Annotated in this window: 39 protein-coding genes; 20 read left to right on the top strand and 19 right to left on the bottom strand. The window is 70.4% G+C overall.

Annotation, left to right across the window (positions count from 1 at the left end; all coding sequences use genetic code 11):
• The 4 genes from P1P75_RS13330 to glgB all read left to right on the top strand — a co-directional run.
• Positions 1 to 419: DUF3459 domain-containing protein (locus P1P75_RS13330; RefSeq protein WP_319254872.1), on the top strand; the 419-nt coding region annotated here is incomplete at its 5' end.
• Positions 416 to 2,116, top strand: coding sequence for a maltose alpha-D-glucosyltransferase (gene treS / locus P1P75_RS13325; RefSeq protein ID WP_319254870.1), 1,701 nt, complete (start codon positions 416 to 418; stop codon positions 2,114 to 2,116). The genes P1P75_RS13330 and treS, both read left to right, overlap by 4 nt.
• A 108-nt stretch (positions 2,117 to 2,224) precedes the next feature.
• Positions 2,225 to 3,604: a maltokinase gene (locus P1P75_RS13320; RefSeq protein ID WP_319254868.1), complete on the top strand. Its 1,380-nt coding sequence runs from the start codon at positions 2,225 to 2,227 to the stop codon at positions 3,602 to 3,604.
• 142 nt (positions 3,605 to 3,746) lie between these two features.
• Complete coding sequence (glgB, locus tag P1P75_RS13315; protein WP_319254880.1) at positions 3,747 to 6,146, top strand: 1,4-alpha-glucan branching enzyme; 2,400 nt, start codon at positions 3,747 to 3,749, stop codon at positions 6,144 to 6,146.
• Between the two features lie 42 nt (positions 6,147 to 6,188).
• On the opposite strand, the gene P1P75_RS13310 is transcribed toward glgB, so the two are convergent.
• The 4 genes from P1P75_RS13310 to P1P75_RS13295 form a co-directional block, all read right to left on the bottom strand.
• Positions 6,189 to 8,411, bottom strand: coding sequence for a UvrD-helicase domain-containing protein (locus P1P75_RS13310; RefSeq protein WP_319254866.1), 2,223 nt, complete (start codon positions 8,409 to 8,411; stop codon positions 6,189 to 6,191).
• A gap of 185 nt (positions 8,412 to 8,596) precedes the next feature.
• Positions 8,597 to 8,911: a thioredoxin domain-containing protein gene (locus tag P1P75_RS13305; protein ID WP_319254878.1), complete on the bottom strand. Its 315-nt coding sequence runs from the start codon at positions 8,909 to 8,911 to the stop codon at positions 8,597 to 8,599.
• Positions 8,912 to 8,925: 14 nt separating this feature from the next.
• Positions 8,926 to 9,354, bottom strand: coding sequence for a MerR family transcriptional regulator (locus tag P1P75_RS13300; protein WP_319254865.1), 429 nt, complete (start codon positions 9,352 to 9,354; stop codon positions 8,926 to 8,928).
• Between the two features lie 58 nt (positions 9,355 to 9,412).
• A complete protein-coding gene (locus P1P75_RS13295) occupies positions 9,413 to 9,928 on the bottom strand; it encodes an Lrp/AsnC family transcriptional regulator (RefSeq protein WP_319254863.1) in 516 nt (171 codons plus the stop codon).
• Between the two features lie 39 nt (positions 9,929 to 9,967).
• On the opposite strand from P1P75_RS13295, the gene P1P75_RS13290 reads away from it, so the two are divergent.
• Entirely contained in the window at positions 9,968 to 10,888 is a 921-nt protein-coding gene (locus tag P1P75_RS13290; protein WP_319254861.1) for an NAD-dependent epimerase/dehydratase family protein, read from the top strand.
• 119 nt (positions 10,889 to 11,007) lie between these two features.
• Here P1P75_RS13290 and P1P75_RS13285 read toward each other — a convergent pair whose 3' ends face one another.
• Positions 11,008 to 12,687 carry an MFS transporter gene (locus P1P75_RS13285; protein ID WP_319254859.1) on the bottom strand — a complete coding sequence of 560 codons (1,680 nt, stop codon included), beginning with the start codon at positions 12,685 to 12,687 and terminating at the stop codon, positions 11,008 to 11,010.
• Between the two features lie 125 nt (positions 12,688 to 12,812).
• On the opposite strand from P1P75_RS13285, the gene P1P75_RS13280 reads away from it, so the two are divergent.
• A complete protein-coding gene (locus P1P75_RS13280; protein ID WP_086770824.1) occupies positions 12,813 to 13,436 on the top strand; it encodes a TetR/AcrR family transcriptional regulator in 624 nt (207 codons plus the stop codon).
• A 325-nt stretch (positions 13,437 to 13,761) separates the two neighbouring features.
• Here the strand turns inward: P1P75_RS13280 and P1P75_RS13275 are convergent, their stop codons facing one another.
• Positions 13,762 to 15,192: a cation:dicarboxylase symporter family transporter gene (locus P1P75_RS13275; RefSeq protein WP_319254876.1), complete on the bottom strand. Its 1,431-nt coding sequence runs from the start codon at positions 15,190 to 15,192 to the stop codon at positions 13,762 to 13,764.
• Positions 15,193 to 15,314: 122 nt separating this feature from the next.
• Here P1P75_RS13275 and P1P75_RS13270 point away from each other — a divergent pair, with 122 nt between their 5' ends.
• Together P1P75_RS13270 and P1P75_RS13265 are read left to right on the top strand one after the other, a co-directional pair.
• On the top strand, positions 15,315 to 16,970 hold the full coding sequence (locus P1P75_RS13270) for a sensor histidine kinase (protein WP_319254856.1): 1,656 nt from the start codon (positions 15,315 to 15,317) through the stop codon (positions 16,968 to 16,970).
• Positions 16,971 to 16,975: 5 nt separating this feature from the next.
• Positions 16,976 to 17,674 carry a response regulator gene (locus P1P75_RS13265; protein WP_319254854.1) on the top strand — a complete coding sequence of 233 codons (699 nt, stop codon included), beginning with the start codon at positions 16,976 to 16,978 and terminating at the stop codon, positions 17,672 to 17,674.
• A 290-nt stretch (positions 17,675 to 17,964) separates the two neighbouring features.
• Here the strand turns inward: P1P75_RS13265 and P1P75_RS13260 are convergent, their stop codons facing one another.
• Positions 17,965 to 18,990, bottom strand: a complete 1,026-nt coding sequence (locus P1P75_RS13260; protein ID WP_086770819.1) for an ATP-dependent 6-phosphofructokinase — start codon at positions 18,988 to 18,990, stop codon at positions 17,965 to 17,967.
• A gap of 197 nt (positions 18,991 to 19,187) precedes the next feature.
• On the opposite strand from P1P75_RS13260, the gene pta reads away from it, so the two are divergent.
• The 3 genes from pta (at position 19,188) to pyk (ending at position 24,078) form a co-directional block, all read left to right on the top strand.
• A complete protein-coding gene (pta, locus tag P1P75_RS13255) occupies positions 19,188 to 21,278 on the top strand; it encodes a phosphate acetyltransferase (RefSeq protein WP_319254852.1) in 2,091 nt (696 codons plus the stop codon).
• Positions 21,275 to 22,558, top strand: coding sequence for an acetate kinase (locus P1P75_RS13250; protein WP_319254850.1), 1,284 nt, complete (start codon positions 21,275 to 21,277; stop codon positions 22,556 to 22,558). The genes pta and P1P75_RS13250 overlap by 4 nt, the downstream gene beginning before the upstream one ends.
• An 89-nt stretch (positions 22,559 to 22,647) precedes the next feature.
• Positions 22,648 to 24,078: a pyruvate kinase gene (gene pyk / locus P1P75_RS13245; RefSeq protein ID WP_266462537.1), complete on the top strand. Its 1,431-nt coding sequence runs from the start codon at positions 22,648 to 22,650 to the stop codon at positions 24,076 to 24,078.
• An 83-nt stretch (positions 24,079 to 24,161) separates the two neighbouring features.
• Here the strand turns inward: pyk and P1P75_RS13240 are convergent, their stop codons facing one another.
• The 5 genes from P1P75_RS13240 to P1P75_RS13220 form a co-directional block, all read right to left on the bottom strand.
• Complete coding sequence (locus tag P1P75_RS13240) at positions 24,162 to 24,644, bottom strand: hypothetical protein (RefSeq protein ID WP_319254848.1); 483 nt, start codon at positions 24,642 to 24,644, stop codon at positions 24,162 to 24,164.
• A 150-nt stretch (positions 24,645 to 24,794) separates the two neighbouring features.
• Complete coding sequence (locus P1P75_RS13235; protein ID WP_319254846.1) at positions 24,795 to 26,180, bottom strand: hypothetical protein; 1,386 nt, start codon at positions 26,178 to 26,180, stop codon at positions 24,795 to 24,797.
• Positions 26,170 to 26,784 carry a DUF6114 domain-containing protein gene (locus P1P75_RS13230; RefSeq protein WP_319254844.1) on the bottom strand — a complete coding sequence of 205 codons (615 nt, stop codon included), beginning with the start codon at positions 26,782 to 26,784 and terminating at the stop codon, positions 26,170 to 26,172. Before P1P75_RS13230 ends, P1P75_RS13235 begins: the two co-directional genes overlap by 11 nt.
• Positions 26,785 to 26,930: 146 nt before the next feature.
• Complete coding sequence (locus P1P75_RS13225; protein ID WP_086770812.1) at positions 26,931 to 27,560, bottom strand: DUF6230 family protein; 630 nt, start codon at positions 27,558 to 27,560, stop codon at positions 26,931 to 26,933.
• Between the two features lie 647 nt (positions 27,561 to 28,207).
• Positions 28,208 to 29,188 carry a tetratricopeptide repeat protein gene (locus tag P1P75_RS13220; protein ID WP_319254842.1) on the bottom strand — a complete coding sequence of 327 codons (981 nt, stop codon included), beginning with the start codon at positions 29,186 to 29,188 and terminating at the stop codon, positions 28,208 to 28,210.
• A gap of 212 nt (positions 29,189 to 29,400) precedes the next feature.
• On the opposite strand from P1P75_RS13220, the gene P1P75_RS13215 reads away from it, so the two are divergent.
• Positions 29,401 to 30,036, top strand: a complete 636-nt coding sequence (locus P1P75_RS13215) for a TetR/AcrR family transcriptional regulator (RefSeq protein WP_319254840.1) — start codon at positions 29,401 to 29,403, stop codon at positions 30,034 to 30,036.
• 330 nt (positions 30,037 to 30,366) lie between these two features.
• Here the strand turns inward: P1P75_RS13215 and P1P75_RS13210 are convergent, their stop codons facing one another.
• Positions 30,367 to 32,067, bottom strand: a complete 1,701-nt coding sequence (locus P1P75_RS13210; protein ID WP_319254838.1) for a methylmalonyl-CoA mutase family protein — start codon at positions 32,065 to 32,067, stop codon at positions 30,367 to 30,369.
• 95 nt (positions 32,068 to 32,162) lie between these two features.
• Between P1P75_RS13210 and P1P75_RS13205 the strand changes: the two genes are divergently transcribed.
• The gene (locus tag P1P75_RS13205) at positions 32,163 to 32,504 is read left to right on the top strand and encodes a DUF3817 domain-containing protein (RefSeq protein WP_319254836.1); all 342 of its coding nucleotides are present in this window, start codon (positions 32,163 to 32,165) and stop codon (positions 32,502 to 32,504) included.
• Positions 32,505 to 32,540: 36 nt separating this feature from the next.
• On the opposite strand, the gene P1P75_RS13200 is transcribed toward P1P75_RS13205, so the two are convergent.
• From P1P75_RS13200 to P1P75_RS13190, 3 genes are all read right to left on the bottom strand, one after another.
• Positions 32,541 to 33,020: a hypothetical protein gene (locus P1P75_RS13200; protein ID WP_319254834.1), complete on the bottom strand. Its 480-nt coding sequence runs from the start codon at positions 33,018 to 33,020 to the stop codon at positions 32,541 to 32,543.
• Positions 33,021 to 33,194: 174 nt separating this feature from the next.
• Positions 33,195 to 33,704 (bottom strand): MarR family transcriptional regulator, encoded by a 510-nt coding sequence (locus P1P75_RS13195; protein ID WP_319254832.1) that lies wholly within the window; start codon positions 33,702 to 33,704, stop codon positions 33,195 to 33,197.
• Between the two features lie 92 nt (positions 33,705 to 33,796).
• The gene (locus P1P75_RS13190) at positions 33,797 to 34,840 is read right to left on the bottom strand and encodes a matrixin family metalloprotease (protein WP_319254830.1); all 1,044 of its coding nucleotides are present in this window, start codon (positions 34,838 to 34,840) and stop codon (positions 33,797 to 33,799) included.
• A 310-nt stretch (positions 34,841 to 35,150) separates the two neighbouring features.
• Here P1P75_RS13190 and P1P75_RS13185 point away from each other — a divergent pair, with 310 nt between their 5' ends.
• From P1P75_RS13185 to P1P75_RS13175, 3 genes are read left to right on the top strand one after another with little or no spacing between them, the layout of a single operon-like run.
• Positions 35,151 to 35,903, top strand: coding sequence for a hypothetical protein (locus P1P75_RS13185; protein WP_319254828.1), 753 nt, complete (start codon positions 35,151 to 35,153; stop codon positions 35,901 to 35,903).
• Positions 35,900 to 36,580, top strand: coding sequence for a DUF4166 domain-containing protein (locus P1P75_RS13180; RefSeq protein WP_319254826.1), 681 nt, complete (start codon positions 35,900 to 35,902; stop codon positions 36,578 to 36,580). Before P1P75_RS13185 ends, P1P75_RS13180 begins: the two co-directional genes overlap by 4 nt.
• Positions 36,577 to 37,302 (top strand): TetR/AcrR family transcriptional regulator, encoded by a 726-nt coding sequence (locus P1P75_RS13175; RefSeq protein ID WP_319254824.1) that lies wholly within the window; start codon positions 36,577 to 36,579, stop codon positions 37,300 to 37,302. Before P1P75_RS13180 ends, P1P75_RS13175 begins: the two co-directional genes overlap by 4 nt.
• A gap of 29 nt (positions 37,303 to 37,331) precedes the next feature.
• Here the strand turns inward: P1P75_RS13175 and P1P75_RS13170 are convergent, their stop codons facing one another.
• Positions 37,332 to 37,640: an MTH1187 family thiamine-binding protein gene (locus P1P75_RS13170; RefSeq protein WP_150472799.1), complete on the bottom strand. Its 309-nt coding sequence runs from the start codon at positions 37,638 to 37,640 to the stop codon at positions 37,332 to 37,334.
• Positions 37,637 to 37,984, bottom strand: a complete 348-nt coding sequence (locus P1P75_RS13165) for a DUF3817 domain-containing protein (RefSeq protein WP_319254821.1) — start codon at positions 37,982 to 37,984, stop codon at positions 37,637 to 37,639. Before P1P75_RS13165 ends, P1P75_RS13170 begins: the two co-directional genes overlap by 4 nt.
• Positions 37,985 to 38,224: 240 nt before the next feature.
• Here P1P75_RS13165 and P1P75_RS13160 point away from each other — a divergent pair, with 240 nt between their 5' ends.
• The 4 genes from P1P75_RS13160 to P1P75_RS13145 all read left to right on the top strand — a co-directional run bounded on the left by P1P75_RS13160 (position 38,225) and on the right by P1P75_RS13145 (position 40,872).
• On the top strand, positions 38,225 to 38,857 hold the full coding sequence (locus tag P1P75_RS13160; RefSeq protein WP_319254874.1) for an AIM24 family protein: 633 nt from the start codon (positions 38,225 to 38,227) through the stop codon (positions 38,855 to 38,857).
• Position 38,858: 1 nt separating this feature from the next.
• Positions 38,859 to 39,509, top strand: coding sequence for an AIM24 family protein (locus P1P75_RS13155; protein ID WP_319254820.1), 651 nt, complete (start codon positions 38,859 to 38,861; stop codon positions 39,507 to 39,509).
• Positions 39,506 to 40,303, top strand: coding sequence for an AIM24 family protein (locus tag P1P75_RS13150; RefSeq protein WP_319254818.1), 798 nt, complete (start codon positions 39,506 to 39,508; stop codon positions 40,301 to 40,303). Before P1P75_RS13155 ends, P1P75_RS13150 begins: the two co-directional genes overlap by 4 nt.
• Positions 40,304 to 40,395: 92 nt before the next feature.
• A complete protein-coding gene (locus P1P75_RS13145; protein WP_319254816.1) occupies positions 40,396 to 40,872 on the top strand; it encodes a MarR family transcriptional regulator in 477 nt (158 codons plus the stop codon).
• Positions 40,873 to 40,943: 71 nt separating this feature from the next.
• Here P1P75_RS13145 and P1P75_RS13140 read toward each other — a convergent pair.
• Positions 40,944 to 41,226, bottom strand: a 283-nt coding sequence (locus tag P1P75_RS13140) for an ATP-binding protein (RefSeq protein ID WP_319254814.1), incomplete at its 5' end; no start/stop codon positions are given.

Genomic DNA, 41,226 nt, shown 5'->3' with positions numbered 1-41,226 from the left:
TCAGGCCGCGGGACTGGGAGGCCGCCACGCGCGAGGGCCGCACCATCGCCCCGCTGATCACCCGGCTCAACGAGATCCGGCGGGCCCATCCCGCGCTGCGGCAACTACGGAATCTGCACTTCCACGACGCCGACCAGGACGCGGTGATCGCCTACTCGAAGCGGAGCGGTTCGAACACGGTTCTGGTGGTCGTCAACCTCGACCCCCACCACACCCAGGAGGCCACGGTCTCGTTGGACATGCCGCAACTCGGCCTGGACTGGCACGAGTCCGTGCCGGTGCGCGACGAGCTCACCGGCGAGACCTACCACTGGGGCAGGGCCAACTACGTGCGCCTCGAACCGGGCACTCGGCCCGCGCACGTCCTGACCGTCCTGCGACCGTCCACCCCGCAGATCGGAGGGTCACCCACACGATGATCGTCAACGAGCCCGTTCAGGACACCTTCGAGGACACCCCCGCCAGGGACCGCGATCCCGACTGGTTCAAACGAGCCGTCTTCTACGAGGTCCTCGTCCGCTCCTTCCAGGACAGCAACGGCGACGGCGTCGGCGACCTCAAGGGCCTCACCGCCAAACTCGACTACCTCCAGTGGCTGGGCGTCGACTGCCTGTGGCTGCCGCCCTTCTTCAAGTCACCGCTGAAGGACGGCGGCTACGACGTCTCCGACTACACCGCCGTGCTGCCCGAGTTCGGTGACCTCGCCGACTTCGTGGAGTTCGTCGACGCCGCCCACCAGCGCGGCATGCGCGTCATCATCGACTTCGTCATGAACCACACCAGCGACCAGCATCCGTGGTTCCAGGAGTCGAGAAAGGATCCCGACGGGCCGTACGGCGACTACTACATGTGGGCCGACGACGACAAGCAGTACGCGGACGCGCGGATCATCTTCGTCGACACCGAGGTCTCCAACTGGACCTTCGACCCGGTACGCAAGCAGTACTTCTTCCACCGCTTCTTCTCCCACCAGCCGGACCTCAATTACGAGAACCCGGCCGTGCAGGAAGAGATGATCTCCGCGCTGAGGTTCTGGCTGGACCTGGGCATCGACGGCTTCCGGCTCGACGCGGTGCCCTACCTGTACGCCGAGGAGGGGACCAACTGCGAGAACCTCCCCGCCTCCCACGCCTTCCTCAAGCGGGTCCGCAAGGAGATCGACGCGCAGTACCCGGACACCGTGATCCTGGCCGAGGCCAACCAGTGGCCCGAGGACGTCGTCGACTACTTCGGCGACTACGCCTCCGGCGGCGACGAGTGCCACATGGCGTTCCACTTCCCCGTCATGCCCCGCATCTTCATGGCGGTGCGCCGCGAGTCCCGCTACCCGGTGTCGGAGATCCTCGCCAAGACGCCGACGATCCCCTCCGGCTGCCAGTGGGGCATCTTCCTGCGCAACCACGACGAGCTGACCCTGGAGATGGTCACCGACGAGGAGCGCGACTACATGTACGCGGAGTACGCCAAGGATCCGCGCATGCGCGCCAACATCGGCATCCGCCGGCGGCTGGCGCCCCTCCTGGACAACGACCGCAACCAGATCGAACTCTTCACCGCGCTGTTGCTGTCGCTGCCCGGTTCGCCGATCCTGTATTACGGCGACGAGATCGGCATGGGCGACAACATCTGGCTCGGCGACCGTGACGCGGTGCGCACTCCCATGCAGTGGACACCGGACCGTAACGCAGGTTTTTCGTCCTGCGACCCCGGCCGGCTCTTTCTGCCGACCATCATGGACCCCGTCCACGGCTACCAGGTCACCAACGTCGAGGCGTCGATGGCGTCGCCCTCCTCGCTGCTGCACTGGACCCGCCGCATGATCGAGATCCGCAAGCAGAACCACGCCTTCGGCCTCGGCTCCTACACCGAACTGCCGTCCTCCAACCCGGCCGTCCTCGCCTTCCTGCGCGAGTACGAGGACGACCTGGTCCTGTGCGTCCACAACTTCTCCCGCTTCGCCCAGCCCACCGAGCTGGACCTGAGCCGGTTCGGCGGCCGCCACCCCGTCGAACTGTTCGGCGGGGTCCGCTTCCCGGCCGTCGGTGACCTGCCGTACCTGCTGACCCTCGGCGGGCACGGCTTCTACTGGTTCCGCTTGCGCAGGGAGACCGTCTAGTGCGAACCGTGCGGACCGTCTAGAACCCCGCGGCGGGGCGGTTTCTCCCGCCCCGCCCGGGGCACGCATCAGTAACACCCCGACCCCCCGGGGAAAGGACGTGACGCCATGGCGGAAACGGTCACACTCTCCGGCACGACCAGCCCCGGCCTCCTCGCGTCACTGGCCCCCCTGCTGCGCGAGTGGCTGCCACGGCAGCGCTGGTTCGCCGGCAAGGGGAGTCCGGTCACGGGATTCTCGCTGGTGGCGGGCACCGAGCTGCTGCCCGCCGCGTCCAGGCTGGGCCTCTACCACCTGCTGGTCCGCGCCCACCAGGGCGCCGTGCCCGGCGACTGCTACCAGCTGCTGATCGGCGTGCGCGAGGCGCTGCCGCCCCGGCTGGCGCCCTCGATGATCGGGCATGTGCCGGACGGACCGCTCGGCGGCCGGACCGTCTACGACGCCCTGTACGACACCCGGCCCGCCGAGGTCCTCCTGGAGGCGCTGCGCACCGAGGCCCGGATCGGCGTCCTGCGCTGCGAACGGGACCCCGGTCAGGAGATACGCGCCGGCCTGGTGCCACGCCGGCTGACCGCCGAGCAGTCCAATTCCTCGGTCGTGTTCGGAGATACGTTCATTCTCAAGCTGTTGCGCCGGGTCGTCCCCGGCGTCAACCCCGACCTGGAACTGCCGCTGGCGCTGGCCCGCGAGGGCTCGCCCCGGGTTCCCGCGCCGACGGCATGGCTGCTCGCGGACCTGGAGGACGGTGCCGGCGAGTCGTACGTCCTCGGTGTGCTCCAGCCGTATGTGAAGGGCGCGACGGACGGCTGGGAGCTGGCGCTGCGGGAACTGGCCAAGGGCCAGGACTTCGGCGCCGAGGCTCGGGCGCTGGGCCGGGCCACGGCCGAGGTGCACACGGCCCTGGCCCGCGCGCTGCCCACCGTGACCCTCGGTCACGCCCAGCTCGGCCCGCTCGTCGACGGCATGACCGAGCGGCTCGACGCGGCCTCCCAGGCCGTGCCCGCGCTGCGCCCGTACGCGCCCGGCCTGCGCACCGCCTTCTCCGCGCTGGCCGGCCTCGCGGCCGAGGGCCGCACCTGGACCGCCCAGCGCGTCCACGGCGACCTGCACCTCGGGCAGTGCCTGCGCGCACCCTTTGGAGAGTGGTCCCTGATCGACTTCGAGGGCGAACCGGCCCGCCCGCTCGCCGAACGCAGGATGCCCCAGCCGGCCGTGCGGGACGTGGCGGGCATGCTGCGCTCCTTCGACTACGCCGCCCTCTCCGCCGACCCGCCGGCGCCCGGCTGGGCCGACGTGTGCCGGGCCGCCTACTGCTCCGGCTACGCCGAGGTGTCCGGCACCGACCCCCGCACCGACCCCGTGCTGCTGCGGGCCTACGAGACGGACAAGGCGGTCTACGAGGTCGTCTACGAGGCACGGCACCGCCCCGACTGGCTCTCCGTCCCGCTGACCGCGATACGTCGGCTCGCCGCATCCGACTCGTTCTGAGGAGGCTCCGCCCGTGACTCCCAGCCCCCCGTCCCCCCACGGTTTCGACCCGAGGGAACCGAAGGCAACGAAGGCCCCGAGGGACCCGAAGAAGGCCCCGGCCGAGCAGGCCGCCGCCAGGAAACCGGTGGCCGACAAGACGGTGGCCGAGACGGTGGCGGGCAAGAAGGCGGCCGGCAGGAAGGCGGCCGAGAAGAAGACCGCGGCTGCCGGGAAGGCCGTCGCCAAGAAGGCCGTCACGGCGAAGACCACGACGAAGAAGGCCGTGGCGAAGAAGGCGGCCTCGAAGAAGGCGGTCGCGGCGAAGAAGGCCGTGGCGCGCGAGGCGCCCCCGGCCGGGCCCCTGGAGGTCGCCCTCTCCCCCGCACTGGACGCCGACGACCGCGAGCGGCTGCTGCACGGCACGCATCACCAGCCGCACGCCGTGCTCGGCGCGCACCCGGCGCCCGGCGGGATCGTCTTCCGCGCCTTCCGCCCCTACGCCCGCTCGGTCGCCGTCGTCGCCGGCGAGCTGCGGGCCGAACTGCACGACGACGGCGACGGCTTCTTCTCCGGCCTGCTCCCCCTGCGGGAGGTCCCGGCCTACCGTCTCGTCGTCGCCTACGAGGACACGGTCCAGGAGACCGAGGACCCGTACCGCTTCCTGCCCACGCTCGGCGACCTGGACCTGCACCTGATCGGCGAGGGACGGCACGAGGAACTGTGGACGGTGCTCGGCGCTCACCCCCTCACCCACCAGGGCGTGGCCGGCACCCGGTTCTGCGTGTGGGCGCCCAACGCGCGCGCGGTACGGCTCGCGGGCGCCTTCAACTTCTGGGACGGCACCGGGTATCCGATGCGGTCGCTGGGCTCCTCCGGAGTGTGGGAACTGTTCGTGCCGGGGATCGGCGAGGGCGAGCTGTACAAGTTCGACATCACCCGGCCCGACGGCTCCCGCACCCAGCGTGCCGACCCGATGGCCCGCCGCACGGAGACCCCGCCGGCCACCTCCTCGGTGGTCGACGCCTCGCACTACGAGTGGGGCGACGAGGAGTGGCTGGCGCGGCGCGGGGAGCGCCCGGCCCACGAGGCACCCCTCTCCGTCTACGAGGTTCATCTCCCGTCCTGGCGACCAGGCCTGACCTACCGCCAACTCGCCGAGCAGCTCCCCGCGTACGTCAGGGAGCTGGGCTTCACGCACGTCGAGCTGATGCCGATCGCCGAGCATCCCTTCGGTGGCTCGTGGGGCTACCAGGTCACCGGCTTCTACGCGCCCACGGCCCGGCTCGGCACGCCCGACGACTTCCGGTTCCTGGTGGACGCGCTGCACCGGGCCGGCATCGGCGTCCTCATGGACTGGGTGCCGGCCCACTTCCCGCGGGACGACTGGGCGCTGGCCGAGTTCGACGGGCGGACCCTGTACGAGCACGAGGACCCGCTGCGGGCCGCGCATCCCGACTGGGGGACGCTGGAGTTCGACTACGGGCGGCGCGAGGTGCGCAACTTCCTCGTCGCCAACGCGGTGTACTGGTGCGAGGAGTTCCACATCGACGGGCTCCGGGTGGACGCCGTCGCCTCCATGCTCTACCTCGACTACTCGCGCGAGCCCGGCCAGTGGACGCCCAACGAGCACGGCGGCCGGGAGAACCTGGACGCGGTGGCCTTCCTCCAGGAGATGAACGCCACGGTGTACCGGCGCGTCCCCGGGGTGGTGACCATCGCGGAGGAGTCCACGGCCTGGGACGGCGTCACCCGCGCCACGCACCACCGGGGGCCGAGCGGCTTCGGCGGGCTCGGCTTCGGGCTGAAGTGGAACATGGGGTGGATGCACGACTCGCTCCAGTACATGAGCCACGAGCCCGTGTACCGCAGGTACCACCACGGTGAGATGACCTTCTCCATGGTGTACGCCTACAGCGAGAACTACGTCCTGCCCATCTCGCACGACGAGGTCGTGCACGGCAAGAAGTCGCTCGTGTCGAAGATGCCCGGCGACTGGTGGCAGCAGCGCGCCAACCTGCGCGCCTACCTGGCGTACATGTGGGCCCATCCCGGCAAGCAACTCCTCTTCATGGGGCAGGAGTTCGCGCAGGGAGCGGAGTGGTCGGAGGAGCACGGGCCCGACTGGTGGCTGCTCGATCCCGCGTACGGGGCACAGGCCGATCACCGGGGCGTGCGGGATCTGGTCGGTGACCTGAACTCCGTCTACCGGTCGACGCCGGCACTGTGGGAGCGGGACACCTCCGCCGACGGCTTCGAGTGGGTGGTGGGCGACGCCGCCGACGACAACGTCCTCGCCTTCCTGCGGCGCGACGCCGACGGCACGCCCCTGTTGTCCGTCTCCCACTTCTCCCCCGTCGTCCGCCACGACTACCGGCTGGGCGTGCCGGACGACATACCCGCCTGGTACGAGGTCCTCAACACGGACGCCGGCCGGTACGGCGGCAGCGACGTCTTCCACCCCGACCCGCTGAAACCGGAACCCCAGCCGTGGCACGGCCACCCGGCGTCGATCCGCCTGACACTGCCCCCACTGTCGACGGTGTGGCTGCGGCCGGCGTAGCCGCTTGTCCGCCGCCGCCCGCCGCCGCCTGCCGGCCTCGGGCTACCCGAGGGTCTCCGCCAACGGCTTCGGCAGGCTGCCCGTGTGGAGGACCCCCAGGCGTTGGGTGGCCCGGGTCAGGGCGACGTACAGGTCGCTGGTGCCGTAGCGGGAGGGTTCCACGACCAGGACCGAGTCGAATTCCAGGCCCTTGGACTGGCGGGGGTCCAGGAGGACGACCTGGTGGGTGAGGTCGGGATCGGTGTCCGCGGTGACTCCGTCGAGGCGGGCCGCGAGGCGCCGGTGCAGGTCGCGGGGGGCGATCACGGCGAGCCTGCCCTCGGCGGGGGTCAGCTCCCTCACCGCCTCGGCGACCGCGCCGGGCAGGTCTTCGACGGCACGTACCCAGGGGCGTACCCCGGTGGACCGTACCGAACTCGGCGGGACGAAGTCGGGCTGCTCGGCGCGGACGACGGCCGCCGCGACGTCCATGATCTCCGCGGGGGTGCGGTAGTTGACGCCCAGCCGGGTGTGCTCCCAGCGGTCGCCGACGTAGGGGTCGAGGATGCCTGACCAGGAGCCGACGCCCGCCGCCTCCGCGGTCTGCGCCGGGTCGCCGACGAGGGTCATGGAACGGGTGGGGCTGCGCCTCATCAGCAGCCGCCACGCCATCGGTGACAGTTCCTGCGCCTCGTCGACGATGATGTGCCCGAACGCCCAGGTCCGGTCGGCCGCCGCGCGCTCGGCGGCGCTGCGGTGGTCGTCCTCCTCGTGGCGTTCGGCGAAGCGTTCGGCGTCGATGATGTCGTGGGCCGACAGGACTTCGGAGGCCTCGTCGTCCTTGTCGTCGAACTCGTACGTCCGGGAGGCGTAGGAGACGTCCAGCACGCCCTGGGCGTAGGCGACCTGCCGTTCCCGTTCGCGTTCGGCGCGCTCCCGTGCCGAGCGGTCGTCCTCACCGAGGAGTTCGGCGGCCTCGTCGAGCAGCGGGACGTCCGCGACGGTCCAGGCGCGGGTGACCGGGCGGCGGATGGCGGCCGCGTCCTCGTCGGGGACGTACCCCTCGGGGTCGGCGAGGAGGTCGGCGACCACCCGCTGCGGGGTGAGCACCGGCCACAACTGGTCGACGGCCGCCCATACCTCGGGGTTCTCGGCCAGCTCGTCGCGGATCTGGGTGACGTCACTGGGGTCGAGGAGGCTGGAGCCGTCGTAGGGGTCGGTGCCGACGCGTTCGGCGTACAGCTCGGTGAGGGTGTTGAGGATGTGGCCCTCGAAGTGCTCACGCGCGGCGTTGTGCGGCAGCTTCGCCGCCCGGGTGCGTTCGCGGGCGACGCCGACCAGGCCCTCGTCGAGCATCAGGACCTCGCGGTCGTGCTCGATGGCGATCACCGGGTCGGGCAGTGCCTGCCGGTCGCGTACGGCGGCGGCGAGGACGTCGGCCATACCGGCGCGGCCCTTCACCGCGGCGGCCTCCGGGGTGTCCGTGGCCGTCGCCTTCACGCCGGGGTACAGCTCGCCGACCGTCGCGAGGAGTACGCCGGTCTCGCCGAGGGAGGGGAGCACCTCGCCGATGTAGCCGAGGAAGGCGGGGTTGGGGCCGACGATGAGGACGGCCCGCTTGGCGAGCAGTTCGCGGTGCTCGTAGAGGAGGTAGGCGGCGCGGTGCAGGGCGACGGCCGTCTTGCCGGTGCCGGGGCCGCCCTCGACGACCAGCACACCGCGGTGGGGTGCGCGGATGATCTCGTCCTGCTCGGCCTGGATGGTCTGCACGATGTCGTGCATGCGGCCGGTGCGCGCGGAGTTGAGCGCGGCGAGGAGGACGGCGTCACCGGTGGGGTCCTCGTGGCCGGTGCGGGTGGCGTCACCGAGGTCGAGGAACTCGTCGTGCAGGGCGGTGACCCGGCGGCCGTCGGTGGAGATGTGCCGGCGGCGGCGCAGGCCCATCGTCGTGTGGCCGGTGGCCAGGTAGAAGGGGCGGGCGATGCCGGCCCGCCAGTCGACGAGGACCGGGGTGCGCTCGGGATCGTCCCGGCGCAGGCCGATGCGGCCGATGTGGTGGCTGGCGCCGGAGGACAGGTCGATCCGGCCGAAGCAGAGCGAGCCGTCCACGGCGTTCAGCGCGGCGAGCAGCCCGGAGCGTTCGGCGACGAGGATGTCCCGTTCCAGACGGGCCTGCATGGGCGTGTTGCCCTGGGCGAGGGCGTCGGTGACGGCGGCCTCGGTGACACCGCGCAGCGCGTCCACGCGCGCGTACAGCCCGTCGATGAATTCCTGTTCACCGCGCATTTCACTGTCGGTGAATTCATTGCTTACTTCAGCGCCTGCGTCGATGTTTGACAATGCCGCTCCCGCCCGGATATACTCTGCTCATTGAACTTGTGCCGCGACTCGATCCCCCGAAGTCGCGAATCATCGAATATACGCCGAGAAAACCCCCGAGCGCAATTGCTCGGGGGTTTTTGTGCTTCCGCTCAGATGACGTCGGACAATTCCTCCAGCAGCCGCCGCTTCGGCCGCGCCCCCACCATCGCCTTCAGCGGCTCACCGCCCCGGAACACCATGAACGTCGGCATCGACAGCACCTTGTAGTGGTTGGTCGTCTCCGGATTCTGGTCCACGTTCAGCTGCACCACCTTCAGCCGCTCGCCCTCCTCCTCGGCGAGCGCCCTGAGCACCGGCGCCATCTGCCGGCACGGCGGGCACCAGTCGGCGGTGAACTCCACCAGCACCGGCAGTTCCGCCGCGAGCACCTCCGCCGCGAAATCCGCGTCCGTCACCTCGTCCACTCCGGCCACCTTGGTCACAGGTCCCGCCCTCCCAGTTCGCACACGGGCTCCGGACCCCCCGGAACCAGCGCCTCGGCGGCCAGCTCGTCACGCGCCCGCTCGGCCCGCGTGAGCTGCCCGGCGACCTTCTCGCGGACCGCCGCCAGCTCCCCGATGAGCGCGTCCAGCTCGTCGAGCTTGCGCCGGTACACCGCGAGCGAGGCCGGGCACGAGTCGCCCTGCGGGTGTCCCGCCCGCAGACACTCCACGAAGGGCCGGGTCTCCTCCAGCTCGAACCCGAAGTCCCGCAGCGTCCTGATCTGCCGCAACGCCCGCAGGTCGCGCTCGTCGTAGGCCCGGTGACCCAGCTCGTCGCGCCGCGCGGGCAGCAGGCCCCGCGACTCGTAGTACCGCAGCGTCCGTGTCGTGGTTTCGGCCCGTGCGGCCAGCTCGCCGATTCGCATGCCTACGAACGTACGGGTTGACGCCGACGTCAAGGCAAGAGGCGACGGCACGACGGCCTCACTGCGGGGGCAGGAGCGGCTTCCCGCGCACCGGGGAGGACAGCACGATCGACGTCGTGGTCCGGCCCAGCGCCGAGGTCTGTTCCAGGACCTCCTCCAGGTGGACCGTGTCCGTGACGGCGACCTTGAGGAGCCAGCAGTCCTCGCCGATCACGTGGTGGACCTCGGTGATCTCGGGGCGGGCCAGGAGTTCCAGGGTGCGGGGGTGCTTGAGGGTGTAGCCGCCGTGCGGATTGACCCGGATGAACGCCTGGATGCCGTAGCCGAGGCGGGCCGGAGCGACCTGCGCGCCGTATCCGGTGATCGCGCCCGCGGCCTCCAGGCGGCGCACCCGCTCGGTCACCGCGGCCGGGCTCAGCCTCACCCGGCGTCCCAGCTCGCTGAGTCTGATCCGGCCGTCCGTCTGGAGCAGGTGGAGGATCTGCCGGTCGAGCGCGTCGAAGACCACCGAGGTTTCGCTGGTGGTAGCGCGCAGATGCCGCGGTTCTTTCGGTGCTGCCGCCCGATCTCCCATGTCTTCCCCTTCAGACCTCGTGGGTACGCCGCGAGAATTATGGTCATGGAAAAGGCGCGAGAGGTTCTGGTCATCGGTGGCAACCGGTATGTCGGCAAGCGGCTGGTCGAAAGGCTGCTGGCGGCCGGGGACCGGGTCACGGTCCTCAACCGCGGATCGTCTCGGCCGCCCGCGGGCACGGTGCACCTCGTCGCCGACCGCGACGACGAGAAGGCGCTGCGCGCGGCGCTCAGCCCGCGCCGCTTCGACGTGGTCGTCGACCAGGTCTGCTACACCCCGCGGCAGGCCGCCGTCGCCGTGCGCGTCCTGGCCGGCCGCACCCGCCGCTATGTGCTGACGTCCACCGTCGAGGTCTACGAGTACGAGGACTCCATCGCCCCCGTCCGGGAGACGGACGTCGATCCCCTGGCCGCGACCGTCGACCTCCAACTCCCCTGGGACGACGCCGCGTTCCTCGACGCCCACTACGGCGAGGGCAAGCGGCAGGCGGAGGCCGTGTTCGCGGCGGCCGGGGCGTTCCCGTGGGCGGCGGTACGGGTCGCGCACGTCCTCGGCGGCGCCGACGACTTCACCGGACGACTGACCCACTACGCGGACCGGGTCCGCGCCGGCGAGCCGATCACCGTGCCGGTGTCGAACCACCCGGCGACGTACATCCACGTCGAGGAGATCGCGGACTTCCTGTTCTGGGCGGCCGGCGAGGAGTTCACCGGGCCCGTCAACGCGGCGTCCCACCAGCCGCTGACCACCGAGGAGTTGTGCGGGGTGGTGGCCGGGCACTTCCCCGACGGCAAGACCGTCTTCCACGAGGTGGAGGTCGGCGAGGTCTCCCCGTTCGCCTTCCGGCGCTCCTATCCCATGGACAACTCCCGTGCCGTCCGGCTCGGTTTCACCTTCGGCAACGCCCGGCAGTGGCTCGGGCGGGCGGTCGCGGAGACGCTCGGAAGGAAGGACGTCTGACGCTCGCCACGGTCCCACCCCGAGCCGCCGGGCGGTGACCGACCGCCGGTGCCGCCGGGCGGTGACCGACCGCCGGTGCCGCCGACGCGCCCGGACACGTCGGCGGCACCGGACGCGGATCAGCGCACCTCGCTGAACTCCCGCTCCCGCTTGTCCGCATCCCCCGCCTCGGCCTCCGCCGGCTTTCCCCCGCCCGGCAGCAGGACCGCCACCAGCACCGTGCCGACGCCGAGCACCACCGCGCCGACCAGACTCGTGTGGGCGACCGCGTCCGCGAAGGAGGAGCCGACCGAGTCGGCCATGTGCCGGGCGTTCTCGGCGAGTTGGGCGGCCTGCGCCCTGAGCTGCGCGGCCTGCTGCGGATCGGTCGACTGTGCCGCCTGGTCACCGAGCTGCCGTGCCCTGTCGGCGACGCCCTGCGCGACGGCGTACCCGGCACCTACCGAGTCCTGGGCGGTGGCGAGGGTGCCGGCCGGGAGACCGCTGCCGGAGGCCGCGTCCCCGAGGTGGTCGGAGTACGACGTACCCAGCAGTGAGCCGAGGACGGCGATGCCGAGGGAGCCGCCCAGCTCCAGCGAGGTGTCGTTCACCGCGCCGCCGACGCCCAGTTCGGACTCGGGGAACGCCCCCATGATGGCGTCCGTGCAGGGCGACAGGGCGAGTCCGATCGCCACGCCGAGGACGACGAGGGGCGCCACGAAGTCGCCGTACGAGGACGTGGAGTCGATCTGGGTGAGCAGGGCGAGGGCGGCCGTGCCGCCGACCATGCCCGCGGTGACCGTCCACTTCATGCCGACGCGGGGGGTGAGGTAGGCGGTCAGGGCCGAGCCGACGAAGACCGCGCCGGCCAGGGGCAGCATGCGCAGGCCGGTGTCGAGGGCGTCGTGGCCGAGGACGAACTGGAGGTGCTGGGTGAGGTAGTAGAAGGCGCCGAAGACGGCGAGGAAGAACAGGGCGACGGCCAGGTTGGAGCCGGCGAAGCGGCGGTCGGTGAAGCGGCGGACGTCGATGACCGGGTGCGGGTGGCGCAACTCCCACAGGACGAAGGCGAGCAGGGCGAGCGCGGCGACGACCGCCGCGCCGATGGCCTTGGGGCCCCAGCCGAAGTGCGGGCCCTCGATGATCGTGTAGACGAGCGCGCCGATCCACACCACGGACAGCAGGCCACCGACGTGGTCGATCCGGTCGTGGTGCCCGGCCTTGGACGGCGGGACGAGGACGAGGGCGCCGACGATCGCGACGGCGGCGACGGGCACGTTGATGAGGAACGTCGACGACCAGCCGTGGTTCTCGAGCAGCGCTCCCGCGACGAGCGGACCGGCCGCGATGGCGAGGCCCGCGGTGGCCGTCCACAGGGTGATCGCCTTGGCGCGTTCCGCGCGCGGGAAGGTCGCGGCGAGCAGGGAGAGCGTCGCGGGCATGATGAGCGCCGCGCCCACGCCCATCACGGCGCGGGCCGCGATCACGGTGGTGGAGCTGTCGGCGAGGTAGCCGGAGACGGCCCCGCCGGCGAACACGACGAGCCCGAGGATCAGCGCCCCGCGGCGGCTGTACTTGTCGCCGACCGCGCCGAGCAGCAGCATCAGTGCCGCGTACGGCACGGTGTAGCCGTCGATGACCCACTGGAGGTCGGCGCTGGAGAGGGCGAGGTCCTCGGTCATGGCGGGCGCTGCGACCGTGAGGGCGGTGTTCGCCATCACGATGACCAACAGGCTCAGGCAGAGGACGAGGAGCGCCCACCAGCGTCGGTGGTAGGGGCCCTTCATCCCTTCGACCGGTTCGTTCAGGACGAGTCGCATGGCAGGGATCGCCTTCCTCGGGAGGTACACCGCTGGAATTGCACAACGCTGTGCAATGTACGTCCCGTGCACACCACTGTGCAAATTCGTGGTGCGGAACGAGCCACCGCCGGAAGGCGGGCACAATGGCGGCCATGACCACGGGTATCGGCAGTCGCGCCGAGGCAAACCGACGTCGCATCCTCGATGTGGCCCTCGCCGAGCTGTTGCGCGACCCCGACGCGTCCATGGACCAGATCGCCCGCGCCGCCGGTGTCGTACGGCGCACGGTGTACGGCCACTTCCCCAGCCGCGAGGCACTGATCGGCACGCTGGTCGACGAGGCGGTGGAGGTGCTGGCCGCCGCCCACCAGCCGGAACGCGAGGCCGTCGGTGATCCGGCGGAGGAACTGGCGCGGTCGGTGCTGGCCGTGTGGCAGATCGCCGACCGCTACCGCCTGCTGGTCGCGCTGGCCCAGCGCACGGTCACCATGCAGGGCATCCGGGAGCGGCTCGCCCCGGTCCGCCGGGACACGATCCGGCTGCTGCAGCGCGGTCTGGACGAGGGGACGTTCGTCTCACCGCTGCCGGCGCCGGCACTGGCGTACGTGCACGAGCAGATCGTGTTCGCGCTGATGGAGGCCGTGAACGACGAGCTGCTGAGCACGCACGAGGCGGGCCGGTCGGCCGCCGTCACGACACTGACCGCGGCGGGCGTGCCCGCCACCCTGGCCACCGCACTGGTGACGAAGGTGAGCGAGTCCGGCTGACGGGCGCCGGGCGGGCGCCGGCCCGAGGTCGGCGCGGGTGGGGGTGACGTACAGGTCGCTGCCCCGCGCGGAGATCTCCCGCGAGGACGGGCGGGCCCGTCCCGGCCGCCGGGAGTGCCCGGCCCGCAGGAGAGTTCTCGATCGAGGCGAACGCCGCAGGCCCCCGGTGGGTGAACACCGGGGGCCTGCGGCGAAGCGGAAGAACGAGAACCGGGCGGCTGAGCTACGGGGGAGTACTCAGCCGCCCGGCGGGTACCGGGTGTCCGGCCCCGGTTCAGGCGGGGCCGGACACCCGGAGTGTGCGCAGACGCGCCGCGCGGGGGCGTCAGGCCTTGGCGAGTTCCTTCTCGCCCTCTTCCCGCTGCTCGGGAAGGTCCACGGCCGGGGCGTCCTGGCTGCCGTGACCGTCGTCGAGGAGGGTCTTCTCGTCGAAGGGCAGCTCACCGGCGAGCACGCGCTCCACGCGCTCCTTGTCGATCTCCTTGGTCCAGGTGCCGATCAGGATCGTGGCGACGGCGTTGCCCGCGAAGTTCGTCAGGGCGCGGGCCTCGCTCATGAAGCGGTCGATGCCGACGATGAGGCCGATGCCGTCCACCAGGGCCGGCTTGTGCGACTGGAGGCCACCGGCCAGGGTCGCGAGGCCGGCGCCGGTGACACCGGCGGCGCCCTTGGAAGCGACCAGCAGGAACAGCAGCAGCGGGATCTGCTCACCGACCGACATCGGCGTACCCATGGCGTCGGCGATGTAGAGCGAGGCCATGGTCATGTAGATCATGGTGCCGTCGAGGTTGAAGGAGTAGCCGGTCGGGACGGTGATGCCGACGACGGGCTTGCTGACGCCCAGGTGCTCCATCTTCGCGATGAGGCGCGGCAGCGCCGACTCGGAGGAGGAGGTGGACAGGATCAGCAGGAACTCGCGCAGCAGGTACTTGAAGAAGACGAAGATGTTCAGGCCCGAGACGACCCGCAACAGCGTGCCGAGCACGATGAACACGAACAGGAAGCAGGTGGCGTAGAAGCCGAGCATCAGGACGGCGAGGCTCTTGAGCGCGTCGACGCCGGCCGAGCCGGTGACCGCGGCGATGGCGCCGAAGGCACCGATCGGGGCGGCCCACATCACCATGCCGAGGATGCGGAAGACGAGCCGCTGGATGTGCTCGACACCGCGCAGGACCGGCTGCCCGGCCGGGCCCATGGCCTGGAGGGCGAAGCCCGCGAGCAGCGCGACCAGCAGCGTCTGGAGGACCTCGCCGCCGGTGAAGGCCGAGACGATCGTCGTCGGGATGATCCCGAGCAGGAACTCGGTGGTGTCCTTGGCCTCGGCCGAGACCTGCGCCTGACCGGTCTCCTTGACCGCGTCGGTGACCGCGAGGCTGCTGCCCGGGTCCAGGACGTTGCCGACGACCAGGCCGATGCCGAGCGCGACCAGCGACATGACCGTGAAGTAGCCGAGGGCGATACCGCCGACGGCGCCGACCTTGGCGGCCTTGCGGACGGATCCGATGCCGAGCACGATCGTGCAGAAGATGATCGGCGAGATCATCATCTTGATCAGGTTCACGAAGCCGGTACCGATGGGCTTCAGCTCGACGGCGAAGTCGGGGGCGATCAGGCCCACGGCGATACCGATGGCGACCGCGACGATCACCGCGATGTACAGATAGTGCGTGCGGTCCCGCTTTGCTGCGGGTACGGCGGATGCCGTATCGGGGGTGCTGGCGGCCACGGCTGCCCTCCTTGACGTCTTCGTCGGCATCACCGGCGTGCGGCTCACGTCCGGGGGATATGGGGGATGCCGTGACTATGGCCCCGCGCTGTGAGGGCGGTCACCCTTCCGTTCATTTAGTTCACGCTTAACCTCGGGGGCACACTGACGACATGCGCATCCCCGTCCCGAGACCCCGCAGCCTGGCCGGCCAGCTGTTCGCCATGCAGGCGGTCCTCATAGCGGTGCTCGTCGCGGGGTACGCGCTGTTCACCTACGTCAGCGACCGCAGCCAGGCCGAGGAGGCCGCGAGCCGGCAGGCCTCGGCGGTGGCCCGCTCCGTCGCCGACTCACCCTCCGTGCGGGAGGCGATCGGCACCCCGGACCCGACGGCCGAACTCCAGCCGTACGCGCTGCGGATCATGCGCGACACCGAGGTCGACTTCGTCACGATCATGAATCCGGCGGGGATCCGCTGGACCCACCCGGACGAGAAGCAGATCGGCCGGCACTTCATCGGCAACATCGCCCGCGCCCTGAAGGGCGAGACGTTCACCGAGACCTACACCGGCACCCTCGGCCCGTCCGTCCGCGCGGTCACCCCCGTCGAGGCCGACGACGGCCGGATCATCGGCCTGGTCAGCGCGGGCATCAGAGTCGAGGCGATCACCAAGCGGGTGCAGGACCAGGTGACGGCCCTGTTCGGCGTCGCGGCGGGCGCGCTCGCCCTCGGCGCGGTCGGCACGTACGTCGTCAACGCCCGGCTGCGCCGCCACACCCACGGCATGAACGCGGCCGAGCTGAGCCGGATGCACGACTACCACCAGGCGGCGCTGCACGCGGTGCGCGAGGGTCTGCTGATGCTGGACGGCCAGTACCGGGTGGCGCTGATCAACGACGGCGGGCGTGAACTGCTCGGTCTCTCGGGGGAGGTGGTGGGCCGCTCCGTCGCCGACCTCGGTCTGCCCGCCCCGCTGACGGGCGCCCTGCTGTCCTCCGAACCGCGCGTGGACGAGGTGCATCTGACGGCGGACCGGGTGGTGGCGGTGAACACCTCTCCGGTATCCGGCGGAGAGCGCAGGGGCACGGTGGTGACCCTCCGCGATGTCACCGAACTCCAGTCGTTGATGGGCGAGTTGGACTCCGAGCGCGGGTTCACCCAGGCTCTGCGCTCGCAGGCCCACGAGGCGGCGAACCGGCTGCACACCGTGGTCTCACTGATCGAACTGGGCCGCGCCGACGAGGCCGTGGACTTCGCGACCGCCGAACTGGAGCTGGCCCAGGCACTGACCGACCAGGTGGTGGCCGCGGTGAGCGAGCCCGTCCTCGCGGCGCTGCTGCTGGGCAAGACGGCGCAGGCCAACGAGCGGGGCGTGGAGCTGGTGGTGTCGCAGGGCAGCGGCCTCGACGACGGGCTGCTCCCCGAGTCGCTGCCCGCCCGGGACCTGGTCACCATCCTCGGCAACCTCATCGACAACGCCGTGGACGCGGCGCAGGGCAGCATGCGGGCGCGGGTCACGGTGACCGCGTGCACCGAGCACGGCGCGCGGGACGGCGAGGCCGCCGGCGAGCTGGTGCTGCGGGTGACGGACACCGGCGCCGGGGTCGACCCGGCGAACATCGAGCAGGTTTTCGAGCGGGGTTTCTCCACGAAGCCGTCCGGGCCGGGGGGCCGCGGTCTCGGCCTGGCGCTCGTCCGGCAGGCTGTGCACCGCCACGGCGGGACCCTGTCGGTGGCGGAGGCCGAGGGCGGCGGCGCCGAATTCGTGGTACGGCTGCTCCTGCGGACGACGGTCGCCGCCGCGGCGGCGTCGGGAGGCAAGGAATGACGGACGTGACGGGCGTTTCGGGTGACGAGCCGATCCGGGTGCTGGTGGTCGAGGACGACCCCGTCGCCGCCGACGCGCACGTCCTGTACGTCGGCCGGGTACCGGGCTTCGTGGCGGTGGGCAAGGCGCACACCGGCGCGGAGGCGCGGCGCATGCTGGACCGTACTCCGGTGGACCTGCTGCTGCTCGACCTGCACCTGCCGGACGGGCACGGGCTCCAGCTGGCGCGCTCGCTGCGGGCCGCGGGCTATCACGCCGACGTGATAGCGGTTACCTCGGCGCGCGATCTGACGGTGGTCCGGGAGGGCGTGTCGCTCGGCGTCGTCCAGTACGTGCTGAAGCCGTTCACCTTCGCCACCCTGCGGGACCGGCTCGTGCGGTACGCGCAGTTCCGTGGGGCGGCCGGCGAGGCGAGCGGCCAGGACGAGGTCGACAGAGCCCTGGCCACCCTGCGCGCACCGGGCCCGGTCGCGCTGCCCAAGGGGCTGAGCGGCCCGACCCTGGAGCGGGTGACGGGGGCCGTACGGGAGGCCACGGAGGGACTGACCGCGGCCGGAGTCGCCGAGGCGGTGGGCATCTCCCGGATCACCGCCCGCCGCTACCTGGAACACCTGGTGGAGGCGGGAAGGGCGGAACGCAAGCCGCTGTACGGGCAGGTGGGAAGGCCCGAGCTGGTCTACCGGTGGGTTCCGGCGGCCCGGTGAGCCGGCCGCACGCCGTGCGAGAGGAAACGACGGAAACCGCTCACCGTACGTTTCCCCGGGTTTCACGACGGGTGATCGCTCAGCCAGCTGCTCCCCCTGGACCGGCGCCTGCTGGAGGCCGTCCTCCAGCAGCTGCACCACAGCTACCAGGCGCGGATGACCGCCACCCTCAGCTGGGGCCCGGCAGCGAGGCCGGTGACGCGAGGGACTCCGGCCGCGACTTCCTCGACCGGATCACGGACCACTTCTGGACGACCGTCGCAAAGAACTCCGGCTGAGGACGCCAGGCCCTAGAAGACCGACTCCGCCTCGTCCATCCGGTCCTTGGGGACCGTCTTCAGCTCGGTCACCGCCTCCGCGAGCGGCACCATCTTCACGTCGGTGCCGCGCAGCGCGGTCATCATGCCGAACTCTCCCCGGTGCGCCGCCTCCACCGCGTGCCAGCCGAAGCGGGTCGCGAGGACACGGTCGTACGCCGTCGGCACGCCGCCGCGCTGGACGTGGCCGAGGATGACCGGGCGGGCCTCCTTGCCGAGCCGCTTCTCCAGCTCGAACGCCAGCGCCGTACCGATGCCCTGGAAGCGCTCGTGGCCGAACTGGTCGATCGCGCCCTTGCTGTAGTCCATCGTGCCGTCGGCGGGGTGGGCACCCTCGGCGACGCAGATCACCGCGAACTTCTTGCCCCGCGCGAACCGCTCCTCGACCAGCTTCACGAGATCGGCCGGGTCGAAGGGGCGCTCGGGCAGGCAGATGCCGTGGGCGCCGGCCGCCATGCCGGACTCCAGGGCGATCCAGCCCGCGTGCCGGCCCATGACCTCGACGACCATCACGCGCTGGTGGGACTCGGCCGTCGTCTTCAGGCGGTCCATGGCCTCCGTGGCGACGCCGACGGCCGTGTCGAAGCCGAAGGTGCGGTCCGTGGAGGAGATGTCGTTGTCGATGGTCTTCGGGACGCCGACGACCGGCAGACCCGCGTCGGACAGCATGCGGGCCGCCGTCAGCGTGCCCTCGCCGCCGATCGGGATCAGCGCGTCGATGCCGAACTCGTGGATCATGTCCGAGGCGTTGTCGCAGGCTTCGCGCAGGCGGTCGCGCTCCAGGCGTGAGGAGCCGAGGATCGTGCCGCCCCGCGCGAGGATGCCGCTCACGGCGTTCAGGTCGAGAGTGCGGTAGTGGCCGTCGAGCAGACCGGCGTATCCGTCCTCGAAGCCGATCACCTCGTCGCCGTAGTTGTCGACCGCTCGGTGAACGACCGACCGGATCACTGCGTTCAGGCCGGGGCAGTCGCCGCCTGCGGTGAGGACTCCGATGCGCATCCTGCTGTGTCTCCTGCTCGCTGTGGGTACCGGTGAGCCGATATCGATTCTTTCATGCCCGCGAGGAGACTGTCGCGACCGCCGCTTGACGGGCGCCTTAACCGGGGGCAGGGGTATTGTCAAGAGGGTTCTGCTCACCTCGGTGGGCGATTTTTATGAGCCACCCGAACGGCCCACCGATGGAACGGAGAACACGCGTGACGCGCAGCGTGTACGTGACCGGGATCGACCGAGGCGACGGCCGCCAGGTCGTCGAGCTGGGGGTCATGGAACTCCTGACCCGCCAGGTCGACCGGGTGGGCGTCTTCCGCCCCCTCGTCCACGACGGGCCCGACCGCCTGTTCGACCTGCTGCGTGCCCGGTACCGGCTGTCGCAGGACCCCGGAACCGTCTACGGCATGGACTACCACGAGGCGTCCGCCCTCCAGGCCGAGCGGGGCGCCGACGAACTGGTCTCCACGCTCGTCGACCGCTTCCACCGCGTCGCCCGCGACTACGACGTCGTCCTGGTCCTCGGCACCGACTACGCCGACACCCAGTTCCCCGACGAACTGTCCCTGAACGCCCGCCTGGCGAACGAGTTCGGCGCCTCCGTGATCCCCGTCGTCGGCGGCCGGGGGCAGACCACGGAGTCGGTGCTCGCCGAGACCCGCAACGCCTACCGCGCCTACGACGGCCTGGGCTGCGACGTCATCGCCATGGTCACCAACCGGGTCGCCCGCGAGGACCGCGAGGAGATCGCCGGACGGCTCGTCTCCCGGCTGCCGGTGCCCTGTTACGTCCTGCCCGACGAGCCCGCCCTGTCGGCACCGACGGTCGCGCAGATCAGCACCGCCCTGGGGGCCAGGGTGCTGCTCGGCGACGACTCGGGGCTGGCCCGCGACGCCCTCGGCTTCGTCTTCGGCGGCGCGATGCTGCCGAACTTCCTGTCCGCCCTGACACCCGGCGTCCTGGTCGTCACCCCCGGCGACCGGGCCGACCTGGTCGTCGGCTCGCTGGCCGCGCACAGCGCCGGCACCCCGCCGATAGCCGGTGTGCTGCTCACCCTGGGCGAGGTGCCCAGCCAGGAGATCCTCACCCTCGCCGCCCGCCTCGCGCCCGGCACCCCCGTACTGTCGGTGGCCGGCAACAGCTTCCCCACCGCCGAGCAGCTGTTCTCCCTGGAGGGCAAGCTCAACGCGGCCACCCCGCGCAAGGCGGAGACCGCGCTCGGTCTCTTCGAGCGGCACGTCGACTCCGCCGACCTGCTCAAGCGGGTCTCCGCGCCGAGCAGCGACCGCGTCACGCCGATGATGTTCGAGCACAAGCTGCTGGAGCAGGCCCGCTCCGACCTGCGCCGGGTCGTCCTCCCCGAGGGCACCGAGGAGCGGGTGCTGCACGCGGCCGAGGTCCTGCTGCGCCGCGGGGTGTGCGAGCTGACCCTCCTCGGCCCCGTCGACCAGATCCGCAAGAAGGCCGCGGACCTCGGCATCGACCTGGGCGACTGCCAGTTGATCGACCCGGCCACCAGCGAACTGCGCGACGCCTTCGCCGAGAAGTACGCGGGGCTGCGCGCCCACAAGGGCGTCACCGTGGAACTGGCCTACGACGTCGTCTCCGACGTCAACTACTTCGGCACGCTGATGGTCCAGGAGGGCCTCGCCGACGGCATGGTGTCGGGCTCGGTGCACTCCACGGCCGCGACGATCCGGCCCGCCTTCGAGATCATCAGGACCAGGCCGGACGCCGGCATCGTCTCCTCCGTGTTCTTCATGTGCCTCGCCGACCAGGTCCTCGTCTACGGCGACTGCGCGGTCAACCCCGACCCGAACGCCGAGCAGCTCGCCGACATCGCCATCCAGTCGGCGGCGACCGCCGCCCAGTTCGGCGTGGAACCGCGGATCGCGATGCTGTCGTACTCGACGGGTACCTCCGGTTCCGGCGCGGACGTCGACAAGGTGCGCGAGGCCACCGCCCTGGTCCGGCAGCGGCGCCCCGACCTGCGGATCGAGGGGCCGATCCAGTACGACGCCGCCGTGGAGCCGACGGTCGCGGCGACCAAGCTGCCGGGCTCCGAGGTCGCGGGCCAGGCCAGCGTGCTGATCTTCCCCGACCTCAACACCGGCAACAACACGTACAAGGCCGTGCAGCGGTCGGCCGGCGCGATCGCGGTCGGCCCGGTGCTCCAGGGCCTGCGCAAGCCGGTCAACGACCTGTCCCGCGGCGCCCTCGTCCAGGACATCGTCACCACCGTCGCCATCACGGCGATCCAGGCCCAGACCCTCGACCAGAAGGCTTCCCAGCAGTGACCTCCCATCCGTCGCCCACCACCGCCCTGCCTGGCGAGCTCCGCTCGGCCTCCTCCTCTCGCGTCCTCGTCCTCAACTCCGGCTCCTCGTCGGTGAAGTACCAGCTGCTCGACATGCGCGACAGCAGCCGGCTGGCGCAGGGCCTCGTCGAGCGCATCGGTGAGCGGACCTCGCGGCTCGAGCACACCCTGCTCGCGACGGGCGAGTCCCGCGAGCGGAGTGAGCCCATCGCCGACCACGACGCGGCCCTCAAGGCCGTCGCCGGGGAACTCGCCAAGGACGGACTGGGCCTGGACTCGCCGGAGTTGGCGGCGATCGGGCACCGGGTCGTGCACGGCGGCAAGCAGTTCACCGAGCCGACCGTGATCGACGACGCGGTCCTCGCGGAGATCGAGCGGCTGATCCCGGTGGCCCCGCTGCACAACCCGGCCAACCTGACCGGGATCCGCACGGCACGGGCGCTGCGTCCGGATCTCCCGCAGGTCGCCGTCTTCGACACCGCCTTCCACACCACGATGCCGGAGTCCGCGGCGCGCTACGCGATCGACGTGAGGACCGCCGACGAGCACCGCATCCGGCGCTACGGCTTCCACGGCACCTCGCACGCCTACGTCTCCCGGGCGACCGCCGTTCTGCTGGGCCGGGCGCCCGAAGAGGTGAACGTCATCGTGCTGCACCTGGGCAACGGGGCGTCCGCCTCCGCCGTACGCGGCGGGAGGTGCGTCGACACCTCCATGGGGCTCACCCCGCTCGAAGGCCTCGTCATGGGTACCCGCTCCGGCGACACCGATCCGGCCGTCATCTTCCATTTGGCACGAGTTGGCGGAATGTCCATCGACGAAATCGACACTCTTCTCAACAAGAAGAGCGGGCTGATCGGCCTGTGCGGTGACAACGACATGCGGGAGATCCGACGGCGGGTCGACGAGGGCGACGAACAGGCGAAGCTCGCCTTCGACATCTACATTCACCGTCTGAAGAAGTACATCGGCGCCTATTACGCCGTGCTCGGCCGGGTGGACGCCGTGGTGTTCACCGCCGGGGTCGGCGAGAACGCGGCGCCGGTGCGCGCGGCGGCCGTCGCGGGCCTGGAGACCCTGGGCCTGGCGGTGGACGACGAGCTGAACGCCGTACGCGGTGACGAGCCGCGGCTGATCTCGCCCGCAGGCGCGCGGGTGAAGGTCGCCGTGGTCCCCACGGACGAGGAACTGGAGATCGCCACGCAGACCTACGCGCTGGTGGAGCGCAATGGATATGCGGCTCCGCCGCAAGGCAACTGAAGAGTAAGGCAACTGAGCGCCTTCCCGCCCATTTGTATCTTCCACCAGCCGGAATATTCCGTAGCGAAACAAACCGATAGGATCGCCTCATGCGCCGTTCCAAAATCGTCTGTACTCTCGGCCCCGCGGTCGACTCCCACGAAATGCTCGTGTCGCTGATCGAAGCCGGCATGAACGTGGCCCGCTTCAACTTCAGCCACGGCTCGCACGCCGAGCACCAGGGCCGGTACGACCGGGTCCGTGCCGCGGCCAAGGAGACCGGCCGGGCCATCGGGGTCCTCGCCGACCTCCAGGGTCCGAAGATCCGCCTCGAGACCTTCGCCGAGGGGCCGGTCGAGCTGGTGCGCGGTGACGAGTTCACCATCACCACCGACGACGTGCCCGGCGACAAGTCGATCTGCGGCACCACCTACAAGGGGCTGCCCGGCGACGTCTCGCGCGGCGACCAGATCCTCATCAACGACGGCAACGTCGAGCTGAAGGTCCTGGACGTCGAGGGCCCGCGGGTGAAGACGATCGTCATCGAGGGCGGTGTCATCTCCGACCACAAGGGCATCAACCTGCCCGGTACGGCCGTCAACGTGCCGGCGCTGAGCGAGAAGGACATCGACGACCTGCGGTTCGCGCTGCGCATGGGCGCCGACCTCGTCGCGCTGTCCTTCGTCCGCGACGCCAAGGACGTCCAGGACGTCCACCGCATCATGGACGAGGAGGGCCGCCGCGTCCCCGTCATCGCCAAGGTGGAGAAGCCGCAGGCGGTGGAGAACATGGAGGACGTCGTGATGGCGTTCGACGGTGTCATGGTCGCCCGTGGCGACCTGGCCGTCGAGTACCCGCTCGAGAAGGTCCCCATGGTGCAGAAGCGGCTCATCGAGCTGTGCCGCCGCAACGCCAAGCCGGTGATCGTGGCGACCCAGATGATGGAGTCGATGATCACCAACTCCCGTCCGACCCGCGCCGAGGCCTCCGACGTGGCCAACGCGATCCTGGACGGCGCGGACGCGGTCATGCTGTCCGCCGAGTCGAGTGTGGGCGCGTACCCGATCGAGACCGTGAAGACGATGTCGAAGATCGTCGCTGCGGCCGAGACGGAGCTGCTCTCCAAGGGCCTCCAGCCGCTCGTGCCGGGCAAGAAGCCGCGGACGCAGGGCGGTTCGATCGCCCGTGCCGCGTGCGAGATCGCCGACTTCCTCGGCGGCCGGGGCCTGGTGGCGTTCACCCAGTCCGGTGACACCGCCCGCCGCCTCTCGCGCTACCGCGCGACCCAGCCGATCATCGCCTTCACCACCGACGAGGGCACCCGCAACCAGCTCGCGCTCAGCTGGGGCGTCGAGTCGCACGTCGTGCCGTTCGTGAACAGCACCGACGAGATGGTCGACCTGGTGGACCAGGAGATCATCAAGCTCAACCGCTTCAACCCGGGCGAGATCGTGGTCATCACCGCCGGCTCACCCCCCGGCGTCCCCGGCACCACGAACATGGTCCGCGTCCACCACCTGGGCGAGGACGGCCGCGGCTGACCGACGCCGGCACCTGCTGTACGACGCTGAGGGCGCCCCCTGGTGAAGGGGGCGCCCTCAGCTCGTCTCAGCGGTGTCGGTCTTCACGCGGCCGGCGATGCTCCCACCGTCTCCCGCAGCCACGCGTTGTCGCGCAGCTCCGGATGGGCGGTGGTGATCAGCCGAAACGCTTCGGCCTTCGCACGGTCGGTGAGCTGCCGCAACTCGGGCCAGGTCAGCTGGGCCACGCGCGGGGGCCACTGCGTCGTGAGGGTGACGGAGTCCCCGTCTCGGCTGAAGGCGTACACATGCTGGGTCAGGCTGGCCTCGACCGCGATGCCACTCAGGGTCTCCAGCGTCGTGGTGGCGTAGTGCAACATCAGTGCGAAGTCGACCACGGGTAGTCCCGACAGGTGCACGCTGAGGTCGACACCGTGGACGACGAGCCGCAGATCCGCCCTGAAGAGTTCCAGACAGAAATCGGAGTTCACCAGCTCCGGGTGCTCCGGCCGGTCAGCCTTCTCCGCCGGCCGGTCCGGGGACCATGAATCGTCATCCGCGCGCGGCTCGAAAGCGAAAGCAATCATCTGTTCTCCCCTTCGCACGGTGCCGGGTGACCGGATGCTTGACGCCGAATACGCGGCTGTGGCCCGGTCCTCAAGCGGAGAGGACCGGGCCACAGCCGGGTGAGCGGCTCCCGGAGGGGCTCGCGGGGGCGTCTGGTCGAGACGCCCGGCTCAGTACGCGGTGGTGTACTGGTGCAGGCTCGGCACGTGCAGCGTGCCGCCGAACTGGCCGGCCTGGACGACCTTCACCTTGGTGAAGTAGATCAGCGGGATGTTCAGCGGAGGCGGGTTCTCGGGGTCGAACGTCACCGGGATCAGACCGAACAGGTTCCCCGAGATGCTCTCGGTGTACATGATCGTGTCGCCGTTGCGGATGGTCGACGTCGTGCCCGAGCCGGCCTGGACGTGATACGTCACGCCCGCCTGCTTGTCGTTGACCGTCTGGTGCAGGTCGCCGATGTCGGTCCCCTCGGAGATGACGTACTTCAGGACCTTCTTCTTGGTCCCGTTGGCCGTCTTCACCTCGACGATGCCCTGATAGTCGGCGCCCTTGAGGAGCAGCGAACTGGCGTTGAGGTACCACGGGTCGTCCGGCAGCAGCGTCTTGTTGTCGATGCCACTCTCGTCCTCGGTGGAGACCGGGCAGTCGTCCACGTCGGTCGTGGCGCTCTCCGAGGGGCTCGGCGAGGCCGTGGCGTCGGCGGCGTCCGCTTCCTTCTCCGCCTTGTCCTCGGCTTCCTTCGCCGTGTCGTCCGCCTTGTCGGCGGTGTCCTTCACGGCGTCGGTGACAGCGTCGGAGGTGTCCTTGGCGGTACCCGAGTCCTTGCCGGAGTCCGTGCCCGTCGCCGTGTCGTCGTCGCCGGTGCCCGTCGAGGCGGACTCGGAGGCCGACGGGGTCGGGCTCGCGGTGGCCGTCTCCTCGGCGTCCCTGCCGTCGAACAGATCGGTGATCGAGTCGCCGATCGTCTCCAGCAGGTTCTTGTCCGTCTCGGACGGCGACGGACTGGCCGTCGCGGTGTCGCCCGAGGTTTCGGACTTCTGCGGCTCGGGCGCCTTCGGGGACGCCGCGGGGGCGGGCTCGGCCGCTTCACCGGAACCTGAATCCGGCGAAGTGGAGTCGCCCGAACCGCTCGTGCCGCCCGAGGAGTCCGAAGTACCGCCCGTGGGCTCGTCCTTCGAACCGGACCCGGAGTCGTCCGAGTCGTCCTTGGAGTCGTCCTTCGTGTCGTCCGCGGACTCGCTGGCGCTCGCCGAGGCGGACGGTGAGGGCGACGCGGAGGCGTCGGTTCCCTCGGAGTCCTCCAGGGCCGCCACGCACTCCTTGTACTCGTCGATGGTGAGGCTCTTGGACGTCGGCTGGTCCTCGGCGTTGGCGAGGGTCGGTGTGAACCCCATGCCCATGAGGACCGCCGTCGGCATGGCCGCCAGGGCTATCGCCTTGCCGGCCGGCATGTGGAACCTGGTGAACAGCGGCTTCTTGGGTGCCGCGTGCCGCGGCCCGGTTCTCACGCGGGCAGCGTCCACACCGCTCCCGGTGGTCACCTCGTCAGCCGGCACTGTGCCTCCCGTTCGCCCCGTTGGCCGGGCTCGTTCCTGACAGTTCGTTCGGCTCGTCCGAGCCGTCGGCGTCCTTGGTGAAGGCCGGACCCGTGCTGTACGGGTTCACGGTGGGTCCGTCCGCCGGGGCGGTTCCCAGGTCCTGCGGGTAGGCCGCGGCGGGCGTCGTGCCCGTGCCGGGATCCTTCTCCTGCGCCTGCTCCGCCGGCGGTTCGCCCGGCACCCAGGACACGGCCATCGCTCCGCCGATCAGTGCGAAGAGGAAGCCGATGAGGAAGCCGCCGAGGTTGGCCACCGGAATGGAGACCAGCCCCAGCAGGATCGCCGCGACGCCCGCGAAGACCCGTACGTGCTTCTGGAACCACAGGCTGACGCCCAGCACCGCGAGCAGTACGCCGATGATCAGTGAGCCGGCGCCTGCGGTGGTCGACATCGCCAGCGTCAGATGACCGATCTGAAGGTTCGCGTACGGAAAGTAGGCGATGGGGAACCCGCTGATCAGAATGAACAGACCGGCCCAGAACGGCCTCGTGCCCCGCCAGGCGCGGAACTGCTGCCTCCGGAGGTCGAACTGGCCGGGGACGGCAGGGGTCTCGGCGCTCATGGAAAACAGCTCCCTGGTGCGGCGTTGCTGTGGTGGTGGTGCTGCGAGTGACGACCGGCGCTCACGGCTGGACGGGCGCTCCGGTCCGGACGGGTGGGACTGGACGGGCGGGGGTGCCACCGGCTCCCCCGCCCATCAGAGAGTGCTTAGTAGCACTCCTTGACACCCGTCGACAGCGACATCTTCAGGCCGCTGAGCTTGAAGGTTCCGGCGGTGGTGGCCCACGCCGTCTGCTTCACGCCGGTCAGCGTGGCCCTTTCGGCATCCTGACCGAACCCGAACGGGTTGGCGGTGTCGCCGCTCTTGATGCCGGGACCCTTGAGATCCTTGCCGGCCACACCGATCCGAATGTTCTCGAACGTTGCGTCGGCCTGAAGGTCCTCGACATCGATGTAGAGGTTGTCGGCCTCGACCGGCTTGCCGTTGCCACCCGCCTTCAGCGTGAGGCTGACCGAGCCGATCAGCGGGATGTTCGGCGTGACCACGGACTGGCACATGTTCGTGATCTCGGCCTTGTCGAACGCCGAGACCGCGACCGGGTGAGCCGTCTTCTTACCGTCAAGGGTGTAACCCGAGTCGATCGCGCCGTACTGCATGAAGCCCGTACCGACGAGCTTGTCCGCGGTGACCTTGAACGACTGACCCGAAACGCTGAACGACGCTGCGAGCGCACCCTGCGCGAGGGCGACACCTATACACGCCGTGGCGGCGACGCTGGGCACCATGACCACAGCGAAGCGCTTCCATCTGGTCCCGCCACGCACCTGGGACTCCATATTTCCTCCTTCTCGGACGTACATCTCCTGGCCCTGACTAGCCCCCAAAACGGCGGCTCAGCCGGGCAGGGATGGGAGAAGTGCTACGTCCTCGGGAAGGGGAGCGCCTGTACTCGTCGGGCGCGAACCGCGCCCGGAACACCGGCGATCACCCCCGAGCGACAACCACTGGTCGCGCCTGACACGCATCACGCACAACCTTGCTGGACAGGCTTCGCCTCGGCGAAGACCCCCCTGTCCAAGAGCCGACGCCACTGCCGTCGGCTCTGCTCGGTGGGGACCCAGAAAAACCCGTTGACCCAACCGGCTGTCGGGGTACGGGGAATGGACCGAGCGTGGCCGATCGTGGTGCATTCTCGCCGCCCGCACAAGGGGGTTCGTTACTGGCTAGTAACGGCCGGATAACCGAACAACGACCCATAGGTCTCGACCGGCGACGCTCGGTGGCAACCATGCCCAGGACAAAACTATTGATGGCTGGACAGAATCCGACAGAACTACGGCCCTGACTTACTGCCAGTAACAGCGGCCGCGATTGCCAAGTTTTGGCAAAGCGCGGCCGCATCGGAACCATGTCGGCAGAACTTTCACTCGGGCACCATCGGCTCCGACGTTTAGCGACTGGTCAGAACCGGGGCTCCCGCCCCCTAGAAGAGGGCGCGCGCCAACGCCCTGCGCGCCGCCGTCACCCGCGGGTCGTCCGGCCCGACCACCTCGAACAGTTCGACCAACCGCAGCCGTGCCGCGTCCCGCTCGTCACCGGCCGTCCGGGCCACGGTGTCGATCAGCCGCCCGAAGGCGTCCTCGACATGCCCGCCCACCAGATCCAGGTCGGCGGCGGCGATCTGTGCCGCCGCGTCACCCGGCTTCTCGGCGGCTTCCGTGCGCACCCGCTGCGGGTCCATGCCCTGCACCCGGTGCAGCAACTCGGCCTGAGCCAGGCCGAGTTTGGCCTCGGTGTTGCCCGGATCATCGGCCAGCACGTTCTGGTACGCCCGCACCGCACCGCCGAAGTCACCCGCGTCCAGCGCCTGTACGGCGGCCTCCAGCAGGGCGTCGTACGGGCCGACCGGCGGCTCGGCGACGGCCTCGGCACGCTCGCCGGGTTCGGCCTCGGGGTCGACGGTGAGGCCGGTCAGACCGAAGCGCTGCTCGGCGACCTGCACGAGTTGGTCCAGGGTCTGCCGGATCTGCGCCTCGCCGGCGGCCCCCTGGAAGAGCGGCAGCGCCTGGCCGGCGACCACCGCGAAGACGGCCGGGATGCCCTGCACCCCGAACTGCTGCATCAGCATCTGATTGGCGTCGACATCGATCTTGGCGAGCAGGAACCGCCCGTCGTACTCGACGGCGAGCCGCTCCAGCACCGGGCTGAGCTGCTTGCAGGGCTGGCACCACTCGGCCCAGAAGTCGATGACGACCGGCACCTCGGCGGACCGCTGAAGGACGTCCCGCTCGAACCCGGCCTCATCGACGTCGATGACGAGATCCGCGGGCGACACGCCCCCCGTCCCACCGCCTTGCCGGGCGGCTTCGGCCCGGGCCTGCTCCGCCTTCGCCTTGGCCTCCTGGGCCGCCTTCACCGCGGCGAGGTCGACGACTCCGCTCATGGACATGTTCCGTGGCTGCATGCGTCTATCCTCTCCCCTCCGCGCGTGTGCGTGAAAAGCGATCCGAAATAAGCGCCGGGTCCCCACCCCACGCCGTCCGGCCGCGGCTCGCGTACGTCCGTTCGCGAGCTTTCGCTACGAGTCGTAGCGTAATAGCGGGAACAGCCTTCCCGCCGCCCCATCCCGGTGATCTCCCTCACGACCGCACAGAACCGGCCGGTTATCGTCGGAGGATGCAGAGCCGCACCCCCGCCGGCCGTACGGGACGCCCGCGCAGCGTCGCCGCCGACACGGCGATCCTGTCCGCGACCCGCCAGGCGCTGGTCGAACTGGGCTGGTCCAAGCTCACGCTGGGGGACGTGGCGACCCGCGCCGGGGTGGCCAAGACGACGCTCTACCGCCGGTGGTCCGGCAAGAACGAACTCGTCGTGGACGCGGTCGCGGAACTCTTCGGCGAACTGGAACTCCCCGACCGGGGCAGCCTTGCCGCCGACATCGAAGGCGTGGTCCTCCAGTTCGCGGCGATCCTCGCCCGCCCGGAGGCCAAGAGCGGCCTGATGGCGGTGGTCGCGGAATCCACCCGCGACGAAGCCCTGCGCGAACGCATCCGCGCCTCCATCGTCGACCCGCAGAAGGATCTGGTCCTGGAGGGCCGGGCGCGGGCCCGGACGAGGGGCGAACTCCCCCCGGAGTCGGACCCGCAGGAAGCGTCCCGCGCGGTGGACCTGATCTTCGACATGGTCGCGGGCGCGGTGGTGCACCGCACCCTGGTCAGCGCGGAACCGGCGGACGAGGAGTGGGTGAGCGACTTCACCCGGGTGCTGCTGCATGGCTTGACAGCGACGCCTCCCGGCCCGACCGGCAGGTGAGGGAAGACCGTTCAGGCGTGGCGACGGACCGACCTCGCCCTCGCGCTGACGGGTCGACTGACCGAGGGGCTGGCGGGTCGGCGGGATGGCGAACCGGCGGACCGAGGGATGGCGGGCTGACGGGTCGGCGGACCCGCGGGCTGGCGGGTCCGCGGGCTGGCGGGCCGGCGGGCTGGTGGACCGGCCGAGCCGGCGGGCCAGCGGGCTGGCGGACCGGCGGACCGAGGGATGGCGGGCTGACGGGTCGGCGGGATGGCGGACCCGCGGGCCGGCGGACCCGCGGGCGGGCGGGGAAACAGCAGGCGACCGCCCGCGCCCCGGCGTTTCTTCCTAGAACCCCGCCGGTTCCGTGTACACCCCCCACTCGTCCCGCAGCACGCCGCAGATCTCGCCCAGGGTCGCCTCGGCCCGCACCGCGTCCACCATCGGCCCGATCATGTTGGACCCGTCACGGGCGGCGGCCAGCATCGCGTCGAGGGCGGCACGGACGGCCGACTCGTCGCGGACGGCCCGCCGGGCGCCCAGTTCGCGCACCTGCTCCCGCTCCACCTCGTGAGAGACGCGCAGGATCTCCAGGTCCCCGGTCACCGAACCGTGGTGCACGTTGACGCCGACGACCCGCTTCTCGCCCTTCTCCAGCGACTGCTGGTAGCGGAACGCGGACTCGGCGATCTCCCCGGTGAACCAGCCGTCCTCGATCCCCCGCAGGATCCCGGATGTGACGGGCCCGATGGGGTGGCGTCCGTCCGGGTGCGCCCGCAGTCCCCGCTCCTTGATCTGCTCGAAGATCTTCTCGGCGTCCGCCTCGATCCGGTCGGTGAGCTGCTCGACGTACCAGGAACCGCCCAGCGGGTCGGCGACGTTGGCGACCCCGATCTCCTCCATCAGCACCTGTTGCGTGCGCAGCGCGATCTCGGCGGCCTGCTCCGAGGGAAGGGCGAGGGTCTCGTCGAGGGCGTTGGTGTGCAGCGAGTTGGTGCCGCCGAGCACGGCGGCGAGCGCCTCCACGGCCGTACGCACCACGTTGTTGTACGGCTGCTGGGCGGTCAGGGAGACGCCGGCGGTCTGCGTGTGGAACCGCAGCCACTGCGCCTTCTCGGACTTGGCCCCGTAGACGTCCCGCATCCACCGGGCCCAGATCCGGCGCGCGGCACGGAACTTGGCGATCTCCTCGAAGAAGTCGAGGTGGGCGTCGAAGAAGAAGGACAGGCCGGGGGCGAAGACGTCGACGTCGAGCCCGCGCGACAGCCCCAGCTCCACGTATCCGAAGCCGTCGGCCAGCGTGTACGCCAGCTCCTGCGCGGCCGTCGATCCGGCCTCGCGGATGTGGTAACCGGAGACGGAAAGCGGCTTGTAGTCGGGGATGCCGGCGGCGCAGTACTCCATGAGGTCGCCGATGAGGCGCAGATGGGGCTCGGGCTGGAACAGCCACTCCTTCTGCGCGATGTACTCCTTGAAGATGTCGGTCTGGAGGGTGCCGTTGAGGACGGCCGGGTCGATGCCCTGCCGTTCGGCGGCGACGAGGTACATGCAGAAGACCGGTACGGCCGGCCCGCTGATGGTCATCGAGGTCGTCACGTCGCCGAGGGGGATGTCCTTGAAGAGGACCTCCATGTCGGCGGCCGAGTCGATGGCGACCCCGCAGTGCCCGACCTCGCCGAGGGAGCGGGGGTCGTCGGAGTCGCGGCCCATGAGGGTCGGCATGTCGAAGGCGACGGAGAGGCCCCCGCCGCCGTTGGCGAGGATCATCTTGTAGCGCTCGTTGGTCTGCTCGGCGTTCCCGAACCCGGCGAACTGCCGAATGGTCCAGGTACGCCCCCGGTAGCCGGTCGGGTACAGCCCCCGGGTGTAGGGGTACTCCCCCGGCCAGCCGATGCGCTCGAAGCCCTCGTACGTGTCACCGGGCCGTGGCCCGTACACCGGCTCCACGGGGTCACCGGAGAGCGTGGTGAAGTCTGCGTCGCGCTTACGCGCGGCGTCGTAACGGGCCTGCCAGCGTCGGCGGCCTTCCTCGATGGCGTCAGCGTCCATACCCTCGAATTTACTAGGACGTCCTAGTAAATGATAGTGGTGCAGGTCAGGACGCACGCGCAGGAGGCCTCGGACCACCCGTTACGCTCGACGCCATGAAGAAGAACGTCCTGACCCGGTACCGGGTGATGGCCTATGTCACCGCTGTCCTGCTGATCATGCTGACGGTGGGCGTGATCGGGAAGCGCCTGCTGAACCTGGACGGGTTCGACGCCTTCGTCACCGCGGTCGGTATCGCCCACGGCTGGCTGTACGTGCTCTACCTCATCTTCGCCTTCGACCTCGGCAACAAGGCCAAGATGCCGGTCGGGCGACTCCTGTGGGTGCTCCTCGCCGGCACCGTGCCCACCGCGGCCTTCTTCGTCGAGCGCCGGGTGAGCCGGGAGGTGGCACCCCTGATCGAGAAGGACGCCACCCCCACTCCCGCGGCGGCCTGACCCCGAAGAGCCGGGAGCCGGCCGCTGAGGCGGCTCCTACCTGGTGATGTAGTGGCACTGGACGGCGCGAAGCTTGCCGTTCACGAAGAACTTGGCACATGCCTTGCCGTACGTGGGCAGCGTCTGCGGCTTGGCGCGCCGCAGCGGGTCCCCCTTGCACTCCGGGTGGGTGGACCCGCGGGAGGTCCGGTACGCCTTGTTGTCGGTGTCTGCGTAGGAGAAGTCGATCCTCCAGTTGCAGAACCTGACGAACGTGGCCGCCAGCCCGGCACAGTCGACCCCCGCGAACTCGCTCGTGAGGCGTTTGCCCGAGCCCTTGATCGTGTGGGTCAGGAAGCAGCCGACGGGCACTCGCACTCCCATCCCGCGTACGTCGTAGTCGAAGGTGCCGATGGGGCTGGATCCTGTGGCACTGGCGTGCGCCGTGCCCGTCGCGCCCAGCGTCATCGCGGCGACGAGAACCACCGCGCTCGCGGCGGTCAGGCCACCACGCACCCACTTCCGAACAGTTGACAAGACAGGTTTCCTCGCTGCCGGCAAAGCCGGACTCTCGGCATCCCAACGGTGATCGGCCGACAGGATGACAGCAGAAATGCCCGGTCCGGCCGGTCTACGCGAGTCATCCGGCGGGCAACCACCGTAACGAGGCAACCGCGGTTCCGTCATTGACGGCCGGGCGCCCCCGTGCCCTCACTCCTCGTCGAAGTCCTGCGCCGCCACCCGCAGTGGGCGGAGCATGGCGAAGATTTCCGCGCACTCCTCCGCGTCGTACACGCCCAGGCCGAAGTCCATGGCCATCAGGTCTCGGGTGGCCGCCTCGACCACCTGGCGGCCCTTGTCGGTGATGGTGGCGAGGGTGCCGCGGCCGTCGTTGGGGTTGGGGCGTTTGGCGACCAGGCCGGACCTGACGAGGCGGTCGACGGTGTTCGTGACCGAGGTGGGGTGTACCTGGAGCCGTTCGCCGATCTTCGACATGGTCAGCTCGCCCTCCTTGGAGAAGGTGAGCAGCACGAGGGCCTCGTAGCGCGCGAAGGTCAGCCCGTACGGCTTGACGACCGCGTCGACCTCGGCGAGGAGGATCTGGTGGGCGCGCATGATCGAGGTGATCGCGGCCATGGACGGCACGTTTCCCCAGCGCCGCTTCCAGAGTTCGTCGGCGCGGGCGATCGGGTCGAAGGGAAGGCTGGGCGGCTTCGGCACGGCACCAGACCCTACCCGTCGGTCATATCGCGGTCAGCCCCGTCTCGATCCTCGGTCCGCCGGGCCGTCCGGGACAGGGCGCACCAGCCCCGTCAGTACAAGGCGCGCAGGCCGAGGACGTCGCCGCGGCCAAGGGTGCGGGCGGCGGCGGAGCAGACGAAGGAGTTGGTGTACATGGTCTGGCTCTCGTGGCTCTCGCCGACGTGGGCGAGGCCGAAGACGTGTCCGGCCTCGTGGGTGGCGACGCTGCGGAGGTCGTAGGTGTTCGAGCAGGCCTCGCCGAGGTGGTCGGTGAAGGTGTGGTCGCCGGTGTTGAAGCGGACGTCGGCCTCGCGCAGTGCGTCGGGGCCGCCGGAGACGGTCCTGCTCCAGGAGCAGGTGGTGGCGACGACCCCGCCTCTGAGGTCGCCCGCGTCCCAGACGCTCACGCCGTCGCGGGCCATGCAGCGGGCGTCGCGGTCGATGTCTGCCTCGTTGCCGGTGCGCGACAGGAACCGTGCCTTCGCGGTGACCGTGTCACCGAAGCCGCAGTCGTTGCGGCTGGCCGTGATGGTGCCGATGGCGGCCTCGAAGGCGCGGCGGGCGTCGTCGGGGGCGAGGTTCCCGGGCAGGGTGCCGTCGCCGAGGAACCACTCGTACGTGTCGTACTCCTTGTGGCCGGCGGTGGCGTAGGCGTCGTCGGCGCAGGCGGCCCGTGCCCGGCCGGGGGCGCCGACGACCGACGCGCGGGCGTGGTCGTGGGCGGAGGTGAAACCGGTACCAGTAACGGTCTCGGTGTCAGTGCCGGTCTTGGTGCCGGTGCCAGTGTCGGTGTCGGTGCGGGTCAGGTCGTCGTAGGAGACCGTGCCGTCGGTGGCGACGGCGAGGGTGAAGCCGTGCAGGGATCCGTCCTCCGTGAGGGCGTCGACGCTCACCTTCATGCCGGGGTCGGGGACGGTGACACCGGCCCCGGCGTGGGTGACCAGGCGGCCGACGGCCGCGCAGTCGAGCACGGAGGACCCGGCGGGCAGGTCGTCGACGGTCAGCGCGCCGGGCGCCAGTACGCAGCCGCCCCCTCCCGCGCGCGCGGGTGCCGCTCCGCCGCCCAGCGCCGCCAGCGACACGACCGTGGCGGCCGCCACGACGGCCTTCCCCACGGCCGCCGCCGTCGCCCTGCCCATTCCACCCCGAGCCACTTCGGCCCGAACCACCACTGTGCCCCGAACCGGTACCGGCCCGCGCCGCGCTGCCACTTCGCCTCCGCCTGAATGCCCTGAACACTCTGCACGCCCTGAATGCCCGTCCACCGGACGGGGCTTGATCGAGTCCCGGGAGAGGTTAGCCATCGAGCGGCGCCCATAACCCCCGTTCCGTGTCACCTTATTGAGCGACTGCTCAAACACGTGTACCTTCACTCCCGAAGCGTTGAGCGATCGCTCAAACACCAGCCCGATCCGGGGGATTCGCATGGTGCTCTACATCGAGGCGCGCATCCGTGCCGATCCGGACGACCTGTGGACCCGCACCCAGGACCCCGCGCAGCACCAGCGCTGGGACCTCCGCTTCACCGAGATCACCCACCTCCCGCGCGCGGAGGGCGAGCCGCAGCGCTTCCGGTACGCCACGCGACTGCTGCCCTTCCTGACCGTCGCGGGCACGGGCGTCTCGGCGGGGGAACGGGAGCGGCCGGACGGTACCCGCGTCTCCGCCCTGCGCTTCGCCTCGCCCCACCCGCTCTCGCTGCTGGCCGAGGGCAGCGGCTACTGGCGTTACGTCCCCGACGGCGACGGCGTCCGCTTCCTCACCGGCTACGACTACCGGCCCCGCTGGGGTGCCTTCGGCGCGCTGGCCGACCGGATGGTGTTCCGCCCGCTGATGGGCTGGGCGACGGCCTGGTCCTTCGACCGGCTGCGCCTGTGGCTGGAGCGGGGCATCACGCCGGAACGCGCGCTGCGCAACTGGCTCGCGGAGCTGGCCGTACGCGCCGTCGCCGTCATCGTCGCCTGCGCGGGCCTGGGCGGGGAGTCCCTCCTGCGCCTCCTGGGGCCGTTCGCGGCGTCGGCGGCGTTCCTGCCCCCGCTGCTGATGAGCGTCGTGGTGTGCCTGGCGCTGTTCAAGTCCCCCCTCTCCCGCACCCCGGCCGCCCGCCGCTGCCTGCGCACACCACCGGCACGCGCGTGTGCGCCACACCTCCTGCGCACCCTGGACGGCCGGCGATGACCTCGATCTTCCGTACGGCGATGGGCGCCGGCTTCGACCGTCTGCACCCGCAGCTGCGGCGCCGCTTCTCGGTGGGTCTGGAGAGCGGGGAGGCCTGCACGGGCCGGGGGGTGATGGACCGCGTCTGGCACGGCGGGGCGTTCGTGAAGCCGTTCCTGGCACTGGGCGGGACCCGCAACATCCTGGTCCCGCGCGCGGGACGTGCGGTGCCGTTCGTCATCGAGAACGTGCCGTACACCGACTCGTTCGGCCGTGAGACGGTGACCTTCGTGCGTACTTTCGACCTGCCCGGTGGGCCCCGCCGGTTCGACGCCCAGATGGTGCTCGGTCCGAAGGGCGACCGCGTCCTCGACTATCTGGGCACCCATCAGCACCTCGCCAGCGACCTGTACTTCCACGCCGAGGCGGACGGCTCCCTGCTGATCCGCTCGGGCACCCACCGGTTCCGGGAGGGCGTGGTCGACGCGCGCGTGCCGGAGCTGATCGGGGCGAGGGCGGAGGTGCGGGAGTCGTACGACGACGCGGCGGGCCGGTTCCGGATCCGGGTACGGGTGGTGAACCGGTACTTCGGCCCGCTGTTCGGGTACGAGGGGTCCTTCACCGCGACGTACTCGGACGTCCGCGCCCGTGGCCTGCGGCCGGGGCTGCGCCCGGTGCGCGAGGAGGCCCGCGCATGACCCCAAAGCCCGCGAAGCCTCGGGAGTCCGCGAAGTCCCCGGACACGGTGAAGTCCCCCGACACGGTGAGGTTCCCGGAGACCGCGAAGTCCCAGGAGACGAAGACGAAGCTGCTGGACGGGGCGCTGCGCACGCTCACCGAGCAGGGCATCGCCAAGACGTCGGCCCGTACGGTCGCGGCGGCGGCGGGTGTCAATCAGGCCCTGGTCTTCTACCACTTCGGCTCGGTGGACGAACTGCTCGCGGCGGCCTGCCGGTACGGCGCGGAGCGGTCGGTGTCCCGCTACCGGGACCGTTTCTCGGCGGTCGCCTCGCTGTCCGAACTGCTCACCGTCGGGCGGGAGATCCACGAGCAGGAACGGGCCGGCGGGCAGGTGATGCTGCTCGGCCAGCTCCTGGCCGGCGCCCGGACGCACGAGACGCTCGGCCCGGCCACGGCGGCGGGGCTCGACCTGTGGATCGTGGAGATCGAGCGGGTGCTCGCCCGGGTGCTCGCGGACACCCCGCTCGGCGAGTTCGCGGACCCGGCGGGGCTGGCCCGCGCGGTCGCCGCCTCGTTCGTCGGCATCGAGCTGTACGAGGGGGTCGACGGAGCGGGCGCCGCGTCGGCGCTGGACGCGCTCGAGCAGCTGGGGTTACTCGTAGGGGCGCTGGAGGAACTGGGGCCGGTCGCCCAGCGGGCGGTGCGGCAGTACCTGCGGCGGGCCTCCTCGAAGCGGTGAGAGACAGGTGAGAGACCCCGCCCTCCCGGCTACTCCCCCTGTGCCGGTGGCGCCAGATGCCGCTCGACGGTCTCCACCTTCGAGGTCAGGCCGTCCGTCACGCCGGGTCGGATGTCGGCCTTGAGGACCAGGGAGACACGCGGTGCACGCGCCTCTACGGCGGCGACGGCCCGCTTGACGACGTCCATGACCTCGTCCCAGTCACCCTCGACGGACGTGAACATGGCGTCGGTGCGGTTCGGCAGGCCGGACTCGCGGACCACGCGGACCGCGTCGGCGACGTACTCCCCGACGTCCTCGCCGACGCCCAGCGGGGTGACGGAGAAGGCGACGATCACGACGCCTTCACCACGCCCTCGCGCTGGGCGCGGGAGGCGATGACCGCGTCCTCGGCCTCGCGGCGCAGCTTGCGCTCGGCGAAGAAGCCGCCGGCCGGCAGAGCCGACAGGACGAAGTAGAGGGCGGCGGTCTTCAGGGACCACTTGGTGCGGTTCCAGGCGTCCGCCCAGAAGATCACGTACAGCACGAACAGCACGCCGTGGACCATGCCCATCACCGGCACCGCGTTGAAGTCAGTGGTGCGCTTGAGCACCGAGCAGACGAGCAGCAGCAGGAACGAGACGGCCTCGGGGGCGGAGACCAGGCGGAGGCGGCGGAGGGCGGAGGCTGTCTTGAGGTCCACGGGTCACCTTCGGTGGGAGTTGCGTTGCTGATCCGGCTCGTTTGTGAACGCACGCACAAGCGTTCGCCCATTGTGGCAAACCGGCGGACGGGCGAGCGTGGCGGGGTGCCCGCCGGGCCGGATGGCCGGTGGCCGCGGCGGACGGCCCCTAGGGGACCATTCAGGGACGATCTCCACCCGCATCTCCACCCGGAAGCTCTGTCGGCACGGCGCCCCGAACGCTACCTTCGCAGCGTGGCGATGTTTCGACTCCAAAGCAGCAAGGTGCTCGCCGTCGACATGACCGGGGACGCCGTGAAGGCGAAGAACGGCTCGATGGTCGCGTACGACGGGCAGATGGGCTTCAAGAAGATGAGCGGCGGTGGTGAGGGACTGCGGGGCATGGTGACCCGGCGGCTCACCGGCGAGCAGATGACCGTGATGGAGGTGAGGGGGCAGGGCACCTGCTGGTTCGCGGACCGTGCCTCCGAGATCAACCTCGTGAATCTCCAGGGGGACACGCTGTACGTGGAGTCGAGCAACCTGCTCGCGACGGACTCGGGCCTGCGGACGGGGACGTCCTTCACCGGCATGCGCGGGGCCTCGCAGGGCAACGGGCTCTTCACGACGACCGTCGAGGGGCACGGCCAGGCGGCGATCACCTCGGACGGTCCGGCGGTGGTGCTCCGGGTCAGCCCGCAGTTCCCGCTGACCGTGGACCCGGGAGCGTACGTCGCCCACCAGGGGAACGTACGGCAGTCCTTCCAGTCCGGTGTGACGTTCCGCACGCTGATGGGGGAGGGCGGCGGCGAGGCCTTCCAGATCCGGTTCGAGGGGGACGGCCTGGTGTACGTCCAGCCCAGCGAGCGGAACACGATCGCGGGGGACGTCTGACATGGCCCTCCGCGAGATCAACTCCAAGATCGTCGAGGCGACCGTACTGCCGGGCCAGCGGCTGTTCAGTCAGCGCGGCGCGATGCTCGCCTACCGGGGCGAGGTGTCCTTCACCCCGAACATGCAGGGCGGGCAGGGCGGTGTGATGTCGATGATCGGCCGCCGCATGGCGAACGAGGACACCCCCCTGATGTCCGTCGAGGGCAGCGGTACCGTCCTGTTCGGGCACGGCGGCCACCACGTCCAGGTCATCAGCCTCACCGGCGAGACGCTCTACGTCGAGGCCGACCGGCTGCTCGCCTTCGAGGGCACCCTCCAGCAGGGGACCATGTTCATGGGCTCGCAGGGCGGCGTGATGGGCATGGTCCGCGGCCAGGTCAGCGGCCAGGGCCTGTTCACCACGACTCTGAAGGGCCACGGCTCGGTCGCCGTGATGTCCCACGGCGGCGTCTTCGAGGTCCCGATCACCCCCCAGCGCCCGGTCCATGTCGACCCGCAGGCCTACGTCGCCCACCACGGCGACGTCCGCAACAAGCTGTCGACCGCCCTGGGCTGGCGGGACATGGTGGGCCGCGGCTCGGGCGAGGCGTTCCAGCTGGAGCTGAGCGGCAGCGGCACGGTGTACGTCCAGGCGTCGGAGGAGAAGCTGTGACCACCTACCCGGGCACCGGCGGCCCCACCGTCCTCGACCCGACGACCCTGCCGGTCGACGACAACGTGAACGCGTACACCTTCTGCGTGGAGCTCAAGGGGAGCCAGTGGTTCCTCCAGAAGGGGAAGATGATCGCCTACTACGGGTCGATCGACTTCAACGGCATCGGGCACGGCCGGCTGGGCCGCCTGGTGCGCACGTCGTTCCATTCGCCTCTGCACGCGAGCGACTGGGTCGTGGCGGAGGGCTCGGGCAAGATGCTGCTCGCCGACCGGGCCTTCGACGTGAATTCGTACGACCTGGAAGACGGCAACCTGACCATTCGCTCAGGCAATCTGCTCGCTTTTCAGCCAACTCTCGCGCTGAAGCAGTCGATCGTTCCAGGTTTTCTGACGCTGATCGGAACCGGAAAGTTCGTGGCCGCATCTAACGGGCCGGTGGTGTTCATGGAACCCCCGATCCGGGTGGACCCGCAGGCGCTCGTCGGCTGGGCCGACTGCCCGTCCCCGTGCCATCACTACGACCACGGGTACATGACGGGCTTGATGGGCGGTCTACGTGCACTGACGGGCCTGGGCGGGGCTTCCGGGGAGGAGCACCAGTTCGAGTTCGTGGGCGCCGGCACGGTGCTGCTCCAGTCCACCGAGACACTCATGGCCGAGCAGGCCACGGGAGCGGTTCCGCACGAGCCGGGGGTGCCCGGCGGAGGTGGGCAGGGCGGGGCCGGAGCGCAAGGCGGCGCACCGCGTCTTCCCGGACAGCTGGGGGACCTCCAGCGTCGCTTCGGGCTGTGAGCGGTAGTCTGCTGAGAGTGACATCGAACGCGTGCGCACTGTCACACCACCCTTAGTAGTTCGCCTTTCAACATTTTAGGTAGACTTCACTTATGGAGACCGAAACGGCCACGCGCTGGCTGACCGAAGCGGAGCAGTGCGCCTGGCGCACCCACCTGGAGGTCAACAGGCTGTTGACGTACCAGCTTGAGAAAGATCTTCAGCCGTTCGGGCTGACCATGAACGACTACGAAATCCTGGTGAACCTCTCCGAGTCGGAGGGCGTCCGGATGCGGATGAGCGACCTGGCGTCCGCCACCCTCCAGTCGAAGAGCCGGCTCTCGCACCAGATCACGCGCATGGAGAGCGCCGATCTGGTGCGCCGCGAGAACTGCGAGTCCGACCGCCGCGGTCTCTACGCGGTCCTCACCGAGCACGGCATGGAGACGATGCGGAAGGTCGCGCCCCACCATGTGTCGTCGGTACGGCGGCATTTCATCGACCTCCTTTCCACCGAGGCCCTCGCGGAACTCGACAAGGCCCTGACCCCCATCGCGGACCACCTACGCGAGCAGCGGGGACGCTCGTAGACGGCTGGACCGAAGCGGACGGTGGAACCGAAGCCGACGGCTGGACCGAAACCCCCGGACGGCCGAAGCGGCTAGACCGCCGGAAGGCGGAGCTCGAACAGGGCTCCGCCTTCCGGCGTCCCACGGACCGTGAGGGTGCCGCCGTGGCGTTCCGCCACGTCGCGGGCGATGGCCAGGCCGAGGCCCGCCCCGCCGTCGTCCCGGCTGCGGGCGGCGTCGAGCCGGACGAACCGCTCGAAGACCCGCTCCCGGTCCGCCTCCGGCCCCTGTCTCTTATCACCATCTACCCTTCCGCCGAAGCAGCACGTGTGGTCCCCGTGGGCGTCCGCACCACAAAAAAAAAACACATCACAC

The sequence above is a fragment of the Streptomyces sp. ID05-39B genome (genome assembly GCF_033794725.1).
Lineage (GTDB): Bacteria > Actinomycetota > Actinomycetes > Streptomycetales > Streptomycetaceae > Streptomyces > Streptomyces bobili.
This window is presented reverse-complemented; position numbering and strand designations above follow the sequence as displayed.

What these genes read in the sequence shown, in the direction of transcription:
- P1P75_RS13280 (WP_086770824.1), top strand. Translation starts at nt 12,813, where the DNA reads ATGGCGGCCATGACCACGGGTATCGGCAGTCGCGCCGAGGCAAACCGA.
- P1P75_RS13205 (WP_319254836.1), top strand. Translation starts at nt 32,163, where the DNA reads ATGAAGAAGAACGTCCTGACCCGGTACCGGGTGATGGCCTATGTCACC.
- P1P75_RS13290 (WP_319254861.1), top strand. Translation starts at nt 9,968, where the DNA reads ATGGTCATGGAAAAGGCGCGAGAGGTTCTGGTCATCGGTGGCAACCGG.
- pyk (WP_266462537.1), top strand. Translation starts at nt 22,648, where the DNA reads ATGCGCCGTTCCAAAATCGTCTGTACTCTCGGCCCCGCGGTCGACTCC.
- P1P75_RS13320 (WP_319254868.1), top strand. Translation starts at nt 2,225, where the DNA reads ATGGCGGAAACGGTCACACTCTCCGGCACGACCAGCCCCGGCCTCCTC.
- P1P75_RS13155 (WP_319254820.1), top strand. Translation starts at nt 38,859, where the DNA reads ATGGCCCTCCGCGAGATCAACTCCAAGATCGTCGAGGCGACCGTACTG.
- P1P75_RS13185 (WP_319254828.1), top strand. Translation starts at nt 35,151, where the DNA reads ATGGTGCTCTACATCGAGGCGCGCATCCGTGCCGATCCGGACGACCTG.
- P1P75_RS13210 (WP_319254838.1), bottom strand. Translation starts at nt 32,067, where the DNA reads ATGGACGCTGACGCCATCGAGGAAGGCCGCCGACGCTGGCAGGCCCGT.
- P1P75_RS13225 (WP_086770812.1), bottom strand. Translation starts at nt 27,560, where the DNA reads ATGGAGTCCCAGGTGCGTGGCGGGACCAGATGGAAGCGCTTCGCTGTG.
- P1P75_RS13300 (WP_319254865.1), bottom strand. Translation starts at nt 9,354, where the DNA reads ATGCGAATCGGCGAGCTGGCCGCACGGGCCGAAACCACGACACGGACG.
- P1P75_RS13295 (WP_319254863.1), bottom strand. Translation starts at nt 9,928, where the DNA reads ATGGGAGATCGGGCGGCAGCACCGAAAGAACCGCGGCATCTGCGCGCT.
- P1P75_RS13275 (WP_319254876.1), bottom strand. Translation starts at nt 15,192, where the DNA reads ATGCCGACGAAGACGTCAAGGAGGGCAGCCGTGGCCGCCAGCACCCCC.
- P1P75_RS13260 (WP_086770819.1), bottom strand. Translation starts at nt 18,990, where the DNA reads ATGCGCATCGGAGTCCTCACCGCAGGCGGCGACTGCCCCGGCCTGAAC.
- P1P75_RS13215 (WP_319254840.1), top strand. Translation starts at nt 29,401, where the DNA reads ATGCAGAGCCGCACCCCCGCCGGCCGTACGGGACGCCCGCGCAGCGTC.
- P1P75_RS13270 (WP_319254856.1), top strand. Translation starts at nt 15,315, where the DNA reads ATGCGCATCCCCGTCCCGAGACCCCGCAGCCTGGCCGGCCAGCTGTTC.
- P1P75_RS13160 (WP_319254874.1), top strand. Translation starts at nt 38,225, where the DNA reads ATGTTTCGACTCCAAAGCAGCAAGGTGCTCGCCGTCGACATGACCGGG.
- treS (WP_319254870.1), top strand. Translation starts at nt 416, where the DNA reads ATGATCGTCAACGAGCCCGTTCAGGACACCTTCGAGGACACCCCCGCC.
- P1P75_RS13180 (WP_319254826.1), top strand. Translation starts at nt 35,900, where the DNA reads ATGACCTCGATCTTCCGTACGGCGATGGGCGCCGGCTTCGACCGTCTG.
- P1P75_RS13230 (WP_319254844.1), bottom strand. Translation starts at nt 26,784, where the DNA reads ATGAGCGCCGAGACCCCTGCCGTCCCCGGCCAGTTCGACCTCCGGAGG.
- P1P75_RS13285 (WP_319254859.1), bottom strand. Translation starts at nt 12,687, where the DNA reads ATGCGACTCGTCCTGAACGAACCGGTCGAAGGGATGAAGGGCCCCTAC.
- P1P75_RS13220 (WP_319254842.1), bottom strand. Translation starts at nt 29,188, where the DNA reads ATGCAGCCACGGAACATGTCCATGAGCGGAGTCGTCGACCTCGCCGCG.
- P1P75_RS13145 (WP_319254816.1), top strand. Translation starts at nt 40,396, where the DNA reads ATGGAGACCGAAACGGCCACGCGCTGGCTGACCGAAGCGGAGCAGTGC.
- P1P75_RS13240 (WP_319254848.1), bottom strand. Translation starts at nt 24,644, where the DNA reads ATGATTGCTTTCGCTTTCGAGCCGCGCGCGGATGACGATTCATGGTCC.
- P1P75_RS13175 (WP_319254824.1), top strand. Translation starts at nt 36,577, where the DNA reads ATGACCCCAAAGCCCGCGAAGCCTCGGGAGTCCGCGAAGTCCCCGGAC.
- P1P75_RS13310 (WP_319254866.1), bottom strand. Translation starts at nt 8,411, where the DNA reads ATGCGCGGTGAACAGGAATTCATCGACGGGCTGTACGCGCGCGTGGAC.